59 protein-coding genes, 1 tRNA gene and 1 riboswitch (1 of these 61 cut by a window edge) are annotated in these 55114 nt (G+C 69.5%); of the genes, 31 read left to right on the forward strand and 29 right to left on the reverse strand.

Annotation, left to right across the window (positions count from 1 at the left end; genetic code table 11):
• Positions 1-24: 24 nt before the first annotated feature.
• The 5 genes from Q0Q23_RS04565 to Q0Q23_RS04585 are packed head-to-tail and all read right to left on the reverse strand — an operon-like array spanning position 25 to position 5421.
• On the reverse strand, positions 25-1479 hold the full coding sequence (locus Q0Q23_RS04565; RefSeq protein WP_295119998.1) for a penicillin-binding protein 2: 1455 nt from the start codon (positions 1477-1479) through the stop codon (positions 25-27).
• Between the two features lie 3 nt (positions 1480-1482).
• A complete protein-coding gene (locus Q0Q23_RS04570; RefSeq protein WP_295120001.1) occupies positions 1483-2877 on the reverse strand; it encodes an FtsW/RodA/SpoVE family cell cycle protein in 1395 nt (464 codons plus the stop codon).
• A complete protein-coding gene (locus Q0Q23_RS04575; protein WP_295120004.1) occupies positions 2864-4108 on the reverse strand; it encodes a PP2C family serine/threonine-protein phosphatase in 1245 nt (414 codons plus the stop codon). Before Q0Q23_RS04575 ends, Q0Q23_RS04570 begins: the two co-directional genes overlap by 14 nt.
• Before the next feature lie 3 nt (positions 4109-4111).
• Positions 4112-4711: an FHA domain-containing protein gene (locus Q0Q23_RS04580; RefSeq protein WP_295120007.1), complete on the reverse strand. Its 600-nt coding sequence runs from the start codon at positions 4709-4711 to the stop codon at positions 4112-4114.
• Complete coding sequence (locus tag Q0Q23_RS04585) at positions 4708-5421, reverse strand: DUF3662 and FHA domain-containing protein (RefSeq protein WP_295120010.1); 714 nt, start codon at positions 5419-5421, stop codon at positions 4708-4710. The genes Q0Q23_RS04580 and Q0Q23_RS04585 overlap by 4 nt, the downstream gene beginning before the upstream one ends.
• A gap of 153 nt (positions 5422-5574) precedes the next feature.
• Here Q0Q23_RS04585 and Q0Q23_RS04590 point away from each other — a divergent pair.
• A tRNA-Leu gene (locus Q0Q23_RS04590) sits at positions 5575-5658 on the forward strand.
• 442 nt (positions 5659-6100) lie between these two features.
• Here Q0Q23_RS04590 and Q0Q23_RS04595 read toward each other — a convergent pair.
• Positions 6101-7357 (reverse strand): APC family permease, encoded by a 1257-nt coding sequence (locus tag Q0Q23_RS04595; protein ID WP_295120013.1) that lies wholly within the window; start codon positions 7355-7357, stop codon positions 6101-6103.
• An 82-nt stretch (positions 7358-7439) separates the two neighbouring features.
• On the opposite strand from Q0Q23_RS04595, the gene Q0Q23_RS04600 reads away from it, so the two are divergent.
• The 5 genes from Q0Q23_RS04600 to Q0Q23_RS04620 are packed head-to-tail and all read left to right on the forward strand — an operon-like array spanning position 7440 to position 10666.
• Positions 7440-7880: a MarR family winged helix-turn-helix transcriptional regulator gene (locus Q0Q23_RS04600; protein WP_295120016.1), complete on the forward strand. Its 441-nt coding sequence runs from the start codon at positions 7440-7442 to the stop codon at positions 7878-7880.
• Positions 7877-9280, forward strand: a complete 1404-nt coding sequence (locus tag Q0Q23_RS04605) for an MFS transporter (RefSeq protein WP_295120020.1) — start codon at positions 7877-7879, stop codon at positions 9278-9280. The genes Q0Q23_RS04600 and Q0Q23_RS04605 overlap by 4 nt, the downstream gene beginning before the upstream one ends.
• A gap of 31 nt (positions 9281-9311) precedes the next feature.
• On the forward strand, positions 9312-9659 hold the full coding sequence (locus Q0Q23_RS04610) for a VOC family protein (RefSeq protein ID WP_295120023.1): 348 nt from the start codon (positions 9312-9314) through the stop codon (positions 9657-9659).
• Entirely contained in the window at positions 9656-10093 is a 438-nt protein-coding gene (locus tag Q0Q23_RS04615) for a MarR family winged helix-turn-helix transcriptional regulator (RefSeq protein ID WP_295120025.1), read from the forward strand. The genes Q0Q23_RS04610 and Q0Q23_RS04615 overlap by 4 nt, the downstream gene beginning before the upstream one ends.
• Before the next feature lie 9 nt (positions 10094-10102).
• Positions 10103-10666 (forward strand): hypothetical protein, encoded by a 564-nt coding sequence (locus tag Q0Q23_RS04620; RefSeq protein WP_295120028.1) that lies wholly within the window; start codon positions 10103-10105, stop codon positions 10664-10666.
• Here Q0Q23_RS04620 and Q0Q23_RS04625 read toward each other — a convergent pair.
• The 4 genes from Q0Q23_RS04625 to Q0Q23_RS04640 all read right to left on the reverse strand — a co-directional run bounded on the left by Q0Q23_RS04625 (position 10647) and on the right by Q0Q23_RS04640 (position 12945).
• Positions 10647-11210 carry a dihydrofolate reductase family protein gene (locus Q0Q23_RS04625; RefSeq protein ID WP_295120031.1) on the reverse strand — a complete coding sequence of 188 codons (564 nt, stop codon included), beginning with the start codon at positions 11208-11210 and terminating at the stop codon, positions 10647-10649. The two genes, Q0Q23_RS04620 and Q0Q23_RS04625, sit on opposite strands and share 20 nt — an antisense overlap.
• Positions 11211-11257: 47 nt before the next feature.
• A complete protein-coding gene (locus Q0Q23_RS04630) occupies positions 11258-11479 on the reverse strand; it encodes a hypothetical protein (RefSeq protein ID WP_295120034.1) in 222 nt (73 codons plus the stop codon).
• A gap of 142 nt (positions 11480-11621) precedes the next feature.
• The gene (locus tag Q0Q23_RS04635) at positions 11622-12035 is read right to left on the reverse strand and encodes a MerR family DNA-binding transcriptional regulator (protein ID WP_295120037.1); all 414 of its coding nucleotides are present in this window, start codon (positions 12033-12035) and stop codon (positions 11622-11624) included.
• Positions 12036-12129: 94 nt separating this feature from the next.
• Positions 12130-12945, reverse strand: coding sequence for a shikimate 5-dehydrogenase (locus Q0Q23_RS04640; protein WP_295120040.1), 816 nt, complete (start codon positions 12943-12945; stop codon positions 12130-12132).
• Positions 12946-13070: 125 nt separating this feature from the next.
• Between Q0Q23_RS04640 and Q0Q23_RS04645 the strand changes: the two genes are divergently transcribed.
• The 7 genes from Q0Q23_RS04645 (at position 13071) to Q0Q23_RS04675 (ending at position 22744) form a co-directional block, all read left to right on the forward strand.
• Entirely contained in the window at positions 13071-14261 is a 1191-nt protein-coding gene (locus tag Q0Q23_RS04645; RefSeq protein ID WP_295120043.1) for an ROK family transcriptional regulator, read from the forward strand.
• A 185-nt stretch (positions 14262-14446) separates the two neighbouring features.
• Complete coding sequence (gene mmsA, locus Q0Q23_RS04650) at positions 14447-15994, forward strand: multiple monosaccharide ABC transporter ATP-binding protein (RefSeq protein WP_295120046.1); 1548 nt, start codon at positions 14447-14449, stop codon at positions 15992-15994.
• Complete coding sequence (gene mmsB / locus Q0Q23_RS04655) at positions 15994-17340, forward strand: multiple monosaccharide ABC transporter permease (RefSeq protein WP_295120049.1); 1347 nt, start codon at positions 15994-15996, stop codon at positions 17338-17340. Before mmsA (Q0Q23_RS04650) ends, mmsB (Q0Q23_RS04655) begins: the two co-directional genes overlap by 1 nt.
• A 47-nt stretch (positions 17341-17387) precedes the next feature.
• On the forward strand, positions 17388-18479 hold the full coding sequence (locus Q0Q23_RS04660) for a sugar-binding protein (protein WP_295120052.1): 1092 nt from the start codon (positions 17388-17390) through the stop codon (positions 18477-18479).
• A 224-nt stretch (positions 18480-18703) separates the two neighbouring features.
• Positions 18704-20251: a multiple monosaccharide ABC transporter ATP-binding protein gene (mmsA, locus tag Q0Q23_RS04665; protein ID WP_295120046.1), complete on the forward strand. Its 1548-nt coding sequence runs from the start codon at positions 18704-18706 to the stop codon at positions 20249-20251.
• Positions 20251-21600 (forward strand): multiple monosaccharide ABC transporter permease, encoded by a 1350-nt coding sequence (gene mmsB / locus Q0Q23_RS04670; RefSeq protein ID WP_295120055.1) that lies wholly within the window; start codon positions 20251-20253, stop codon positions 21598-21600. The genes mmsA (Q0Q23_RS04665) and mmsB (Q0Q23_RS04670) overlap by 1 nt, the downstream gene beginning before the upstream one ends.
• 52 nt (positions 21601-21652) lie before the next feature.
• Positions 21653-22744: a sugar-binding protein gene (locus tag Q0Q23_RS04675; protein ID WP_295120058.1), complete on the forward strand. Its 1092-nt coding sequence runs from the start codon at positions 21653-21655 to the stop codon at positions 22742-22744.
• Positions 22745-22927: 183 nt separating this feature from the next.
• On the opposite strand, the gene Q0Q23_RS04680 is transcribed toward Q0Q23_RS04675, so the two are convergent.
• Positions 22928-23578 (reverse strand): GntR family transcriptional regulator, encoded by a 651-nt coding sequence (locus Q0Q23_RS04680; protein WP_295120061.1) that lies wholly within the window; start codon positions 23576-23578, stop codon positions 22928-22930.
• A 132-nt stretch (positions 23579-23710) separates the two neighbouring features.
• Here Q0Q23_RS04680 and Q0Q23_RS04685 point away from each other — a divergent pair, with 132 nt between their 5' ends.
• Positions 23711-24376, forward strand: a complete 666-nt coding sequence (locus Q0Q23_RS04685; protein WP_295120064.1) for a GntR family transcriptional regulator — start codon at positions 23711-23713, stop codon at positions 24374-24376.
• Here Q0Q23_RS04685 and Q0Q23_RS04690 read toward each other — a convergent pair.
• Genes Q0Q23_RS04690 through Q0Q23_RS04710 form a run of 5 tightly spaced genes read right to left on the reverse strand, consistent with a single transcriptional unit; the run spans position 24351 to position 26954 of the window.
• Positions 24351-24857 (reverse strand): DUF6328 family protein, encoded by a 507-nt coding sequence (locus Q0Q23_RS04690; protein ID WP_295120067.1) that lies wholly within the window; start codon positions 24855-24857, stop codon positions 24351-24353. The genes Q0Q23_RS04685 and Q0Q23_RS04690 overlap by 26 nt on opposite strands.
• The gene (locus Q0Q23_RS04695) at positions 24854-25261 is read right to left on the reverse strand and encodes a hypothetical protein (protein WP_295120070.1); all 408 of its coding nucleotides are present in this window, start codon (positions 25259-25261) and stop codon (positions 24854-24856) included. The genes Q0Q23_RS04690 and Q0Q23_RS04695 overlap by 4 nt, the downstream gene beginning before the upstream one ends.
• Positions 25262-25311: 50 nt before the next feature.
• Positions 25312-25617, reverse strand: coding sequence for an AzlD domain-containing protein (locus tag Q0Q23_RS04700; protein WP_295120073.1), 306 nt, complete (start codon positions 25615-25617; stop codon positions 25312-25314).
• Positions 25614-26354: an AzlC family ABC transporter permease gene (locus Q0Q23_RS04705; RefSeq protein ID WP_295120076.1), complete on the reverse strand. Its 741-nt coding sequence runs from the start codon at positions 26352-26354 to the stop codon at positions 25614-25616. Before Q0Q23_RS04705 ends, Q0Q23_RS04700 begins: the two co-directional genes overlap by 4 nt.
• 36 nt (positions 26355-26390) lie before the next feature.
• Positions 26391-26954: a TetR/AcrR family transcriptional regulator gene (locus tag Q0Q23_RS04710; RefSeq protein WP_295120079.1), complete on the reverse strand. Its 564-nt coding sequence runs from the start codon at positions 26952-26954 to the stop codon at positions 26391-26393.
• Between the two features lie 90 nt (positions 26955-27044).
• Here Q0Q23_RS04710 and Q0Q23_RS04715 point away from each other — a divergent pair, with 90 nt between their 5' ends.
• Positions 27045-28355 carry an MFS transporter gene (locus Q0Q23_RS04715; protein WP_295120081.1) on the forward strand — a complete coding sequence of 437 codons (1311 nt, stop codon included), beginning with the start codon at positions 27045-27047 and terminating at the stop codon, positions 28353-28355.
• Here Q0Q23_RS04715 and Q0Q23_RS04720 read toward each other — a convergent pair.
• A complete protein-coding gene (locus Q0Q23_RS04720) occupies positions 28339-29358 on the reverse strand; it encodes an NADPH:quinone reductase (RefSeq protein WP_295120083.1) in 1020 nt (339 codons plus the stop codon). The two genes, Q0Q23_RS04715 and Q0Q23_RS04720, sit on opposite strands and share 17 nt — an antisense overlap.
• Before the next feature lie 33 nt (positions 29359-29391).
• Positions 29392-30579: a MarP family serine protease gene (locus Q0Q23_RS04725; protein WP_295120085.1), complete on the reverse strand. Its 1188-nt coding sequence runs from the start codon at positions 30577-30579 to the stop codon at positions 29392-29394.
• Positions 30580-30801: 222 nt separating this feature from the next.
• Here Q0Q23_RS04725 and Q0Q23_RS04730 point away from each other — a divergent pair, with 222 nt between their 5' ends.
• The 8 genes from Q0Q23_RS04730 to Q0Q23_RS04765 all read left to right on the forward strand — a co-directional run bounded on the left by Q0Q23_RS04730 (position 30802) and on the right by Q0Q23_RS04765 (position 42374).
• Complete coding sequence (locus Q0Q23_RS04730) at positions 30802-32049, forward strand: ROK family transcriptional regulator (RefSeq protein ID WP_295120088.1); 1248 nt, start codon at positions 30802-30804, stop codon at positions 32047-32049.
• Between the two features lie 139 nt (positions 32050-32188).
• Positions 32189-33541, forward strand: a complete 1353-nt coding sequence (locus Q0Q23_RS04735) for an extracellular solute-binding protein (protein WP_295120091.1) — start codon at positions 32189-32191, stop codon at positions 33539-33541.
• A 2-nt stretch (positions 33542-33543) separates the two neighbouring features.
• A complete protein-coding gene (locus Q0Q23_RS04740; protein WP_295120094.1) occupies positions 33544-34509 on the forward strand; it encodes a carbohydrate ABC transporter permease in 966 nt (321 codons plus the stop codon).
• A complete protein-coding gene (locus Q0Q23_RS04745) occupies positions 34509-35345 on the forward strand; it encodes a carbohydrate ABC transporter permease (RefSeq protein ID WP_295120097.1) in 837 nt (278 codons plus the stop codon). Before Q0Q23_RS04740 ends, Q0Q23_RS04745 begins: the two co-directional genes overlap by 1 nt.
• A gap of 29 nt (positions 35346-35374) precedes the next feature.
• Positions 35375-38377, forward strand: coding sequence for a glycoside hydrolase family 38 C-terminal domain-containing protein (locus tag Q0Q23_RS04750; protein ID WP_295120099.1), 3003 nt, complete (start codon positions 35375-35377; stop codon positions 38375-38377).
• Positions 38378-38542: 165 nt separating this feature from the next.
• Positions 38543-39199 (forward strand): response regulator, encoded by a 657-nt coding sequence (locus Q0Q23_RS04755; protein WP_295120101.1) that lies wholly within the window; start codon positions 38543-38545, stop codon positions 39197-39199.
• Positions 39196-40881 carry a hypothetical protein gene (locus Q0Q23_RS04760; protein ID WP_295120104.1) on the forward strand — a complete coding sequence of 562 codons (1686 nt, stop codon included), beginning with the start codon at positions 39196-39198 and terminating at the stop codon, positions 40879-40881. Before Q0Q23_RS04755 ends, Q0Q23_RS04760 begins: the two co-directional genes overlap by 4 nt.
• Positions 40882-41252: 371 nt before the next feature.
• On the forward strand, positions 41253-42374 hold the full coding sequence (locus Q0Q23_RS04765) for a hypothetical protein (RefSeq protein ID WP_295120107.1): 1122 nt from the start codon (positions 41253-41255) through the stop codon (positions 42372-42374).
• Positions 42375-42400: 26 nt separating this feature from the next.
• Here Q0Q23_RS04765 and Q0Q23_RS04770 read toward each other — a convergent pair whose 3' ends face one another.
• Complete coding sequence (locus tag Q0Q23_RS04770; protein WP_295120110.1) at positions 42401-42856, reverse strand: Lrp/AsnC family transcriptional regulator; 456 nt, start codon at positions 42854-42856, stop codon at positions 42401-42403.
• A gap of 82 nt (positions 42857-42938) precedes the next feature.
• Between Q0Q23_RS04770 and Q0Q23_RS04775 the strand changes: the two genes are divergently transcribed.
• Positions 42939-43559 carry a LysE family translocator gene (locus Q0Q23_RS04775; RefSeq protein ID WP_295120113.1) on the forward strand — a complete coding sequence of 207 codons (621 nt, stop codon included), beginning with the start codon at positions 42939-42941 and terminating at the stop codon, positions 43557-43559.
• 3 nt (positions 43560-43562) lie between these two features.
• On the opposite strand, the gene Q0Q23_RS04780 is transcribed toward Q0Q23_RS04775, so the two are convergent.
• From Q0Q23_RS04780 to Q0Q23_RS04800, 5 genes are all read right to left on the reverse strand, one after another.
• Positions 43563-44240 carry an NUDIX domain-containing protein gene (locus tag Q0Q23_RS04780; RefSeq protein WP_295120116.1) on the reverse strand — a complete coding sequence of 226 codons (678 nt, stop codon included), beginning with the start codon at positions 44238-44240 and terminating at the stop codon, positions 43563-43565.
• Positions 44237-44596 carry a YciI family protein gene (locus Q0Q23_RS04785; RefSeq protein WP_295120120.1) on the reverse strand — a complete coding sequence of 120 codons (360 nt, stop codon included), beginning with the start codon at positions 44594-44596 and terminating at the stop codon, positions 44237-44239. Before Q0Q23_RS04785 ends, Q0Q23_RS04780 begins: the two co-directional genes overlap by 4 nt.
• A gap of 80 nt (positions 44597-44676) precedes the next feature.
• Complete coding sequence (locus Q0Q23_RS04790) at positions 44677-45657, reverse strand: YihY/virulence factor BrkB family protein (protein ID WP_295120123.1); 981 nt, start codon at positions 45655-45657, stop codon at positions 44677-44679.
• On the reverse strand, positions 45647-45850 hold the full coding sequence (locus tag Q0Q23_RS04795) for a hypothetical protein (protein WP_295120126.1): 204 nt from the start codon (positions 45848-45850) through the stop codon (positions 45647-45649). Before Q0Q23_RS04795 ends, Q0Q23_RS04790 begins: the two co-directional genes overlap by 11 nt.
• A complete protein-coding gene (locus Q0Q23_RS04800) occupies positions 45847-46278 on the reverse strand; it encodes a phage holin family protein (protein WP_295120130.1) in 432 nt (143 codons plus the stop codon). The genes Q0Q23_RS04795 and Q0Q23_RS04800 overlap by 4 nt, the downstream gene beginning before the upstream one ends.
• Before the next feature lie 103 nt (positions 46279-46381).
• Here Q0Q23_RS04800 and Q0Q23_RS04805 point away from each other — a divergent pair, with 103 nt between their 5' ends.
• From Q0Q23_RS04805 to crcB, 3 genes are all read left to right on the forward strand, one after another.
• Complete coding sequence (locus tag Q0Q23_RS04805; protein ID WP_295120133.1) at positions 46382-46906, forward strand: universal stress protein; 525 nt, start codon at positions 46382-46384, stop codon at positions 46904-46906.
• A riboswitch (Fluoride riboswitch) is annotated at positions 46907-46979 on the forward strand.
• A gap of 21 nt (positions 46980-47000) precedes the next feature.
• On the forward strand, positions 47001-47438 hold the full coding sequence (locus Q0Q23_RS04810) for a CrcB family protein (protein ID WP_295120136.1): 438 nt from the start codon (positions 47001-47003) through the stop codon (positions 47436-47438).
• Complete coding sequence (gene crcB, locus Q0Q23_RS04815) at positions 47435-47812, forward strand: fluoride efflux transporter CrcB (protein WP_295120139.1); 378 nt, start codon at positions 47435-47437, stop codon at positions 47810-47812. The genes Q0Q23_RS04810 and crcB overlap by 4 nt, the downstream gene beginning before the upstream one ends.
• 12 nt (positions 47813-47824) lie before the next feature.
• Here the strand turns inward: crcB and Q0Q23_RS04820 are convergent, their stop codons facing one another.
• A complete protein-coding gene (locus Q0Q23_RS04820) occupies positions 47825-48178 on the reverse strand; it encodes a nuclear transport factor 2 family protein (RefSeq protein ID WP_295120142.1) in 354 nt (117 codons plus the stop codon).
• 106 nt (positions 48179-48284) lie between these two features.
• On the opposite strand from Q0Q23_RS04820, the gene Q0Q23_RS04825 reads away from it, so the two are divergent.
• Entirely contained in the window at positions 48285-48788 is a 504-nt protein-coding gene (locus Q0Q23_RS04825) for a hypothetical protein (RefSeq protein ID WP_295120145.1), read from the forward strand.
• On the opposite strand, the gene Q0Q23_RS04830 is transcribed toward Q0Q23_RS04825, so the two are convergent.
• Positions 48785-49255, reverse strand: a complete 471-nt coding sequence (locus tag Q0Q23_RS04830) for a MarR family winged helix-turn-helix transcriptional regulator (protein WP_295120148.1) — start codon at positions 49253-49255, stop codon at positions 48785-48787. The genes Q0Q23_RS04825 and Q0Q23_RS04830 overlap by 4 nt on opposite strands.
• Before the next feature lie 136 nt (positions 49256-49391).
• On the opposite strand from Q0Q23_RS04830, the gene Q0Q23_RS04835 reads away from it, so the two are divergent.
• From Q0Q23_RS04835 to Q0Q23_RS04845, 3 genes are all read left to right on the forward strand, one after another.
• Positions 49392-50621: an MFS transporter gene (locus tag Q0Q23_RS04835; protein WP_295120151.1), complete on the forward strand. Its 1230-nt coding sequence runs from the start codon at positions 49392-49394 to the stop codon at positions 50619-50621.
• 46 nt (positions 50622-50667) lie between these two features.
• Entirely contained in the window at positions 50668-51567 is a 900-nt protein-coding gene (locus tag Q0Q23_RS04840; RefSeq protein WP_295120154.1) for a hypothetical protein, read from the forward strand.
• An 83-nt stretch (positions 51568-51650) separates the two neighbouring features.
• A complete protein-coding gene (locus Q0Q23_RS04845) occupies positions 51651-53162 on the forward strand; it encodes a chaplin family protein (protein WP_295120157.1) in 1512 nt (503 codons plus the stop codon).
• A 69-nt stretch (positions 53163-53231) separates the two neighbouring features.
• Here the strand turns inward: Q0Q23_RS04845 and Q0Q23_RS04850 are convergent, their stop codons facing one another.
• The 3 genes from Q0Q23_RS04850 to Q0Q23_RS04860 all read right to left on the reverse strand — a co-directional run.
• Positions 53232-53564 carry a hypothetical protein gene (locus Q0Q23_RS04850; RefSeq protein ID WP_295120160.1) on the reverse strand — a complete coding sequence of 111 codons (333 nt, stop codon included), beginning with the start codon at positions 53562-53564 and terminating at the stop codon, positions 53232-53234.
• A gap of 114 nt (positions 53565-53678) precedes the next feature.
• The gene (locus tag Q0Q23_RS04855; RefSeq protein WP_363316237.1) at positions 53679-54728 is read right to left on the reverse strand and encodes an NAD(P)/FAD-dependent oxidoreductase; all 1050 of its coding nucleotides are present in this window, start codon (positions 54726-54728) and stop codon (positions 53679-53681) included.
• Positions 54725-55114, reverse strand: partial view of an isoprenylcysteine carboxyl methyltransferase family protein gene (locus tag Q0Q23_RS04860; RefSeq protein WP_295120163.1) — the 3' portion only. The gene runs 144 nt beyond the window's last position; 390 of the gene's 534 nt are visible here — the last part of the coding sequence; its start codon lies beyond the right edge, outside the window — the gene reads right to left on this strand; the stop codon is at positions 54725-54727. The genes Q0Q23_RS04855 and Q0Q23_RS04860 overlap by 4 nt, the downstream gene beginning before the upstream one ends.

Raw genomic sequence — 55114 nt, forward strand, 5'->3', positions numbered from 1 at the left:
CGAAGGTGAGCCCTGCTGTGGGTCTCATTTATTCAGCACCGCCTCTAGTACTTTCCTCGCGATCGGGGCGGCGATGGAGTTACCCGTGCCGTTCTGACCGCGTCCACCGCCATTTTCAACGACAACCGCCACAGCGAACTGAGGATCGTTGGCCGGCGCGAACCCCGTGAACCACAGCGTGTACGGGTCGTTCGCCCCGTTCTGCGCCGTCCCCGTCTTACCGCCGACCTGAACCCCGTCTATTCTTGCATTGCTCGCCACGCCGCGATCGACGCCGTCGACCATCATCTGCTTGATGGTGTCGGCGATCTCCTTGCTCATGGGCTGGGAGAACTCGGTGGGCGTGAAGCTCTCGATGGTCTGCAGGTCCGATGATCGGATCGAGTCCACCAGGTTCGGCGTCATGAGCTTGCCGCCGTTCGCCACGGCGGCCGAGACCATGGCCATCTGCAGCGGCGTCGCCCGGTCGTCCTTCTGGCCGAACGAGCCCAGAGCGCGTTCGGCCGGGTCCGGGTACAGCGGGTAGACGCTCTTCGTGACCGGGATCGGGATCTTCAGCGACTGGTTGAACCCGAACTTGTCCGCCTGGTCTTTGATCACCTGCGGCTTGAGCTGCATGCCGAGCTCGGCGAACGGGATGTTGCAAGAGAAGATCTGTGCCGTCGCGATCGAGACGGTCGCGCCGGGACCGCAGGTGGTGAAGGAGTCGTTCTTCACGATTGTCGGCGAGCCGGGCAGCGGCAGCGAAGCCAGGTTCGGCAGCTGGCTGTCCTTCGTGTAGTCGCCCGTTCCGAACGCCGCTGCGCTCATCACCGGCTTGAAGGTGGACCCTGGCGGGTTGAGGTTGCCGCCGATGGTGCGGTTGATGAGGGGGCTTCCCGCTGCGTCGAGCAGCTGTTGGTACGTGGTGTTGACGGCGGCGGTGTCGTGGGATGCGAGGACGTTCGGGTCGTAGGTCGGCTTGGAGACCATCGCGAGGATCTTGCCGGTCTTCGGTTCGAGCAGCACCACCGCGCCCTGGTAGTCGCCGAGCGCATCCCAGGCCGCCTGCTGCGCCGTCGGATCGATCGTCGTCTCGACGCTGGCGCCCTGCGGGTTCTTGCCGGTGAGGATCGCGTTGATGCGGTCGAAGAACTGCGAGTCGGAGGTGCCGGCGAGCTTGTCGTCCAGCGCGCCCTCCAGACCCGTCGCTTCGCCGTTGACCGGATAGAACCCGGTGACGGCGGAGTACAGCGGTCCGTTGCTGTAGACGCGCTGCCACTTGTAGACGTCGCTGGACGGGACGGACTGGGCGACCGGCCGCCCGGCCACGAGGATCGCGCCCCGCTGCGACGCGTAGCTGTCGTTGCGGGCCCGAGTGTTGCGGGCGTCGGCCGCGAGGGTGTCGGCCTGGACGACCTGAAGGATGGACGTTGACACCAGCAGGGCCAGGAACATGGCGAGCACGATCGTGCTCACCCTCTTGATCTCGCGATTCATCGCTCAGCTCACCACCAGACGGGGTTGGTTGCGGACGGTGTCGGAGAGGCGCAGGAGGAGTGCGACGATGATCCAGTTCGCCACCAGGGACGACCCTCCCGCCGCGAGGAACGGTGTCGTGAGGCCGGTCAGCGGGATGACGCGCGTGACGCCGCCGATGACGATGAAGCACTGCAGCGCCAGCGTGAACGAGAGGCCCACGGCGAGCAGCTTGCCGAAGTCGTCCTGGCCGGCGAAGCCGATCCGCAGTCCACGGGCCACGAACACGAGATAGAGGGCGAAGATCGCGAACAGCCCGGCGAGCCCGAGCTCCTCACCGAGGCTGGCGATGATGTAGTCGCTCTGGGCGACCGGCGTGATCCACGGCTGACCTTGACCGAGGCCGGTGCCGATGAGGCCGCCGTGAGCGAGGCCGAAGAGCCCCTGCACCAGTTGGAAGCTGCCTCCGTCGGCGTCGTAGACCTTCTGAGCGAACGGGTCGAGCCAGTTCTCGAACCGGTCGTGCACGTAGACGAGGAGCTGGCTTGCGACGATCGCACCGCCGACGATCAACAGCAGGCCGAGGATCACCCAGCTGATGCGGGACGTCGCGACGTAGACCATCACGAGGAAGAGCCCGAAGATCAGGAGGCCGGTGCCCAGATCGCGCTGGAAGACGATCACGGCCATCGACATGAGCCAGACGATCAGCAGCGGGCCGAGGTCGCGGGCGCGCGGGAAGCGGATGCCGAGGAACTTCTTGCCCACCATCGAGAGCGAGTCCCTGGCCTGGACGAGGTAGCCGGCGAAGAAGACGGCGAGACACAGCTTGGCGATCTCACCGGGCTGGAAGCTGAACGGGCCGATGCCGATCCAGACGCGTGCGCCGTAGATCTCGCGCCCGATCCCGGGCAGCATCGGCAGCAGCAGCAGCACGAGCGCCGCCAGTCCGAAGATGTAGGTGTAGCGCTGCAGGACGCGGTGATTGCGGATGACCATCACCACGGCGATGGCGCACGCGATCGCGATGGCCGCCCAGACGATCTGCTTGACGCCCGCGCTGTCCCAGCCCGCTTCTTTGTAGTGGATGTCGATCCGGTAGATCTCGGCGATGCCGATCCCGGTGAGCACGGTGGCGATCGGCAGCAGGAACGGGTCGGCCTGCGGCGCCACGAAGCGCAGGGCGATGTGCATGCCGATGACCAGCGCCGACAGGCCGGCACCCAGATAGACCAGTGTCAGGTCGACATGCCCGAGGGCGCCGAGCTGCACCAGGACGACCGCGGCCGCATTGATGCCGCACGCGATGAGCAGGAGCAGCAACTCGAGGTTGCGCAGTTTCGCGGGCAGGCGCAGGCGCTTGACCGGGCCGGTGGTGGGCCTGGTCCGCGGGCGCTCCCTCACATCACTTGGCGGCATCGGTCAACTGGTCCACTATGGCCCTGGCGGCGGCCAGGTCGTCGGCATTGATGGTCTGCTGCACGAGCTGCTTGTCGTATTGCGGGAGTCGCGTGACCGGTACATCCGTCTCTTCGTACACGTGCGAGAGCACGATGGGGCCGAGGTTCTGCTGCACGCCCTGGTAGATCGCCACCTTTCCTGCTGGCGAGGCGCCCACGAAGAAGCGCGACTGCGTCCACTGGTACCCGAAGAGCACGGCGAGGACGATCGCGATGACGACCACCGCCAGGCCGATCATCCAGGTGAGGCGGCGGCGGCGCGCGCGGCGCTCGTCCTCTTCGATCAGTTCGTCGAGGTAATCGTCGGACTCGGGTTCGAAGTGGGTCGGCCCGGTCGCCGGGCGCACGGGGTGGAGGCGCAGCGTCGGGAGGCGGGCCGCGCGGGTCGTGGGCTTCGGTTCGCCGAACTGCAGGGGTGCGGCGGCCGACCCGACGGTCACCGGGTCTTTGACGACGTCGCCGCGGCTCACGTCGCCGATGTCGAGGATCACCACGGTCACGTTGTCGGGGGCGCCGGCGTCGAGGCTCTGCTTCAGCAGGCGGTCGGCGACCTGCTTGGGTGCGTCGCGCGAGGCGAGGGCTGCGAGGAGGTCGTCGTTCTTGACCACGCCGCTGAGCCCGTCCGAGCAGATCAGCCAGCGGTCGCCCGGCCGTGTCGCGAGGATGAGCGTGTCGATCTCCGGGGAGGCGTCGACGTCGCCGAGCACGCGCATGAGCACCGAGCGGCGGGGATGGACCATCGCCTCCTCTTCGGTGATGCGGCCGCTGTCGACCAAGCGCTGGACGAACGTGTGGTCGACGGAGACCTGGCTGAGCTCGCCCTCCCGGAAGAGGTAGATGCGGGAGTCGCCGATGTGAGCGATCGCGACCTCGTCGCCCACGCGCAGGAGCGCGCTCACCGTCGTCCCCATGCCGGTGAGCTCCGGGTGCTCGAAGACGGTCTCGGCGAGCAGCGAGTTGGCGGCGATCAGTGCGGACTGCAGTGCGAACTCGGCCTCCGACGCGGTCGCGTAGTCGCCGTCGGCCTCCCGGATGCGGTTGACGGCGATGGCGCTGGCCACATCACCGCCGGCGTGGCCGCCCATCCCGTCCGCCACCACGAACAGCTCCCGTCCGGCGTAGCCGGAGTCCTGGTTGTTCGAGCGGATCTTCCCCGTGTGGGAGACGGCCGCTGCCCGGTTCGCTGCCACCGGTTACCGTCGCAGCTCGAATGTGGTCGTCCCGATCTTGATCGGGGTGTCGAGCGGGACCTGGGTCGGGACGGTGACGCGTCGACCGTCGAGGAACGTGCCGTTGGTGGAGTCGAGGTCTTGGATCATCCACTCGTCGTTCCACAGCAGCAGGCGCGCGTGATGCGTGGAGGTGTAGTCGTCGCGGATGACGAGCCCCGAGTCGCTCGATCGGCCGATGGTGATGGGGTCGCGGCCCAGGGCGAGCTCGGTTCCGGCGCGCGGGCCTGAGGTGATGACCAGCCGGTGAGCCGTCTGGACGCTCGCTTTCGTGCCGCCGCCTGCGGTGTTCGCGCCGGAGGGGAGGCTCGACACCGGCGCGTGCTGCATGACCGGCTCGGTCGGACCGGCCATGCCGGCCGGCGCTCCGGCCGGCACCGGCGCGGGGGCGCCGGCCGGGAAGGGCGACGAGGGCGTCTGCGCGGCGGGGGTTTCCGGGAGCTTGCGGACGCGCTGGCCGAACAGGTCGGTGCGCAGCGCGTACACGATGCCGAAGACGAAGAGCCAGAGCAGCAGGAGGAAACCGAACCGCAGCACCAGGAGCGTGAGCTCGCTCGGGTTCACGAGGTGCTCCAGAAGTTGTCGCCCTGCGCCGAGCGCTGGGTGGGTGCGGCCTGGGGGAGCACGCGGAAGATGATGTCGGTGCGCCCGATGGTGACGACCGAGTCGGGTTCGAGGATCGCCTTCTTCACCGGCTGCCCGTTCAGCTTCGAGCCGTTCGTCGAGCCGAGGTCCTCGACCTGCGCGCGATGGCCGTCCCAGAGGATCATGACGTGGCGGCGTGAGATGCCGGTGTCGTCGACCGTGATGTCGGCGTCGCTGCCGCGGCCCACCACGGTGCGGCCGCTGGTGAGCGGATAGTGGTGCCCGGCGATGTCGAGCACGGGCGTCCAGGCGACCTCGCCTTTGACGTTCTCGGAGTCGATCTGGAGCATGCCGACGCTGATCTCGGGGTCCTCCAGCAGCTGGATGGAGAGGCCGCCCGCGAACTGGTAGTGCTGACTGGTCGCGTGCTTCTGCGCGAACGAGACGAGTTCGTCGGTGAGCGCAGCACCCATCGATCGCATGCGCGTGTAATCGGCTGACGACATGCGCAGCACGAAGCGGTTGGGCGCGAGCACCCGGTCGCGCGCCACGACGGCGGACTTGGTGTCCATCTCTTTGCGGATGGCGCTGGTGAGCTCGACAGGCTGCAGCCCGGAACGGAAGGTCTTCGCGAACGCACCGTTGACGGCGCGCTCGAGCCCCCGCTCGAAGTTGTCCAGAATGCCCACTAGTCTCCCGCTCCCGGCTTGCCAGCTACATGCATGTTAGTCGGACTGCCCTGGAAGACACCCCCGGGCTGCTGGCGAACCGGTGAAGATCACGCTTTCGGGCCTCGGCCGATTCGTCGGCGGAGACGCGACCGTGTTACTCTTCCTTGGTTCGCGCGAGTGGCGGAATTGGCAGACGCGCTGGCTTCAGGTGCCAGTGCCCGCAAGGGCGTGGGGGTTCAAGTCCCCCCTCGCGCACGAAGAGTGGTTCAGGATTTCCGGAAATCGGGATCATGAAATGCTCGAGACGAACGAGAAAGGCCGGTCTGACTGAGAAGTCAGGCCGGCCTTTTGCGTTGGTCGCTGCCGAGTGACTGCGACTGAGGCTTATAGGCCAAAAAAGTGGATGGCTTGGGCGTCCTCGTCTCCGGCCGTGTCCCTGCCGTCGCGGATACGTGGGGTCATCGCCTGGCCTTCGATTGGGACGTACCAGACCCGAAACGTGATGGCTGTTCAGTCGATGGCGGCGACGAGTGTCCGGATCAGCGAGACTTGGCCACGAATTTGCGATAAGAATTCGCGCAAATACTGCTGTGCAGGGTCACCTGGCAGCGAATACGAATAACTTGGGTGGGACACGGAGAGACGGCTTCTAGGATCACTGCGCTCTTTGTTTGCGCCGAGCGAACCCGTGGCGCGCTCAGCGCGCCGTGCGGAGCCGGACGAAGCGGTATCCCATCCCCACGGCCAGTACGACGACACCCGCCACGATCGCTCCGACCGGCAATGTCGCCACCAGCACCAGGCAACCGATCGCGCCGGCGATTGCGAGCGTTCGCGGATAGCGCCGGTGCGTGCGGTCCTGCGTCCACGCGGACAGGTTGGCCACGAAGTAGTACAGCAGCACCCCGAAGGACGAGAAGCCGATGGCGCCGCGCAGATCGGTGACGGCGACGAGGACGCACACAATGAAGCCCAAGGCGAGCTCGGCGCGGTAGGGGACGTGGAAGCGCGGGTGCACGGCCGCGAACCAGGACGGGAGGTCGCGGTTGCGCGCCATCGCCAGGCTCGTCCTCCCGATGCCGGCGATCATCGCCAGCAGTGCGCCCAGCGCGGCGGCGGCGGCCCCGATTCGGATCACCACTCCCGGCCAGTCGGCGCCGCTGGTCGCGGCGACTTCGCCGAGGGGTGCCGCTGACGTCGCGAGGCCCGCAGGCCCGAGCGCGTGCAGAGCAGACACGGCCACCAGCGCATAGATCGCGAGGGTGGCGGTGAGTGCGATGGTGATGGCGCGGGGGATCGTGCGGGTGGGGTCGACGACCTCCTCGCCCATGGTCGCGACGCGGGCGTAGCCGGCGAAGGCGAAGAAGAGGAAGCCCGAGGCCTGCAGCACCCCGCAGACCGTCACGGGGGTCCCCGGCTGCGCGGCGCTCGCCGAGGTGTGCGTCAGGCCGATGACGATCGCCACCGTGAGAGCGACGAGCGAGACGGCCACGAGGATCCGGGTGAGCAGCGCCGTGCGCGTGACGCCGAGGGTGTTGACGATGGTGAGGACGATCACCGAGAGCATGGCGACGGGTTTCACCCAGGGGGCGGGCACCGCATACGTCGCGAATGTGATGGCCATGGCCGCCGAGCTCGCCGTCTTGCCGACGACGAACGACCAGCCCGCGAAGAAGCCCGGCCAATCGCCGAGGCGCTCCCGACCGTAGACGTAGGTGCCGCCCGAGGTCGGGTACTGGGCGGCGAGCTGCGCGGACGAGGTCGCGTTGCAGAACGCGATGAATCCGGCGATGACGAGTCCGACCAGGAGGCCGGCTCCCGCGGCCGCCGCGGCCGGGGTGAAGGAGGCGAAGATCCCCGCGCCGATCATCGAGCCCAGGCCGATGGCGACCGCGTCGCCGAGACGCAGCCGGCGCGCGAGGGCTGCCGGCGGCGGGATGGGGGTGCCGGTCACGCGCGTCAGCATAGCCATTGCGGGTGACGGCAGCGGAGCTCGCCCGATTATTCAGTCTGAACTGAACAGTTAGACTGTCTATATGACTGATCCTTCGCCCTCCTCCGTCCGCGCCGCGCTCGACCTCCGGGTCGCGTTCGCACGGCTGCGACGCCGTCTGCGCGAAGTGGCCGCCGAGTCGGCGGGTCTCAGCGCCCAGCAGGTCTCGGTTCTCGCGCGCGTCGGCAAAGGCGAGGCCGACACGGCCTCGCGGCTCGCCGAGCTGGAAGGCGTCCGGCCCCAGTCGATGGCGACCGTCATCGCGTCCCTCGAGGAGCTCGGGCTCGTCGGTCGCACACCCGACCCGGCCGACGGCCGGCGCCAACTCGTCGCGCTCACCGACGCCGGCCGGGAGGCAGAGGGCGGCAACCTCGACACCAAACGGGAGTGGCTCGCCCATGCCATGGAGGAGGAGTTGACGGAGGAGGAGCGTCAGACCGTCATCGCGGCGGCGGCCCTGATCGAGAAGCTGGCGCACGCGTGATCGACCGGATCACCGCGAAGCCCGGGCCCGCAGACCGGTTCGACCGGCGGTTGCTCGCTCCGATGATGATCGGCGCGGTGCTGAACCCGGTCAACTCGTCGATCATCGCGGTCGCCCTCGTGCCGATCGCGACTGCGCTCGGGGCTCCCGCGTCGGAGACCGCGTGGCTGGTCTCCTCCCTCTATCTCGCGACCTCGATCGGTCAGCCGCTCGTCGGCCGGCTGGTCGACACGTTCGGGCCGCGGCGGCTGTCGATCGCGGGAGCGATCCTCACCGGACTGGCCGGCGTCATCGGACTCCTCGCACCGAACATCGCGGTGCTCGTGATCGCCCGCGTCATCCTGGGGTTCGGCACCTGCGCCGGCTACCCGGCGGCGATGTACCTGATCCGGAGCGAAGCGACACGCACAGGCATGCGCAGCCCGGCCGGGGTGCTGACCGCGCTGTCGGTCACGACCCAGACGATCGCGGTCATCGGCCCGACGCTGGGAGGGCTCCTCATCCAGTTCGGCGGTTGGCGGGCGACCTTCGCCGTCAATATCCCGCTTGCGCTGGCATCCCTCGTGCTCGCCCTGCTCTTCCTGCCCCGCCGGACGGCTCTCGACTCGCCGCGTCTGGAGCGGGCGCGCCTGGATCTCCTGGGCATCGCCCTGTTCGCGGCGACACTGGTGTGCCTGCTGCTGTTCCTGATGGACATCCACCTTGCGCAACTCTGGCTGCTCGGGCTCGCAGCGGTGTTCGGTGCGGGCTTCGCGCTGTGGGAGCTGCGGCGCCCCGACCCCTTCATCGACGTGCGGGTGTTCGCCGGGAACGTGCCGCTGCTCGTCACCTACGCGCGCGCCGTGCTCGCGGCGACGGTCAGCTACTGCTACCTGTACGGCTTCACGCAGTGGCTGGAGGGCGGGCGCGGCCTCTCCCCGGCGCTCGCCGGCCTGGTGCTGCTGCCGACGTTCGCCGTCGGCATCGTGGTCGCCTCCGTGTTCGGGCGGCGGCCGGAGATCCGCTGGAAGCTGATCGTCGGGGCGCTGGGTCAGGTCGTCATGGCGGCTCTGCTGCTCTTCGTGGGCGCGGAGGCCGCCCTGTGGGCGCTCCTGCTGATCGCCGTCGTTGTCGGCGTGCCGCAGGGGATCGTGAACCTCGCCATCCAGAACACTCTGTACCACCAGGCCGACCCCGCGCGGATGGGTGCGACCTCGGGACTCCTGCGCACCTTCATGTATCTCGGCGCGATGCTCGCGTCGGCGGCCACCGGCGCGTTCTTCCACACGACGGCGAGCACCGCAGGCCTCCACGACCTGGCCTGGTTCATGCTCGGCGCGGCCGTGGTCTTCCTCGTGATCACCCTCGTGGACCGGTCGCTTCGTCGCGTCGACCGGCTCGCGACCGGAATGGAGGATTGACAGGTACCTGTCAATCCTCCACGATGGGGTGATGCCCACCACCATCCAGCGCATCATCGTGTCCACGTCCCGCATTCCGCACGCGCTGGCCCTCTACCGTGACGCCCTCGGACTGCGGGTCGATCGCGCGAGCGCGGGCTTCGCGTGGCTCACCAGCGCCGAGGGCGTCGAACTGATGCTTCACGAACGGGAAGCCGTGCCGTCGGACACCGCGGTGGCCATCGGATTCGCGGTCGACCGGCTCGACGCCGTCGTCGACGCCTGGACGCGCGCAGGCGGCGCCGTGGTCGACCCGGCCGAGGTGCAGCCGTGGGGCGAGCGGATGGCGGTCGTCCGCGACGGCGACGGGCACCTCGTCTGCCTGAGCGAGCGCGTGTGACCGCCGCCGACCGGCTCACCGAGCTGGTGGACGAAGTCTTCCGTCTCGCGGACGCCTTCAGCCGGGCAGGCGACGGGATCGTCGCTGAAGACGGGCTCACGGCCTCCCGGTGGCTCACACTCGGTGCGGTCGCGCACGGGCCGCTCAGCGTCGCGGCCATCGCACGCCGACGGGGGCTGCGCAGGCAGTCGGCGGCGGAGGCCGTCGCGCAGCTGGAGGCCGCTGGTCTGGTCACCCGCGCGCCCGACCCGGCCGACGCCCGCGCGCCGCTGGTGACCCTCACCGAGAAGGGCTGTGCGGTGCTCGACGGCATCCGCCCCCGGCGACGGGCGTGGGCGGAGCGCACAGCCGAGGCGGCCGACGAGCACGAGCTGGCGAGGGCCGTCGACCTCGCCCGCCGTCTCCGCGAGCGCATGGAGTCGCCGTCGCCGTAGAATCTTCGCGTGACCGAGGACGTCCCGGTGCTGAGCGACTCGCTCGTCGACGTGTTCGCGAGCGGGAGCTGGATCTTCCTGCCCGCCGCGCCTGCGCGGGGCCTCGCGACCGAGCTGGACGCGGAAATCCTCGATGAGCAGTTCTCGTGGTGCGAGAACCCGCACCTCGGCGAGGGTGCGGGACTGCTGGTCCTCACCGCGGCGATGAACGGCTGGATGCTCCTGCACGGCGCGAGCGAGACGGTCGGCTGGGCCGGCGGCCTGCTCAGCGAGCAGCGCGACGTGTACCGCGCGACCATCGACGTCCGGCTCCCCGCGATGAGCTGGGCCTTTCTGGAGCGGGGTGCTCCGACGCGATCCGTATCCGTCGAGCTGGGCGATGACGGAGACCTGGTGACGCGCACCTCCGGTCACCCGCTTCCGTTCGAGTCCGATGGCATCGACCTCCCCGACACCGGCACCGGGCTCGACGCGTTCTTCTACCCCGTGACGCTGCTCGCGGAGCACGGCGTGACCCTGGACGATCTGGAGGTGGCGCTCGATCGCCCGAGCGTCACGCTCCGCGTGGGGTGACGCGATAACGCACGAGCACGACACCGGACGGGAAGGCGTGCTCCTCCAGCAGCTCCAGCCGGAGCAGCCGGCCCGCCGGCAGGGCCGGTGTCCCGCCGCCGACGGAGACGGGGACGAGGAGCAGGATCACTTCGTGGACGAGGCCCGCACGGAAGGCCTCCGCGGCCAGCGTCGGACCGCCGATCGAGACGTCTCCCGGAGCCGAGTCCACGAGCGCCCGCACCGCCGCCGGGTCGAACCGCGGCTCGACTTGCGTGCGCGGCGTCGTCGCAACGGTCAGGGTCGACGAGTACACGACCTTGTCGGCCGAACGCCAGATGTCCGCGTACTCGCGCATCACCTCCGGCTCGCCGCCGTCGCCGATGTCCTGCCAGACGCGCATCGTCTCGAACATCCGACGACCGTAGAGATAGGTGGAGATGCCGCGCTCACGATCGTTGACCGCAGCGTGGACCTCCTCGTCGGGAGCCGCCCAGTCGAAGGAGCCGGTGGTATCGGCGGTGTAGCCGTCGAGCGAGGCGATCGCTGAGAAGACGAGGGACATGCGGCGACTCTAGGCCCCGCTCGCTCGCGGCGACAGGGGCCCCGCGTTCAGTGGGGGAGGAGCGCGGCCAGCGCGCGCAGTTCGTCGCCGAAGATCAGCGGCACGACAAGGTCGAGCACGAAGCCGATCACGACGGCGAGGACTGCGGCGCCGGCCGCGATGACGACCAGCGTCGCGAACAACCTGAGATAGGCGTTGTGCGCGACCGTCGCGAGCGCCCCCCGCGCCCGCGTCAGCTCGCCGTACCGGCGGTACTGCAGCGTGGTCATCTCGTTCCCCTCCGTGGCCTTCCCCTCGGCCACGACATCCAGTCAAGCGGGGAGGATCCGACCTCGGCATCGGCCCCTGGTGGGCGCCAGGTCATCCCGAGGGATGATTCCGCGGCCCGCGGGCGCGCGGCCGCAGAGCGAGTCAGCGGCTGAGAAGTGAGTCGACCACGGTGCACCCAGTGCCCTGATCAGGAGACGGGGCGACGGCATCGGTGGCCGAAGCGAGCCGGCGGGAGAGCTGCTCGCGGCGAGCTTCGAGGGCCGCGATCGCGGCGTCCAGCTCGGCGATGCCGTCGGCATAGGCGACGACGGAGGCGGGGCAGTCGTCGCTGCGGGCGTGGCCGGATCCGAGACACGCGATGAACGGGGCGGCCTTGCTCGGGGGAATGCCGACAGCGGCGAGCTCGCGGATCTCACGGGCTGCGCGCAGCTGTCCCTCGTCGTAGTCCCGGTAACCGTTCGGGAGGCGCTGAGGAGCCAGCAGCCCGAGGCGTTCGTAGTAGCGCACGGCCTTCACCGTCACACCGGCCCGATCGGCCAGCTCGCTGATCTGCATGCGACGAACCTCCGCAGCGGTGCGTTCGCTCCGCTCCGACGCCAGCGTAGACCTTGACCCGGAGGGAAGGGTCAAGGCGATCGGCGGATCGCGCTCACTCGGCGCGCGAGAACTCCGAAGCCCTGGCCACCTGCTCCGGGGTCAGGGCGACGCCCGTGTAGCGCTCGAACTGGCGCGCGGCCTGCAGTGCCACGACTTCGGCGCCGGTGATCAGGCGCTTGCCGGCAGCTCGGCCCGCGGTGATGAGCGGCGTCTCGGCGGGGAAAGCGACGACGTCGAAGACTACGGACGCGCGCTGGACGAACGCCGCGTCGAATGCGAGCGCTGCTTCATCGGCTCCGCGCATGCCGAGCGGCGTGACGTTCACGATGACGTCGAAGTCGGGCTCCGGCTCGATCGCCGTCCACACGTAGTCGTATTTCGTCGCGAGCGCCGAGCCGGCGTGCTCGTTACGGGCCAGCACGGTCACGTCGCCGAAGCCGGCGCCGCGGAACGCCGCGACGACGGCCTTCGCCATGCCGCCCGAGCCGCGCACGATCACCCGGGAAGCCGGGTCGACGGCGTGCTCTTCGAGGAGCTGTGCCACCGCCTCGTAGTCGGTGTTGGAGGCGGTGAGGAAGCCGTCCTCGTTGACGACCGTGTTCACGGACTCGATCGCGAGGGCAGAGGGCTCGAGGTTGTCGACGAGCGGGATGATCGCCTCCTTGAACGGCATCGACACCGAGCAGCCGCGGAGGCCGAGCGCGCGCACCCCGCGGACGGCACCCTCCAGGTCGTCCGTGGTGAACGCCTTGTAGATGAAGTTGAGCCCGAGTTCGTCGTACAGGAAGTTGTGGAACCTCGTGCCGAGGTTGCTGGGACGACCGGAAAGGGAGATGCAGACCTGCATGTCCTTGTTCAGGATGGGCATGCGTCCATTCTGGCAGGGGCGCGAAACGAGGGGTTGCTGTCCCCTGAGCACACTCGAAGCCGGCCGGGCCCAAACGTTACGTTCATAACTTGACTACAACTCAGCGATGATTCACGCTTGTCGCTATGACCGCCACTTCGGGTCTTCCCGCGCGTGGCGCACGCAACCCCGGGTCTCAGGGCGCGCTCCGGCACCTGAATCAGGAGCGGCTCGTCGAGTTCCTGCTCGCCAACGGCCCGTCCACCCAGGCAGAGCTCGCGCGCGGGACGGGCCTCTCGACCGCCACTGTCTCGAACATCGTCCGTGACATGGCGGCGAAGGGCGTCGTGGCCACCTCACCGGTGACCTCGAGTGGCCGGCGGGCGCTCCTCGTGCAGCTCACCGACACCGGCGATATCGCCGTGGGCGTGGACTTCGGGCGCAGGCACGTGCGGATCGTGCTCTGCACCCTCGGCTACGAGGTCATCGCCGAGGAGGCGGTCCCGCTGCCGCTCGGATACGACGTCTCCGATGCGGTGTCACAGGCCGCCGACCTCCTCGATCGGATGCTCGCGGCCGGAGCGCACGACCGGCAGGCGGTCCTCGCCGTCGGCATCGGCATCCCCGGCCCCATCGACCGGCGGACCGGGACGGTACTGCAGGGCGCCATCCTGCCGGAATGGGTGGGGGTGCGGCTGCGCGACCTCGAGGAGGCCTTCCGCTTCCCGGTCGTCGTGGACAACGACGCCAACCTCGGCGCGCTCGCCGAGGTGACATGGGGCGCCAATCGCGGGGTGCGCAACCTGATCTTCGTGAAGATCGGCACCGGCATCGGCGCCGGCCTCATCCTGAACGGGCTGCCCTATTACGGTTTCCTCGGCATCACGGGCGAGCTGGGCCACACGCCCGTGACCGAGCAGGGCGTCATCTGCCGCTGCGGCAACCGGGGCTGCCTGGAGACGATCGCTTCGACCAGCGTGATGATCGAGACGCTGGGTCGGGGCGTGAACGCGCCGGTCAGCACGGCGGACATCCTGCGGCGCGGACGTGACCGCGACCCCGCCGTCCTCCGCGTCGTGAGCGACGCCGGCACCGCGATCGGGCAGGCGATCGGCAACATCGCCAACGTGATCAACCCCGAGCTCGTGCTCATCGGAGGACCGCTGGTCGGACTCGGCGACGCTCTGCTCGATCCGATCCGCCGGGGAATCCAGCACAACGCCATCCCGGTGATCGCCGGCACCACCGCCGTGCGGATCTCGTCGCTCGGCGACCGTGCGGAGTCTCTCGGCGCTGCAGCGCTGGTCATCCAGGGCGCGCTCACCGGCGGCGAGTAGGGCGACCTCTTCGGCCCAGTGGCCCCGCGACGCACAGCGCGGCGATGTCTTCCTGGGCTCCCATCGGCCATGTCGCTCGATGCGATATGTAACCATCGATATTTGCCTGTAACATTGACATCGCGTTGCCGCCGTCCGGCGTGACCGCTCAGCACCCGCATCCCGACACGACCCAAGGAGCGACGATGCCGTCGAACGCAGTCATCCTGCAGATGCGCGCCATCACCAAGGAGTTTCCCGGCGTGAAGGCGCTGGAGGATGTCTCCCTGACCGTCCACGCCGACGAGATCCACGCGATCTGCGGCGAGAACGGCGCGGGCAAGTCCACGCTGATGAAGGTGCTGTCGGGTGTCTACCCGTACGGGACCTACTCCGGTGACATCGTCTACCAGGGCGAGGTGATGCGGTTCAAGGACATCAAGTCGTCCGAGCAGCGGGGCATCGTGATCATCCATCAGGAGCTCGCGCTGATCCCGGAGCTCTCGATCACCGAGAACATCTTCCTGGGCAACGAACCCGGCCGCGCCGGCGTGATCGACTGGGCCGAGGCCAAGCGTCGCGCCGCCGAGCTCCTCGCCCGCGTCGGCCTGAGCGACGACCCCGACACGCAGATCAAGAACATCGGCGTCGGCAAGCAGCAGCTGGTGGAGATCGCGAAGGCACTCAACAAGAACGTCAAGCTGCTGATCCTCGACGAGCCGACCGCAGCGCTCAACGAAGCCGAGTCGCAGCATCTCCTGAACCTGATCCTGGGTCTCAAGGGACGCGGCGTGAGCTCGATCATCATCAGCCACAAGCTCAACGAGATCGAACAGATCGCGGACGAGATCACGATCATCCGCGACGGCCGGTCCATCGAGACGCTCAATGTCAAGGCCGATGGGGTCGACGAGGACCGGATCATCCGGGGAATGGTCGGCCGCACGCTGGAGAGCCGGTTCCCGGGGCGGACGCCGAACATCGGCGAGGTCTTCTTCGAGGTTCGGAACTGGGTGGTGCAGCACCCGCAGGTCCCCGACCGCCTTGTGGTGAAGAATTCGAGCTTCACCGTGCGCCGGGGCGAGATCGTCGGGTTCGCGGGCCTGATGGGCGCCGGGCGCACCGAGCTCGCGATGAGCGTGTTCGGCCACTCCTACGGCACCTTCGTCTCCGGCGAGATCTACAAGGACGGCAAGGAGATCCAGGTCCGCACCGTCTCGGAGGCGATCGACAACGGCCTCGCCTACGTGAGCGAAGACCGCAAGGTGCTCGGCCTGAACCTCCTCGATGACATCAAGCAGTCGATCGTGTCGGCGAAGCTGAAGAAGATCGCCAGGCGCGGTGTCGTCGACGATCGGGCGGAGCACGCGGTCGCCGAGGAGTATCGCACGAGCCTCCGGATCAAGACGCCCGACGTCGACCGCGGGGTCGCGACGCTTTCCGGCGGTAATCAGCAGAAGGTCGTCCTGGCGAAGTGGATGTTCACCGACCCGGACATCCTGATCCTCGACGAGCCCACGCGCGGTATCGACGTGGGTGCCAAGTACGAGATCTACGGCATCATCCAGCAGCTGGCCGCGCAGGGCAAGGGCGTCATCGTCATCTCGTCCGAGCTGCCGGAGCTGCTGGGCATCTCGGATCGTATCTACACGATCTTCGAGGGCCAGATCACCAACGAGCTCCCCATCAGCGAAGCCACCCCCGAAACGCTCCTCAAGAGCATGACCTCCGCCAAGAAGAAGGCAACCCGATAATGACGACTCAGATCGAAGAGAAGAAGAAGTCCGGCGGGATCCGCGACCTCGGCAAGATGTTCGGCGGCGGCCAGTCCACGGGACGCCAGTTCGGCATCCTGGGAGCACTCGTCGTCATCGTCCTGCTGTTCCAGATCCTCACCGGCGGCAAGACGCTGGACCCGGTCAACCTGATCAACCTGGTCAACCAGAACGCCTACGTGCTCATCCTGGCGATCGGCATGGTCATGGTCATCATCGCCGGACACATCGATCTGTCGGTGGGCTCGGTCGCCGCTGTGGTCGGCATCATCGTCGCGCAGGCGATGACGAGCTGGCACGTCGCCTGGCCGCTCGCCATCCTGCTCGGCCTCGCCGTCGGAGCGCTGATCGGCGCGTGGCAGGGCTGGTGGGTCGCCTACGTCGGCGTCCCCGCCTTCATCGTCACACTCGCCGGCATGCTCATCTTCCGCGGACTCAACCAGCTCATCGGGAACGCGAACACCATCCCGGTCCCGGACGCCTTCACGTTCATCGGCGGCGGCTTCCTGCCCGAGTGGGGCCCGGACACCGGCTACAACAACTCCACCCTGCTGCTCGGACTCGTCATCGCGGTCGTCATCGCGCTGAGGGAGGTCCGCACCCGACGCAACCAGACGAAGATGGGATCGGAGAATGCCCCCCTCTGGGTCAGCGTCTTCAAGGTCGTGGTGCTCGACGCGATCGTGATCTACTTCACGTTCCTGTTCGCGGGCGGCCGCGTCGGCACCTCGTTCCCCGTCTCGGGCATCATCCTCGGCGTGCTGATCATCCTGTACTCGTTCGTGACGCGCAGCACGATCTTCGGCCGCCACATCTATGCGGTCGGCGGCAACGCGCACGCGGCCGAGCTGTCGGGCGTGAAGATCAAGCGGATCAACTTCTTCGTGATGATGAACATGTCGGTGCTCGCGGCTCTGGCGGGCATGATCGCGGTGGCCCGTTCGGTGTCCTCGGGTCCGCAGGACGGCCTGGGCTGGGAGCTCGACGCGATCGCGGCCGTGTTCATCGGTGGCGCCGCGGTCTCCGGCGGTATCGGTACGGTCGGCGGCTCGATCGTCGGTGGCCTGGTGATCGCTGTGCTCAACAACGGCCTCCAGCTGCTCGGCGTGACCAGTGACAAAGTGCAGATCATCAAGGGCCTCGTGCTGCTGATCGCGGTCGGTGTCGACGTCTACTCGCACCGCCGCGGCGGACCCTCGCTCATCGGCCGGCTGCTGGGCGCCGGTCGCCGGCCGGCCGAGTCGGGCACCGCCGCCGGCGAGCAGCCCACCGTCACCCCGACGTCGGACCCGACCGAGCAATCCTCCCGGTCGCTCACCACCTGAGCCCATGGCGTCCACGACCTCTCACCGCACAGCAGAAGGAAGAACACATGCGTAGGACCACACTCGCGGCGGCTGCCGTCGCCGCTGCCGCCACGCTCGCTCTGGCGGGCTGCTCCACGCGAACCGGCTCGTCGGCGTCGGCCGTCCCCGGATTCGCCAAGGACGCGACGATCGGTGTCGCCCTGCCCAGCAAGACATCGGAGAACTTCGTGCTCGCCGGCGGTCTGTTCACGGACGGACTGAAGAAGGCCGGATTCACGGGTGACGTGCAGTACGCCGGCGGGACCAGCCTGGTCGCCGACCAGCAGTCGCAGATCCAGTCGATGATCACCAAGGGCGCGAAGGTCGTCATCATCGGTTCGGTCGACGGAGGTCAGCTCACAGCGCAGACCAAGGCGGCGCATGACGCGGGCGCCGTCGTGATCGCCTATGACCGCCTCATCATCAACTCCAAGTACGTGGACTACTACGTCGCCTACGACAACGAGAAGGTCGGCGAGCTGCAGGGCCAGTCGCTCGTGGACGGCCTGGACAAACGGTTCCCCGGCGTGAAGCCCTACAACATCGAGCTTTTCTCCGGCTCTCCCGACGACGCGAACTCGAAGGTCTTCTGGCGCGGCGCCATGAAGATCCTCCAGCCGAAGATCGACGACGGCACTCTCCGCGTGGTCTCCGGGCAGACCGACATCAAGGCCACGGCAACCCAGGGCTGGTCGGGGCAGAACGCACAGAACCGCATGGATACGCTCCTGGCGGCGAATTACACGTCGACGGAACTGCATGGCGTGCTGGCGCCGAACGACACGGTCGCCCGCGGCATCATCACGTCGGTGCGCAGCACGGGCAAGCCGATCCCCGTCGTGACCGGCCAGGACTCGGAGGCCCAGTCGGTCAAATCGATCATGGCGGGCGAGCAGTTCTCCACGATCAACAAAGACACCCGGAACCTCGTGAATCAGGCGATCGCGATGGTCGAAGATCTGCAGCAGGGCAAGAAGCCGGAGATCAACGACGACACGTCGTATGACAACGGAGCCCGGATCGTCCCCGCCTACCTGCTCAAGCCACTCATCGTGACCCGGGACAACGCGGCCGAGGCGTACGCGAACGATCCGCTCCTGGCGCCTTTGACCAAATAGGAGACGCACAACCACCGAAAAGGCCGGTCCCGCACGGGGCCGGCCTTCGTCGTCTCCTGTGGATCAGGTCTCGCCCCTCGGTGTAAGGCGCGGTCTGCCCGTCCGTTATCGATCCGTTGTCTTCACTATTTGACGCCAAGACTGAATTTAGCGTTTACTACTTAGGCGCAAGCGTAGCGCGCGCAGGCAACAGACCATCCCGAACAGCACACCAAGGAGCGACGATGCCGTCGAACGCAGTCATCCTGCAGATGCGCGCCATCACCAAGGAGTTTCCCGGCGTGAAGGCGCTGGAGGATGTCTCCCTGACCGTCCACGCCGACGAGATCCACGCGATCTGCGGCGAGAACGGCGCGGGCAAGTCCACGCTGATGAAGGTGCTGTCGGGTGTCTACCCGTACGGGACCTACTCCGGTGACATCGTCTACCAGGGCGAGGTGATGCGGTTCAAGGACATCAAGTCGTCCGAGCAGCGGGGCATCGTGATCATCCATCAGGAGCTCGCGCTGATCCCGGAGCTCTCGATCACCGAGAACATCTTCCTGGGCAACGAACCCGGCCGCGCCGGCGTGATCGACTGGGCCGAGGCCAAGCGTCGCGCCGCCGAGCTCCTCGCCCGCGTCGGCCTGAGCGACGACCCCGACACGCAGATCAAGAACATCGGCGTCGGCAAGCAGCAGCTGGTGGAGATCGCGAAGGCACTCAACAAGAACGTCAAGCTGCTGATCCTCGACGAGCCGACCGCAGCGCTCAACGAAGCCGAGTCGCAGCATCTCCTGAACCTGATCCTGGGTCTCAAGGGACGCGGCGTGAGCTCGATCATCATCAGCCACAAGCTCAACGAGATCGAACAGATCGCGGACGAGATCACGATCATCCGCGACGGCCGGTCCATCGAGACGCTCAATGTCAAGGCCGATGGGGTCGACGAGGACCGGATCATCCGGGGAATGGTCGGCCGCACGCTGGAGAGCCGGTTCCCGGGGCGGACGCCGAACATCGGCGAGGTCTTCTTCGAGGTTCGGAACTGGGTGGTGCAGCACCCGCAGGTCCCCGACCGCCTTGTGGTGAAGAATTCGAGCTTCACCGTGCGCCGGGGCGAGATCGTCGGGTTCGCGGGCCTGATGGGCGCCGGGCGCACCGAGCTCGCGATGAGCGTGTTCGGCCACTCCTACGGCACCTTCGTCTCCGGCGAGATCTACAAGGACGGCAAGGAGATCCAGGTCCGCACCGTCTCGGAGGCGATCGACAACGGCCTCGCCTACGTGAGCGAAGACCGCAAGGTGCTCGGCCTGAACCTCCTCGATGACATCAAGCAGTCGATCGTGTCGGCGAAGCTGAAGAAGATCGCCAGGCGCGGTGTCGTCGACGATCGGGCGGAGCACGCGGTCGCCGAGGAGTATCGCACGAGCCTCCGGATCAAGACGCCCGACGTCGACCGCGGGGTCGCGACGCTTTCCGGCGGTAATCAGCAGAAGGTCGTCCTGGCGAAGTGGATGTTCACCGACCCGGACATCCTGATCCTCGACGAGCCCACGCGCGGTATCGACGTGGGTGCCAAGTACGAGATCTACGGCATCATCCAGCAGCTGGCCGCGCAGGGCAAGGGCGTCATCGTCATCTCGTCCGAGCTGCCGGAGCTGCTGGGCATCTCGGATCGTATCTACACGATCTTCGAGGGCCAGATCACCAACGAGCTCCCCATCAGCGAAGCCACCCCCGAAACGCTCCTCAAGAGCATGACCTCCGCCAAGAAGAAGGCAACCCGATAATGACGACTCAGATCGAAGAGAAGAAGAAGTCCGGCGGGATCCGCGACCTCGGCAAGATGTTCGGCGGCGGCCAGTCCACGGGACGCCAGTTCGGCATCCTGGGAGCACTCGTCGTCATCGTCCTGCTGTTCCAGATCCTCACCGGCGGCAAGACGCTGGACCCGGTCAACCTGATCAACCTGGTCAACCAGAACGCCTACGTGCTCATCCTGGCGATCGGCATGGTCATGGTCATCATCGCCGGACACATCGATCTGTCGGTGGGCTCGGTCGCCGCTGTGGTCGGCATCATCGTCGCGCAGGCGATGACGAGCTGGCACGTCGCCTGGCCGCTCGCCATCCTGCTCGGCCTCGCCGTCGGAGCGCTGATCGGCGCGTGGCAGGGCTGGTGGGTCGCCTACGTCGGCGTCCCCGCCTTCATCGTCACACTCGCCGGCATGCTCATCTTCCGCGGACTCAACCAGCTCATCGGGAACGCGAACACCATCCCGGTCCCGGACGCCTTCACGTTCATCGGCGGCGGCTTCCTGCCCGAGTGGGGCCCGGACACCGGCTACAACAACTCCACCCTGCTGCTCGGACTCGTCATCGCGGTCGTCATCGCGCTGAGGGAGGTCCGCACCCGACGCAACCAGACGAAGATGGGATCGGAGAATGCCCCCCTCTGGGTCAGCGTCTTCAAGGTCGTGGTGCTCGACGCGATCGTGATCTACTTCACGTTCCTGTTCGCGGGCGGCCGCGTCGGCACCTCGTTCCCCGTCTCGGGCATCATCCTCGGCGTGCTGATCATCCTGTACTCGTTCGTGACGCGCAGCACGATCTTCGGCCGCCACATCTATGCGGTCGGCGGCAACGCGCACGCGGCCGAGCTGTCGGGCGTGAAGATCAAGCGGATCAACTTCTTCGTGATGATGAACATGTCGGTGCTCGCGGCTCTGGCGGGCATGATCGCGGTGGCCCGTTCGGTGTCCTCGGGTCCGCAGGACGGCCTGGGCTGGGAGCTCGACGCGATCGCGGCCGTGTTCATCGGTGGCGCCGCGGTCTCCGGCGGCATCGGCACGGTCGCCGGCTCGATCGTCGGTGGTCTCGTGATCGCCGTGCTCAACAACGGCCTTCAGCTGCTCGGCGTGACCAGCGACTGGGTGCAGATCATCAAGGGCCTCGTGCTCCTGATCGCGGTCGGCGTCGACGTCTACTCGCACCGCCGCGGCGGACCCTCGCTCATCGGCCGGCTCTTCGGCGGCCGCGGGCGCAAGGAGAACGCGGTCGACGGCGCAGGGGCCGACCAGCCCGCAGTGCTCCCGACCGCCGACCCGGCCGAGGACTCGTCGCGCTCCCTCACCTCCTGACCAGAACTCCTTCCCGAAACCTGCACCATCCCAACCACAGAAAGAGAAAGCAATGCGCAAATTCGCACTCGCGACAGTGGCTGTCGCAGCTGCCGCCGCGCTGGCCCTGTCGGGCTGCTCGAGCCGTGACGGCTCCAGCGGAAGCTCCACGGCCTCCGGCTTCGCCAAGGACGCTTCCATCGGCGTCGCCCTCCCGACCAAGACGTCGGAGAACTGGGTTCTCGCCGGTGGCCTGTTCACCGACGGCCTGAAGGCGGCCGGTTTCAAGGGCGACGTGCAGTACGCGGGCGGCTCCGGCGTCTCGGACCAGCAGTCGCAGATCCAGTCGATGATCACCAACGGCGCCAAGGTCGTCATCATCGGCGCCGTCGACGGCGGACAGCTCGCCGCGCAGGCCAAGGCCGCGCACGACGCCGGCGCGACCGTCATCGCCTACGACCGCCTGATCCTCAACACGAAGGACGTCGACTACTACGTCGCGTACGACAACGAGAAGGTCGGCGAGCTGCAGGGCCAGGCCCTGCTCGACGGCATGAAGGCGAAGTACCCGGGCAAGACCAAGTACAACATCGAGCTGTTCTCGGGCTCGCCCGACGACGCCAACTCGAAGGTGTTCTTCGACGGCGCCATGAAGGTCCTCCAGCCGAAGATCGACGACGGCACGCTGACGGTCGTCTCCGGTGAGACCGACATCAAGCAGACCGCGACCCAGGGCTGGCTGCCGCAGAACGCGCAGACCCGCATGGACACGCTGCTCGCGAAGAGCTACGGCTCGACCGAGCTCGACGGCGTTCTCTCGCCGAACGACACCCTGGCGCGCGCCATCATCACCTCGGTGAAGGGCGCCGGCAAGCCGGTTCCGATCGTGACCGGTCAGGACTCGGAGGCCGAGTCGGTCAAGTCCATCATGGCGGGCGAGCAGTACTCGACCATCAACAAGGACACCCGCAACCTGGTCAAGCAGGCCATCGACATGGTCAAGGACCTGCAGCAGGGCAAGAAGCCGGCCACGAACGACGACAAGTCGTACGACAACGGCAAGAAGATCGTTCCGGCCTACCTGCTCAAGCCGGTCATCGTCACCAAGGAGAACGCGGCGGAGGCGTACGCCAACGACCCGACCCTGGAGCCGCTGACCAAGTAGTAGGTATCAGAAACAGGCAGAAGGCCGGTCCCGAACGGGACCGGCCTTCTGTCGTCCCCCTGGACGGTTCCCCCTGGCCGAGCGTGTCTCCACGGTAGGGCGGCGACGGAGGGTTCGGCATCCGGGCTGTCACGGATATCACGGCCCGTGGTGACACTGACCCGCAGGGTCGGAGTCGCCGGGTCAGAGCCGGCCGAGCACGTCTCCGAGGCGGGTCACGTAGTCGTCGATGAGGGTCACGGCCGCACGGCCATCGCGCCTGGTCGTGGCTGCCCTCAGCTCGTCGGTGAACCGTTTGACCGCGAGGGGGTCGAGTCGCCCGTGGAGCTTGCGTCCCAGGCGGCGCACTTGCGGCAGCACGTTGCCGAGCGTGCGGATGCGCACATTGTTGCCTTCGATGCGGGCGAAGGCGACGACGAGGTGCTCGAAGACGGTCACGAAACGCACGGTGTCGTCGATGGTGGCGGCCTCGACGAGCTCGGTCTGGATGTCGGCGACGAGCTCGTCGTCCTCCTCATCCCACGACGGGATGCCGCGCAGGGCTGCGCCGGCCCAGAGGTCGCCGGCGACCTGCACCGACTCGAGGACGCCGACGATGTCGAACGCCGCGACGCGGGTGAACCGATTGCGCTCCATCTCGACCAGGCCCTGTTCGGCGAGACGGTCGAGCGCGTGACGGATGGGCGTGCGCGAGATGCCGAGCCACTCGACGAGGTCCGAGTCGCGGAGGCGCTCGCCCGGCTCGAGCGTGCCGTCCATGATGGCGGCCTCGATTCGGACGTAGGCCTCGTCGGAGAGGGAGATGCGGGCGACGTGATCGGTGGGCATCGGCATGATGTCGGGTCTCCTCGGGGGAAGGATCGGGGCGGGACACGGGGGTGGAACGATCGGTTTGCCGTGATCAGATTCCTCTTGCTAAACTATAAATATACCAGATCAAAACACTGAGTTCAGGAAACGAGCCCCATGACCCTCGAAGAACTCCGCGCGAGGTTTCCCTCGCTCGCGGCCGACAGGCGCCTGCTCCGTAACGATGTCTACGCGATCCTTCTGGCCGGCATCGTCGCCGGCGACCTGGCTCCCGGCGAGCGTCTCAAGGACGCAGAGCTCACCGAAGCCCTGCGGGTGTCGCGGACGCCCGTCAGGGAGGCCATCAGCCGGCTCGCTCAGGTCGGGCTCATCCGCACTGCGCCCAACCGCTACACGCTCGTCGCCCCGATGGACGACGTCGAGACCCGGCGCGTGATCGGCGTGCTGGGGCTTCTGCTGCCCGAAGCCATCCGCCGGTCGATCGGCGACCTCGATGTCGACACCGAACTCGAGCTCACGGTGATCGCCGAACGCCTCGAACGGGAGCCGGCATCGTCGCCGATCGACGCGTTGCAGCGCACGACGAGTGCGTTCCTCGGCGGCATCCGCGACACGGTGCTCGCCGAGACGATCGAGACGCTGCTCCCACGGTTCGTCCGATATGTCGCACTGTCCGACGTCGGCGCCGCGGCCGCCTCGCGTGATCGCGTGCTCGCGCTCACACGAGCGCTCGCCGCCTCCGACGGGGCAGCGGTGGAGGTGATGGAGCAGATGCTCGGCGACCTGGCCAAGACCCTCACGCCGAGCGGCGGAGCCGGCTGAGGACGTTCGCCGGCAACACGAGCAGCAGGAGCGCCAGCACGACGAGGATCCCCGCCCCGGCGATCACAGCCGCCACGAGGCCGAGCGTCACATCGAAGACGAAGAAGACGACTCCCGAGGTGAGCAGGGCGACGAGGCCGAGCGTGATGCGCAGCATGCGGTTGGCGATGGACACCGTCTGGGCTTTCTCGTGGTGGCGGAACAGCCGGCGGTGGAGCGCCACGGGCGCGAGACCCAGGGCGGTGCAGCCCGCGGCGAGCGTGACCAGGACGAGGTAGAAGCCCACTTGGAACGGCGTGAGCCCGCCGAACCGCTGCTGGAAGGCGATGGCGAGGAGGAAGCCGCTGATCAGCTGCGTTCCCGTCTGCGTCACGCGCAGCTCCTGGAGGATCTCGCTCCAGTTGCGGTCGGCCCGCTGCTCCTCGGACTCCGGACGGCCGTCGGCGGGGTCGATGTCGTCGTTGCCGGGAATCTCGCTCACCGCCCCATGGTCGTCCTCGGACCGGGAGGACGCAATGCGCCCGGCGGTCCCTGTGCTGTGAGTGCCGCGCGATAGAAGCGGACGAGTTCCGCCGCGCTCGGACGCTGCGCGGCCATTGCGGCGGGATCCGACCGCCGCTTCGCCATGTGATGCCGCCAGGACTCCGCGGCACAGCGGTGATCCCAGGCGACGGCCGCCGCGGCCTCCAGGGTGCGGCACCAGCCGATCAGCTCCCGGCCTTCGGATCGAGGTGCCCAGGTGACCACCCGGAACCAGACGTCCGGGCGGTTCGCGTCGCCGAACGCGAAGCGCCGGATCACGGCGTACGGCGTGCCGAGGGCACCCTGGCTGAGCAGCCACTCCGTGGGCTGCGCGTTCGCCACGGGATGCCAGGATGCGCTCACGTCAGAACGTTAGGGAGAGCCGCCGACACCGTGGCCCTCGCGAGGGCTGCTCAGGTCAGCAGGCGGATGAGCGCAGCCACCACCGCGGCCGCGGGCACCACGATGATGAACGGGACCCGCAGTGCGTAGAGCCCTGCGGCGATCGCGACGGCAGGAAGGCGGGCGTCGAGCTCCAGCGTCTGGCCGGCGCCGAACGTCTGCACGCAGATCAGCGCGGCCAGCAGGGCCGCCGTCAGCAGGTCACTGGTGCGCGCGACGGCGGGGTGGTCGAGCGTCTTGGGAGGCACCAGCCATCCTGCGGCCTTGAGGGCGAGGACGGCGATCGATCCGAGGAGGATGATGTGCCAGGTCGTCACGGTTCGACCTCCCGCTCCATGGGGACCGGGTCGGGATGCTGTCCGTGGTCGCGCTTTCCGAAGAGGTTGAGGGCGCCGAAGACGATCGCGACGACCGCAGCGGCCAGGACGGGGAGCCCGGGCATGAGGAACGGAGTGAGCAGTGTCGCGACGAAGCCGGCGGCGACCGCCACGGCCTGCGTCTGGCGGGCGCGCAGCCGAGGCCAGAGCAGCCCGAGGAACGCGGCCGCGGCGGCCGCGTCGAGGCCGTAGGCCTTGACGTCCCCGATGAGGTTGCCGAGGAGTGCGCCGGCGAGTGTCATGATGTTCCAGCCGATGTAGACGACGAGGCCGGTGACCCAGAAGCCGACACGCTGCGCATCGGGCTCGGTCTGCGCGGTGGCGACGGCCGTCGACTCGTCGATCGTGAGCTGGGCGGCCGCGCTGCGCCTCCAGAATCCCGGTCCGATGATGCGGGACAGGCGGAGGGCATAGAACGAGTTGCGGACGCCGAGGAGGGCCGCGCCGGCGATCGCCGTGCCTCCCGCGGCCACGCCGCCGGAGGCGAGGACTCCGATGAGTGCGAACTGGGAGCCCCCGCTGAACATCACCAGGCTCAGGACGCAGGCCTGCCAGACGTCCAGCCCGGACGCCGTGGCGAGTGCGCCGAAAGAGATGCCGTAGAGGGCCGTGGCGATGCCGACCGCCCAACCGGAGCGTGCGGCCGCGCGCTCCTGGGCGGTACGGGGGCGGGACACCCTGTCGAGACTAGGGGGTATCCGCCGGCGCCGCACCTACTCGGATGACCCCGCGCCGGCGCGGAACAGCCGGGAGACCATGTCGTCGGCCGTGCTGTCGCCGAGCGTCCAGGGCTGGAAGATGACGCGGTTGACGATGGGCGCGATCACGACGTCCATGACGTCGTCTTCGGTGATGGAGGTCTCGGGGTGCCGGGCCAGCAGCTGCGCCGCCTCGGTGCGCCGATTGCGCAGACAGTCGGAGGTGCGCTCGCCCGCCGCGCCGGCGCCGCCGCGCAGCAGAGCGGCGTTGACGGGCTTGCGGAAGTGCGTGACGACGCCGTTCGCCCAGTCGGTGAGGTCGTCGCGGAGGTCGCCGCGTTCGGCGAGCGGGCGGTCGGGGTCGAGGTGGTACGTGGCGATGTCGTTGAGCAGTGTGGGGAGGTCGCCCCAGCGGCGGTAGATGCTGGTCGGATTGACTCCGGCGCGCTCGGCGATCATCGGGACGGTGACGCGCTCGCTGCCCTTCTCTTTGACGAGTTCTTCGACGGCGGTGCGCACGCTGTGGATGACCGCGGCGCTGCGTCCGCCCGTCCGCTTCGACGGTCTGGTCGTAGTCATGGGAATAGCTTAAAGCAAATCTTGTTGCTTTTTGACGGGTACCGCCCTATAGTCCATTAAAGCAACCATATTTGCTTTTAGGAGGCCCAGATGTCCACTGCAGGAGACGCGTGCCCGACCGTTGCGACCGGTGGAATCGCCGTCGCCCGGCCGCCCGCACGCACCGGTCGCCTGCGGGCGGCGCGGCTGAGCCCGGCCGCCGCGTTCGCAGGCACCGCCCTGGCGTTCGTCGCCGTCGCTCTCGCGGTGGGTGCGCCGAGCCCGCTGTTCGTGCTGTACCAGCAGGAGTGGGGATTCCCGTCGTGGCTGCTCACGGTCGCGTTCGCGATCTACGCCGTCACGCTGCTGATCACACTGCTCGTGGCCGGATCGCTCTCCGACCACATCGGCCGCCGGCCGGTGCTCATCGGGGCGCTCGCCCTCCAGGCCGCGGCGATGCTGATGTTCCTCTTCTCGAAAGACATCGGTGCCATCATCGCGGCACGTTCGGTGCAGGGGGTGGCGACCGGCGCGGCGATGAGCACCTTCACCGCAGCGCTCGTCGAGCTCGCACCCGAGCGGCAGAAGAAGCTCGGGGCGACGATCGGGTCGACCGCTCCGGTCGGCGGCATCGCGCTCGGTGCCTTCTTCACGGGGCTCGCCGTGCAGTTCACGGCGCAACCGACCACGCTCGTCTTCGTCACACTCGCGCTGCTGTTCGTCGCCGGCATCGTCGTCGTCTTCGCGTCGCCCGAGACCGTGTCGCCGCGGGGCGGGGCGCTCCGATCGCTCACGCCTCGGCTGTTCATCCCGCGGGCCGCGCGCGGCGAGTTCATCGCGGCCCTGCCGCTGTTCGTCGCGACGTGGATGCTGGCCGGGCTGTTCATCGGACTGTCGCCCTCGATCCTGCACGGGGTCTTCCACCTCGACTCAGGCCTCCTCAACGGCGCGATCGTGGCGGTGCCGCCGGCCGTCGGTGCGGTGGCCGGACTTCTGCTGACGCGCGCCCCGGCGCGGACGACCACCGTGTGGTCGATGGCGGCCATCATGGTCGGCGTCGCTCTCGCCGCGATCGGCATCGCCGGAGGCCTGCTCGTCATGCTCTTCGCCGGTGCGGTCGTCGCCGGTGCGGGGTTCGGCGGCGGGTTCTCGGCGATGCTGCGGATCATCGCACCTCTCGCCCCCAACGACCAGCGCGCCGAGCTCTTCGCGGGCGTGTTCCTCGTGAGCTATCTGGCCTACGGCGTGCCCGCGCTCGCAGCCGGGGAGCTGATCGGAACGATCGGGCTCCTGCCGACCGCTCTGGGCTACACGGCCGTCATCGCCGCCGCGGCGGCGGTCGCGATGGTGGTGCAGATCGTGCGCCTCGCCCGATCGGCGCGCGCCGAACAGCCCGCCACCGGGGTCACGGCACGTCGATGAGCACTTTGCCCACGATGCCGTCCTTCACGGCGTCGTGGGCGGCGGCCGTCTGCTCGAGCGGGAACCGGGTGATGGGCAGGCCGTGTTCGGCGCCGACCGGAAGTGCGCCGTCGGCGACGGCCGCCGACACCGCACGCACGGCGGCCGCCTTCGACTCGGGGGTCACGGTGTAGGTCAGGAGGAACTGCCAGCGCAGGTTCTTCTGCATCGAGGGCCGGATCGGGATGGCGACCTCGGTGGAACCCGGGGCGTCCGCGTAGCTCGCAATCGTCGCGTTGCGTCCCGTGATCTTCGTGTCGAGCGCGGCGTTGGCCGCAACGTTCACCTCCACGACGACGTCGACGCCGCGCGGTGCGAGGGCTCCGATCGCCTCGGCGGTGTCGGACTCGCGATAGTTGACGACGTGATGTGCGCCGGCCGCGCGCGCGAGCTCGGCCTTCTCGTGGCTGCTCACGGTCGCGATGACCGTCGCGCCGGCCCAGACGGCGAGCTGGATCGCAGCATGGCCGACCGCGCCAGCGCCTCCCGCGACCAGGACGGTGCGCCCCTCGAGCGCCCCGGGCGCCAACTCGTCCGGCACGGACTCCGATGAGGTGAGCGCCCTATGGGCGGTCAGAGCCGGGATGCCGAGGGACGCCCCGACATCGAATCCGACGCCGTCCGGCAGCGCCACGACCTGATCCCGGGGGAGCGCGACCAGCTCCTGGGCCGTCCCGTCGGGTCGCTGGAATGCGGCGTCCCACACCCAGACCCGGTCGCCCACTGCGAGGTCGGACACGCCCGCGCCGAGCTCGTCGACGACGCCCGCGCCGTCCTGGTTCGGCACCTGCGGGCGAGGGAGCTCGGAGGAGCCGGACCCCTGCCGCGACTTCCAGTCCGTCGGGTTGACGCCGGAGACGTGGATGCGCACCCGCACCTCACCGTCGCCGGCGTGCGGCTCGGGCCGTTCGCCGAGCGTGAGGACGTCGGAATCGCCGGTGGACGTGTAGCTGACAGCCTTCATGCGACCAAGCCAACCACGGCGGAGGGGCGGCTGTCAGCCCGCGGAGCACGCGCCGGAGCTGATCGGGGTCGGGCCGACCGAGCCGAGCACGGGTCGCAGCTCTTCGAGAGTGAGCGCGTATCCCGTATCGGGGTCGACGGTCGACCGCGCGAAGACGACGCCGACGACGTCGCCGCTCTGATCGAGCAGCGGGCCACCGGAGTTGCCGGGCCGGATGGAGCCGCGAAGCGAATAGATCTGCCGCTCGACCGTTCCGCTCTGATAGATGTCCGTGCCGCGAGCGGTGACCTGGTCGCGCACGCGCTGCGGCGAGATCGTGAACGGCCCGTCTCCGGGGTAGCCGGCTGCGTACGCCGGCGCGCCCGCGCCGAGATCCTGCCCGATGTCGAGCGCGGGTGCGCTCAAGTCCGTGACATCCAGCACCGCGAGGTCGCGTTCGGGATCGAAGGCCACGAGCGTCGCCCGGTCGACTGTGGTTCCGCCGGACTCGCGCACGACGATCGACGACGCACCGGCGACGACGTGGGCGTTGGTGACGACCCGGCCCCGCTGGACCACCCAGCCGCTGCCCTCGGAGTCCACGCCGCACGCCGGTTTGGAGGCCAGGACGGTCACGACGGACTGCTGCGAGTTCTGCACACCGGCCGGGATCGTGGGATCCGGCGCCCCGATGCTCTTGATCGACTCGCCGCCCTCGAAGACCTTCGGGAGACCGGCTCCCGCGAGGGCGTCGTCCACCGCGCCGAGCACGGTCGAGGAGGGGAGCGGTGCGATGCTGTTCAAGGTGGAGACGACGCGCGACGAGTCCGCCGCCTGCACGACGGTCGCGAGGCTGGTCGCCATGGCGAATCCGGCCACGAGCCAGACGACGACCGCCCAGGTGACGAAGCCGAGCGCGGCGCCGACGAGGGAGTCGACCCAACGGATCGGGCCGTGCCGCAGCACCTTGCCGATCACCGAAGCCGCGGCGGTGGCGAGCGCGTACACGACGGCGGCGCAGACCAGCAGCACGACGGCCGCGACGATGGACCGCTGGCTGACGCCGGTCAGCCCGGAGGACGCCATCCAATCGACGACCATGGGAGCGAGCAGGAGACCGAGCGCCAGGCCGGCGCCCAGGCCGACCAGTGCGCCGGCGGCCCGGATGGCGCCGTTGCTCCAGCCGGCCGCCACCGCGAGGACGGCGAGCACCAGCAGCACGACGTCGACCACGATCTCCACGCCCTTCACCCTGCCCCACCAGGCTGGGCGCGGGCTGGGGTGCCGGTGGGCGTCGCCGGTGGTTCTCCTCCGGGTCCTTCAGGTCGATGGGCCGGCTGTTTCTCCGCGGGTCTGCCGATCCCGACCGGTCGTGCCGCCGACCTCTCCGGCGGAAACCGAGCGGCGCGTGGGTATATTACGAGGGAGCGGCGGGTGCCCGAAGCCCCACGCGGAGGAGGAGCCGTGCCGAAGGGAGCGAACCTCCCCGCGATCGCCGCGTTCAACGAGACCGTGGTGCTCGACGCGGTGCGCCGCTCGGAGGGCGGTCTGAGCCGGGTCGAGCTCGCCGCGGCGACCGGGCTCTCCGCTCAGACGGTGACCAATGTCACGCGGCGCCTCCTCGTCCAGGGTCTCATCCGCGAGGCCGGGAAGCAGAGCGAAGGAAGCCCGGGCAAGCCGCGCACCCTGCTGCGACTCGACCCCGCGGGCGCGTACGCCGTCGGCGTGCACCTCGACCCGACCGTCATCACCTGCGTGCTGCTCGACCTCGAAGGCGAGGTGGTCGAGCACACCCGCCGGCCCTCGCCTCCGGACGGCGACGCGAAGGCGACGCTCGCCGTGATCCTGGAGGCCATCCGGGCGGTGCTCGCCGCTCCCGGGCTCGATCCCGCCCGGATCATCGGAGTGGGGGTCGCGGCGCCGGGTCCGATCGACGCCGAGACCGGTGTCGTGGTGCGACCTCCGCTGATACCGGGCTGGAACGACTTCCACCTCCGCGACGAGCTGACAGCCGCGACGGGCCTGCCGTCGCTCGTGGCCAAGGACGTGATCAGCGCGGCCGTCGCCGAGCGCTGGCACGACCCCGCCGGCGCGAGCAAGGACTACGCCTTCATCTACTACGGCACCGGTGCCGGCATCGGGCTCGTCCTCGGTGGCGAGGTGTACACCGGCTCGACCGAGAACGCGGGCGACGCCGGCCACGTCCTGGTCGACCCCGGCGGTGCCCTGTGCGCGTGCGGCCGGCGCGGGTGCTGGGGCGAGTCCGTCCGGCCACAGCGGCTGGTCATGCAGGGCCTCTGGGCCGGGCTGCTGGAGCCGCCGGGCGGCGGAGAGGTCATCGACGGCGTCGACATCGACCTCGACGTGGAGGTCGTCGACACGCTGTTCACGCAGCTCACCGCCGCAGCCGATGCCGGAGACGAGCGCGCGGCCGCGATCGTGGACCGCTCCATCCGCAACACGGCCTTCTACCTGTCGAACCTCGCTGCCCTGCTCGACATCGACCGCGTCGTCTTCGGCGGACCGTCGTGGGCGCGCGTCGAGCAGCGCTTCCTCGCCCAGCTGCCCGCCCGGATGGCGGAGATCGACATGGGCATCCTGACGCACCCGGTCCTGCTCCAGGGCACGGCGGTCGGCGAGGATGTCGCAGCTGTCGGCGCCGCGTGCCTGGTGCTCGACGAGACCTTCTCGCCCCGCGTCGGGCGACTCTAGCCCGTCCCGGCCGACGTCCCCCGACCGAGGGGGAGACGGCAACTTGCGCCGAACTCTTGATCTATAAATCAAATTGATTTATAAATTACGAAGAGTTCGCGGCATGGGAGCCGGCGGACCTCAATGCAAAGGAGCATCGATGAAGCGAAGCAAGGTACTGGCCGCAGCAGTTGCCGCAGCCGCTCTCGTCGCGTTGGCCGGTTGCTCGTCGTCCTCCGGTGGCGGCGACGGCAAGACCATCAAGGTCGCCTTCCAGGACTACGGGTCGGACATCATGTCCAACTTCATGAACAAGGCCAAGACCGACTTCGAGAAAGCGAACCCCGGGGACAAGATCACCCTGGTGCCGATCAAGGCGGCGGAGAACGACTATTACACCAAGCTCGCCCTGATGAACCGGGCGGCGACCACCGCGCCCGACATCATGTCGGAGGACACCTTCCTGATCCGCGCCGACGCTCAGGCCGGCTATCTGGCGCCGCTCGACTCCTACGTGTCGAAGTGGTCGGACTGGTCGAACTTCTTCGACAACGCCAAAGACGCGGGCAAGGGCGACGACGGAAAGGTCTACGGCATCCCCACCGGCACCGACACCCGCGGTCTCTGGTACAACAAGCAGATCTTCGAGAAGGCCGGCATCCCCACGCCGTGGCAGCCGAAGACCTGGGACGACGTGCTCAGCGCGGCCAAGAAGATCAAGGCGGCCGACCCCGGCGTCATCCCGCTGAACATCTTCTCCGGCAAGGCGGCCGGTGAGGCCAGCTCGATGCAGGGCTTCGAGATGCTGCTCTACGGCGCGAGCGAGAAGGGCCTCTACGACGACTCGACCTCCAAGTGGATCATCGGATCGAAGGCGTTCACCGACGCGCTCGACGTGATCAAGGAGGTCTACCAGGGCGGACTCGGCCCGAGCCAGGAGATCACCAGCGACACCAACTACCAGAACACGGTCAACAACCAGCTGGTGCCGCAGGGCAAGCTGGCGATCAACCTCGACGGCTCCTGGGCGTCCAACGCCTGGCTGCCGACCGGCGCAACCCCGTGGCCGGACTGGGACAAGGTGATGGGAACGGCCAAGATGCCGACCCAGAACGGCGAGGACCCCGGATCGATCAGTCTCTCGGGCGGCTGGACCTTCTCGATGGGCGCGAAGAGCTCGGCGAAGGACCTGGCCTGGAAGTTCATCACCTTCCTGACCGACAAGCAGCGGTCGCTCGAATACAACATCAACACCGCGGGCATCCCGGTGCGCAAGGACGTCGCCGACGACGAGAAGTACAAGACGTCGAACCCGACCTCTGAATTCTTCTCCTCGCTGGTCGCCGTCACCAAGTTCCGCCCCGCGACACCGGACTACCCCAAGATCTCCAACGGCATCCAGGTGGCGATGGAGTCGGTCATGACGGGGCAGGCCACACCGGCCCAAGCCGCCAAGACCTACGACGACTCGGTCGTGGGGATCGTCGGTAAGGGCAAGACGGAGTCGAAGTAATCGTGACCTCCACCCTGGATGCCGTCGGCTCCGACGCGCGCGGCCGGACCAGCTCGGTCCGGCCGCCGCGCGGCCAGCAGAAGGCACGTTCGCGCGCACACGCCCGGCGCTCAGCCGCCCGGGCCGTCCCCCTGGTCCCGGCCATCGGGCTCCTGCTCGTCTTCCTGGTCGGGCCGATCCTGTCGTCGTTCTACGGCTCGTTCACGAACATGTCCCTCACCGGAGCGTCGGCGGCATCGGCGCAGTGGGTGGGCCTCCAGAACTACATCGACCTGTTCACGAGTCCGGACTTCCCGGTGTCGGTCTGGCTGACGCTGGTGTTCCTGATCGGCTCGGCGGTCATCGGCCAGAACGTCGTCGGGATGGTGCTCGCGCTGCTCATGCGCAGCGGCAGCCGCTGGGTGGGAGCCCTCGTCTCGACGTTCGTCGTCGGCGCGTGGGTGCTTCCTGAGATCGTCGCGGCGTTCGCGTCCTACGCGTTCTTCAGCCAGCACGGCACCTTCAACGCCCTGCTCGCGGCGTTCGGCATCGTCGGTCCCTCGTGGCTGTTCGCCTTCCCGATGCTGTCGATCATCCTGGCCAACACCTGGCGCGGCGCGGCCTTCTCGATGCTGGTCTACTCGGCGGCCCTGCAGGAGGTGCCGCCCGAGATCACCGAGGCCGCCGAGGTGGACGGGGCGAACGGCGTCAAGCGGTTCTTCCTCGTGACGTTGCCGATGATCCGGCGGAGCATCTCCACCAACCTCATGCTCATCACGCTCCAGACCCTCTCGGTGTTCACGCTCATCTACGTGATGACCGGTGGCGGCCCGGGCAACAAGAGCATGACCCTGCCCGTGCTGGCCTACCAGGAGGCGTTCAAGTTCTCCGAGCTCGGCTATGGAACCGCCATCGCGACCATCCTGCTGCTCGTCGGGGCGGTCTTCGCGATCGTCTACGTGCGCGCTCTCAAGACGGAGGTGGACTGATGAAGCTGTCATCGCCCAATGGCATCGCCCTGAAGTGGACGGCCAATGTCCTGCTGCTGCTCATCGGCATCGTGTTCGTGCTGCCGCTGGTGTGGGTGGTGCTGGCCTCGTTCGACGGCAGCGCGACCCTCTCCGTCGCCTGGCCGAAGCAGTGGACGCTCGAGAACTTCCAGAAGGTGCTCACGCCCGACCTCGCGTTCGTCCCGCTCTGGAACAGCCTCCTGCTGTCGGCCGGCTGCGCCATTCTCACGGTGATCGTCGCCGTGCTCGCCGCGTATCCGCTGTCGCGGTACCGCAACCGGTTCAACCGGCCGTTCCTCTACGCGATCCTGTTCGGAACCTGCCTGCCGATCACCGCGATGATGGTGCCGGTCTACAGCCTGTTCGTGTCGCTCAACCTGATCGACTCGCTCGGTGGGACGATCCTGTTCATGGCGGCCTCGTCGCTCCCCATGGCGATCTGGATGACGAAGAACTTCGTCGATTCGGTGCCGATCTCCCTCGAGGAGGCGGCGTGGGTCGACGGCGCCTCCAGCATGAAGACGCTGTGGACGGTGGTGGTGCCGCTGGTGCGTCCCGGCATCGCCGTCGTCTTCATCTACGTGTTCGTCGCCGCCTGGGGCAACTTCTTCGTCCCGTTCGTGCTGCTGCTCAGTCCCGGCAACCAGCCGGCGGCGGTGAGCATCTTCACGTTCTTCGGGCAGTACGGCGCCGTGGCTTACGGACAGCTCGCCGCTTACTCGCTCATCTACTCCGTGCCCGTCATCGCGCTCTACGTGATCGTCTCTCGGGCGCTGGGCGGCTCGTCCGCGCTCGCGGGTGCGGTCAAGGGCTAGCCGTACCTCTATATATAAGGAGCCGTCGTTTGTACCAGCAGAACCAGCTCGCCGCGATGCGGGTCGACCGTTTCGTCCGCGAGCGCCTGACGCCCGCCCTCGAGCGGGCCGCCGTTCCGGTGGCCGTGGAGATGTGGGAGGTTCCGGACGAGCCGGTGCCCTTCGCACAGGCGGTGCAGGGGCCGTTCGAGCCGTTCGCCGTCGGCCGCGCCTGGGGGCGCCCCTGGGGCACCGTCTGGTTCCGGGTCAGCGGCACGGTTCCGGCCGAGTGGGAGGCCGATCCGGCGGACGTCGAGCTCGTGGTCGACCTCGGGTTCACGGCGGGACAGGTCGGGTTCCAAGCGGAGGGGCTGGTCTGGACGACCGACGGAACGATCGTGAAGGCACTCGAGCCCCTCAACGACTACGTGCGGCTGCAGGCCGCGCCGGGGGAGTCGTTCGAGCTGTTCATCGAGGCGGCCGCCAACCCCGACGTCGGCTCTGACTGGTCGTTCCGGCCGACGCCGGTCGGCCGCAAGGCGACGGCGCCGACGGACTCGATCTACACGCTGCGTCGGATCGACATCGTGCATCGCGACACCGAGGTGTGGGAGCTGATCCAGGACATCTTCACGATCCGCGGGCTCGCGGCCGAGCTGCCGGAGACGTCGCCGCGGCGGGCGGCGCTGTTCGCGGCACTCGAGGACGCCGTCGTCGCCGTGGACCCGTTCGCCGTCGCGGCCACAGCCTCCCGCGGTCGTGCGGCGCTCGCCGGCGTGTTGGCGTCGCCCGCCGCCGCAACCGCACACCGCGTGTTCGCCGTCGGTCACGCGCACATCGACTCCGCCTGGCTGTGGCCCGTGCGCGAGACGATCCGCAAGTGCGCCCGCACCTTCTCGAACGTGCTCGACCTGATGGACCAGGACCCGGATTTCGTCTTCGCGTGCTCGTCGGCGCAGCAGTTCGCGTGGATGCAGCAGTTCTACCCGGAGCTGTTCGACCGCATCCGGGTGCGGGTCGCCGAAGGCCGGTTCGTGCCGGTGGGCGGGATGTGGGTCGAGTCGGACACGAACCTCCCCGGCTCGGAGGCGATGGCCCGGCAGTTCGTGGAGGGCAAGCGGTTCTTCCTCGACGAGCTCGGCCATGAACCGCGCGAGGTCTGGCTGCCCGACTCCTTCGGCTACTCCGGCGCCCTCCCGCAGATCGCACGTGCGGCCGGGATGGATCACTTCCTGACGCAGAAGATCTCGTGGAACGAGGTCAACCGCTTCCCGCACCACACGTTCGAATGGGAGGGCATCGACGGCACGCGCATCTTCACGCACTTCCCGCCGGTCGACACCTACAACTCCGTGCTGTCGGGCGAGGAGCTGGCCCGCGCCGAGCGCAACTTCGCGGACAAGGGCCGCGCGAACACCTCCCTGGTGCCGTTCGGGTTCGGCGACGGGGGCGGCGGACCGACCCGTGAGATGGTCGCGGCCGCCGCGCGGACCGCCGATCTCGAAGGTTCGCCGACCGTGCGCGTCGCGCCGCCGGAAGCGTTCTTCGAAGCCGCGCGCGCCGAGTTCTCACCGGCGCCGGTATGGGCCGGTGAGCTCTACCTGGAGTTCCACCGCGGCACGTACACCTCGCAGGCACGGACCAAGCAGGGCAACCGTCGCAGCGAGGCTCTGCTGCACGAGGCCGAGTTGTGGGCGGCGACGGCGGCCGTGCGCGCCGGCGCCGCGTATCCGGCGGAGGAGCTGCGCCGGGCGTGGCGCACGGTGCTGCTGCAGCAGTTCCACGACATCCTGCCCGGGTCGTCGATCGGCTGGGTGCACGACCAGGCCGTCGAGAACTACGCGGAGGTCGCCAGGAGCCTGGAGGGCGTCATCGCACGGTCGCTCAGTGCGCTCGCCGGGGGAGCCGGGCCGGACGCCGCGTCCGGTGCGGTCGCGAACGCCTCCCCGTTCGCCGTCGACGGCGTCGCACCGGGCGGCATCGGCGTCCCGTCCCGCGACGGCGCTGTCCGGGTCGAGCGTGTGGGCGACACGCTGCGGTTGGTGAACGACCGGATCGCCGTGACGATCGACGCGGACGGTCTCATCCCCTCCATCGTGCACAGGGCGAGCGGCCGGGAGGCCGTGCCGGCCGGCACCCGCGCGAACCTCCTGCAGCTGTTCCGCGACACCCCCACCCAGTGGGATGCCTGGGACGTCGACGTCGAGTACCGGCTGTCGGGTGAGGACCTGACGGTGGTCGACTCGCTCGAGGTCGTCACCGAGCGCCCGGAGCTCGCCGAGGTCCGTCTGGTGCGCCGCTTCGGCGACTCCGCAGTGACCCAGACGCTGTCGCTGGCCGCCGACTCGTCCGCGCTCGACATCGAGACGCGGATCGACTGGCACGAGCGGCAGCGGATGCTGAAGCTCGGCTTCCCGGTGGACGTGCATACGACCTCCGCCCGCTCGGAGATCCAGTTCGGCCACATCGACAGGCCGACGCACACCAACACCAGCTGGGACGTCGCCCGGTTCGAGACCAGTGCGCACCGCTGGGTGCACGTCGGCGAGCCGGGCTTCGGGGTGGGCATCGCGAACGACGCGACCTACGGTCACGACATCACCCGACACGAACGGGAAGGCGGCGGAACGTACTCGTTCGTGCGGCAGACGCTGCTGCGGGCGCCGCTCTTCCCCGACCCGGAGGCCGACCAGGGTACGCACATCCTGCGCAGTTCGATCGTGATCGGCGACGTGGGTGCGGCGATCGAGACCGGCTACCGCGTCAACCTGCCGCTGCGACCGGCGGCCGCGGCCGACGTGACTCCGCTGCTCGCCTCGTCGTCGCCCGCCGTCGTCATCGAGACGGTGAAGCTGGCCGAGGACGGCTCCGGCGACGTCGTCGCGCGGTTGTACGAGGCGCGCGGGTCGCGCGCGCAGGCGACGCTGACGGTCGGCTTCCCGTATGAGCGCATCGAGCGCACCGACCTCCTGGAGCGCCCGACCGGAGCGGGCGACACCACGCTCGCCCTCCGGCCTTTCGAACTCGTCACGCTGAGGTTCGTCCGCAGCTGACGCCAGACCGCCCGCCCCGGGCCGCGCGAACCCCGGGGCGGGCAACACCCCGTCTCCTGACGGCACGCTCTCCCGCCGCTCCGCTCCCGAACTGGGGTGCACAGACCGCCGGGAGCAGCGGTCCGTACCGGCTATCCTGTCGAGACGACCGGGGAGGTGGGCAGGATGACGGCGACGTGGCGCAGGCGTGTGCTCGTGGTCGAAGACCACGCCCTGCTGCGTTCGCTGGTCGCCGACGCCTTCAGCCAGCGCGGTTTCGAGGCGGTCGCGTCGCCCTCGGCGGTCGAGGCCCTGCGTGACATCGACGCCGCCGACCCCGACCTGCTCGTGACCGACATCGATCTGGGGTCGCGGCCGAACGGCGTCGAGCTCGCGACCATTCTGCGGGAGCGCGCCCCGCACATCGCAGTGGTGTTCCTGAGCAACCTGTCGCTGGAAGCCGCTGCCGCACAGGCACGGGACACGGTGGAGGGCGCCTCTTTCGTGAACAAGGGTGCGATCGGCTCGGTCGACGAGCTGGTCGACGCCGCGGAAGCCGCGCTCGCCGACCGGCCGGTGCGGCACGTCGCCGACGCCGAAGGGGCTCAGGGTGCGCTGCTGCGGCTGAGCGCGGCTCAACGGGAGACCACGCGACTGCTCGCCTCAGGACTGACCAACGCGGAGATCGCCCGCCGGCGTGGAGTGTCGGTGCGCGCGGTCGAGAAGAGCGTCGAACGCGTGTTCCAGGCGCTCGGCCTCACCGGCGACGACACGACCGCGCCCCGCGTCACCGCCGCGACCCTCTACCGGGCGACGTACGGCGATCCGCGGTCGGGACTGTGAGCACGACGTCGATCGTCGCCCGCCGCCTGGTCGCACAGGCGACGGGACCGTCCGCGGTGACCGTGTGGACGTGGCTCGTCACCGCGCCGATCGCACTCACGGTGATGTCCGGGCTGCAGTACGTGACCGGTGGTCCGCTGGCCGTCGCCGCCGTCGCCGGCCTGCAGCATGTCGCCGTCGGCGTGCTGCTGATTCTGCTGCGGCTGCTGTTGCTCGTCACGCCGGCGGCGATCCGCGCGGGAGTCGTACTGGCCGGCTTCGCGACGATCGGCGTTCTGCGGCCACTGCTCTTCCTCGGCTCAGGAGCGGCTCTGCACATCCCCGTCGCCGCGGGCGACCTGGCCGGCCGGATCCTGATCAACGTGGTCACCACTGTCGCGATGTTCTCGCTCGTCGCCATCGCCGTGCAACTGGTGCGCGACCATGCCGGCGTCTATCGCCGGCTGCGTTCGGCCCAGGCGGCCTCCGCCCGCGACGCGGAGTGCGCCGCTTCACGCATCCGGGAGTTGAGGCACTCCGCCGTCGATGCTGTACTCGACCAGCTGGAGGAGGCGACCTCCGACGCCGTCATCCGCGGGATCCGCCCGAGCGACGCCGCGAACCTCCTGCGCGGATTGGCGGAGGAGGTGGTTCGCCCGGCGAGCCACCGGGTCTACGACGACGATCTGGTGCTGCCGGCGAGCGCGGCCGACACACCCCCCGTCCGTTCCCGCGAGTGGATCGCGTCGGTCTTCGGCGCGATGAGGGCCGCGCCGCCGCTGCCGCTCGCCGTACTGTTCGTCATCCTGGTCTTGCCGTTCGGCGTCTGGCAGTACGGCGTGCTGTTCATGCTTCCGCCGCTGGCCTGCGGCTTCGCGGTCCTCCTGGCGGGCAACGCGGCGATGGTGCCGATCGTCCGCCGAACGCCTCCCGGCGCACGGGTCGTCGTCATCGCCGCGAGCTACGCTCTGATCGGCGTTCTGCTGTCGACGACCAGCGCCGTGGTGGTGCGACTCCTCGGCCGCGATCCGCAACTCGTCTGGTTCGAAGCGGGCACCTACTGGGTCGTGGGTCTCGCGGTCGCGTTCGTCGCGTCGCTCTCCGAGCGGGTGCGTCGCGATCAGAGCGAACTGGAGGAGGCGATCCAGTCAAACATCCACTCCGCGGCCGCCACGCGCTCGGCTCTGGAGCACGAGCGCGCCGGGCTTGCCCGGCTCCTGCACGCCGGTGTGCAATCCGAGCTCATCGCCGCCGCCCTGGCCGTGGGGTCGGCTGCCGCCGAGGACGCGTCGGCGGAACTCCGGGACGTCGTGGCCAGGATCCGCGCCGACATGAGCGCCCCCCGAACGGAGCCGGACGCGGCGGAGCGGATCACCGCGCTCGTCGACAGCTGGGGATCGGCCTTGCCGTTGCACGCCTCCATCGGCGACGTCTGGGAGCGGCTGCGCGAGCCGCGCAGGGCGGACGCCGTGGTCGACGCGATCTCGGAGGGACTGGCGAACGCGGTGCGCCACGGCGACGGCACGCCGGTGACGCTGGAGGTGGCTCCGGCGGCCGAGCAGGGGGTCTCGATCGTGATCGTCTCCGGGGGAGTGCTGTCGGCTGCGCGGCCCGGGATCGGGTTGCTCCAACTCGCCGAGCGCGGGGAGGTCGCACTGCGGGAGAACGCCGGCCGTGTCGAGCTCGCCGTGGTGATCCCCTAGCCCGATCGCCCCTGTCGTAACAGCCGTACCCCGCGTCATGACGCGGGTCGGCGGGGCATATCGTCATGCTGATCGGACCCGCATCCGAGACCATCCGGGCCCGGGGTGCTTCTGCGTGACCCGAACGCGCGGGATGCGCCCCGCCCCCGGGTCCTCCGTCCTCCCGCTCTCCGAGCTTGTGCGATTTCGGTGGATCTATTCATCCGCATTGATAGAACGTCCAGCCGAAATTTGATAAGAATGGTTGGGTACGCCTGAAGGTGTCGACCCCCCACGACACCCCGACCCGACCGTCCAGGAAGTTCAGTTTGCCCAAGTCGCCTGCCCCTCTGCGGCCTCGCCGCAGTTATCGGGCACCCGTCGTACTCGACGTGGACGAGCAGACGCAGGCGGTCGCCGACCCGGTGAACGACTTCACCCGGGCCGATTCGCTGGTTGCCGCGACGACCGCGCCGGTCTCCGCCGCGCCGGCTTCGACGGCACCCGTCGTCTCGAGCCGGCGTGCGGCGTTGGAGGCGGAGCGTTCGCGTGGCCGTCGTTCCGCGAAGGCCGGCGCGCAGAAGAGCGGCCGCACCGTCGTGCGTGAGCGCATCGTGGTGAAGCCCACGCGTCCTTCGCGCGCCGAGCGTCGCGCGGCGGCCGCGCAGATGACCGCGGTTCCCGCTGCGACGGTCTCCGCCGGGCCGTCGGTCGCCGACCCGGGCAACCTGCGCCACCCGCGCCACCCGCGCCGCGGCATCTTCGTCGAGAACCGCCGCCGTCGCAGCTTCCACGTCTTCGTCCTCGTGGCGCTGACCGCTTTCTTCGGCACCGCGTCCCTTCCCGCGTACGCCACGACGGGCGAGGGCTCGACGGCCGGCAACGCGCGCACCGCGCTCGCGGTGCAGACGCTGACCGGAGGCGACGCCACGGCTCAGGTCGTGTCGCGTGACGGCATCGGCATCGCCGAGAGCCCGGAGGCGCTCGACTCCACGACCAACAGCTCGGTGTCGCCGACGGTGCAGGCGCTGGCCGTGCAGCTCATGGGTGCCGTCGCCGCCGGCCGCCTGGTCGGCTCCACGCCCAACCACATCCCTGAGATCGCCAACCTGGCCGAGGGCAAGGTCGTGCCGAACTGCGGCGTCGACTATCGCGTTCTGCAGGCGATTTCGGTCGCCCTCGACAACTTCAGTCAGGTCGGCGTCAGCGACATCAACCGTCGCTGCACGGGCCAGATCGAAGGCGCCGGCACCGACTCGGCGCACTACGCCGACGGCGGCGGTCACGCAGTCGACTTCTACCTCCTCAACGGCTCGCCCCTCACCGGCGGCGACGCTCGCTCCGTCCAGCTGATCCGCCTCCTCGACCCGCTGGTCCCGAGCGGAACCGGCCTCGGCCAGGTCGAATGCCGCCAGTCGATGAGCCTCGACCACTTCGCGCCGTTCGACGACACCTGCAACCATCTGCACATCGACTTCCTGAAGTCGTCCGGGGCCACGCTCCGCTACGGGTGAGTCGGTGCGGGTCTCCGCCCGGGCCGTCACCCCAACGGCAGCGACACCCCCGCTCCCAGCCTTTTCATGACCAGCGTCGACGTCATCCGCTGGATGCCGGGTAGGCCGCCGAGCGGGCCGTCGTACAGCTCCTGGTAGGCGGCGAGGTTCGGAGTGAGGACGCGCAGCATGTAGTCGGGGTCGCCGAACAGGCGCTCGGCCTCGGTGACGTTCGGGATGGCCACCACGGCCTCCTCGAACGCGCCGACCGTGTCGGGGTCCGTGCGGCTGATCGTCACGAAGACGATCGCCTCGAACGTGAGCCCGACGGCGGCCGGGGAGACGACTGCGCGGTACTGCTCGATGACCCCGGACTGCTCCAGCTCGCGGACGCGACGGTGACAGGCGGAGAGGCTCAGACCCACCTGGGAGGCCAACTCTGTCACGCTGATTCGGCCGTCTTCTTGCAGCGCTGAGAGAATCTCCCGATCCAAGCTGTCCATGCCGAAGATTCTCCTACAATTGCGGGAGCTCCGCCGCAGATTTCGAAGCACTTTCCGCGATATTTCGCGTAGCTTCTGCGCCATGGACCTCGCACTCGTCGCGCAGTTCTGGACCATCGCCGTCCTCCTCGCGCTGACCCCGGGCGCCGACTGGGCGTACGTCATCGGCGCCGGGCTCAGGGCGCGCTCGGTCGTGCCGTCGATCCTCGGGATGCTGACCGCCTACGCCGTCGTGATCACCGCCGTCGCGGTGGGGGTGGGGGCGATCGTCGCCCGGTACCCCGTGGTCCTCACCGTGCTCACCGTGGGTGGCGCGGCCTACCTGATCTGGCTCGGGATGAACGCGCTTCTGCGTCGCACCGAGCCGGTCGGACCGCACGGCGAGCCGATCGCCGGCAGCGCCGCTTCGCAGTTCCTCCGCGGCGCAGGCGTCAGCGGGATCAACCCCAAGGGCCTCCTGCTGCTGCTGGCACTCCTGCCCCAGTTCACGACCCCCGGCGGGATGCCCGCCGCGGCGCAGATGCTGGTCCTCGGCGCTCTGCACCTGGCCGACATCGCCGTCATCTACACGATCGTGGCTCTGCTCGCACGACGGCTGCTGAGGTCGCGGCCGCGGGCGCTCGTCGTCGTCGCCAAGCTGTCGGGGGCGATGATGGTCCTCATCGGGACGAGTCTGCTCGTCGAGCGGTTTCTGCCCGGGTGAGCGTCAGCGACCGAACAGGTTGAGTGCCGCCCACTGCAGCAGGATCACGGTCTTTCCGTCGACGATGCGACCGTCGGCGATCATCGCCAGGGCCTCGTCGTAGCCGACGGTGACGGGCTCGATCTCTTCGCCCTCCTCGGCCAGGCCGCCGCCGCCGGCGACCGCCGACGGCAGGTACTCCGCAGCGTAGAAGTGCACGCGTTCGGTGACGGACCCCGGGCTCATGAAGAGGTCGAAGAGGTGCTCGAGAGCGCCGACCTGCACGCCGAGCTCCTCCGCGGCCTCCCTGCGGATCGCCTCCTCGGGAGCGTCGCCGTCCAGCAGTCCGGCCGCGGCCTCCACCAGCATGCCGTCGGGGTGTCCGTTGACATAGGCGGGGAGGCGGAACTGGCGCGACAGCAGCAGCGTGCGGCCCGCCGGGTCGTACAGCAGCACGGTCGCCCCGTTGCCGCGGTCGTAGGTCTCGCGCGACTGCGTCGTCCACTCGCCGTCGCGCCCGCGGTAGTCGAACGTCGTGCGGCGCAGCACATGCCAGCCGTCGGAGACGACCTCGACGTCGGCGATGCGCACGTCGGGGTTGCCCGTCACGTCGCGGCCGGTGAGGTGGAGGCCGGTGCGGCCGCGGCTGTCGGCGAGGTCGTGGCCGGGGCGCGGGTCGCGCGGATTGTCGTCGATGCTCACGAAGTGAGCGTATCGGCCGTTCCCTGAGGGCGGACGAACGCCCCGATCACCTCGCGGACCTCCACCCCGCCGCCCTGCCAGGTGGCCGGGTTGCGGCGCGCGATCGCCAGAGCGGCCTCCCGGTCGGGCGCCTCGATGATGCCGATGCCCGCGACGATCTCCTTCGACTCGGTGTAGGGGCCGTCTGTCGTGCCGGTGCCGCGGATAGAGGTCGACTCGGTGTGCGGAGCGAGCGCGAACGCCGCGATCAGGTCGCCGTCTCGGATCAGGTCCTCCGAGTGGCGGTCGTGCTCGGCGAGCTCGTCGGGCGTTCCGGCGACGCCGTCGCCGTAGATGAAGATGGCGAACTGGGCCATGGTGATTCCTCTCGGGTGGACACTTCTCAGTCGGTCTCGTTCACTGGGACGTCGAACGGGCGCGGCCCGGTTCGACACACTCAGCGGAAACGGCGCCGGATCGCCCGTGCCGCGAGGATGTCCGCCGCTTCGGCGTCTTTCGCCTTGACGATCGCCCTGTCGGACTTGAGCGGGAGCGCCCTGCCCTCCTCGACGCGGGCACCGCGGACCAATTCGCGCGCCCGGGCGATCTCCGAATCGAGCTCGGCGCCCAGCAGGAGGACGACGTTGGCGATCCAGATCCACAGCAGGAACACGATGATGCCGGCCAGCGTGCCGTAGGTCTTGTCGTAGCTGCCGAAGTTCGCCACGTAGAACGCGAACAGCGCGGAGGCGACACCGAGGGCGACGATCGCCACGACGGCCCCGGGGGTCAGCCAGCGGAACCGCGGCTGGCGCACGTTCGGGGTCGCCGAGTAGAGCAGTGCGACCAGCAGGACCAGTGCGACGATCACCACGGGCCAGCGGAGGATCGACCACGCCGTCTTCGCCGCGTCGCCCGCCCCGATGGCGTGGCCGAGGGCCTCGGCGATCGGCCCGGAGACGACCAGCAACACGGCGACGACGGCGATCAGGATGAGCGACGCCAGCGTCACACCGAGCTGGACGGGACGCAGGCTGAACGCGGTCCGTCCCTCGCGCACGTCGTAGATGCGGTTGAGCGCGCGGCCGAACCCGCCCACGTAGCCGGAGGCCGACCACACGGCGCCGACGACGCCGATCACGAGCGCCCAGCCCGTCGCAGGCGACGACGCCAGGCTCTCGATCGGCTGCTTGACGACGGCGAGCATGCCGGGCGCCAGTTCGTCCACCATCCCGAACAGCGCGTCGATGCCCGCGGTGCTCTGCCCGACCAGCCCGAGGATGCTGACCAGCGCGATCATCGCGGGGAACAGCGACAGCACTCCGAAATAGGTCAGTCCAGCAGCGAGGTCGGCGCAGGCGTGCTGCCCGAAGCTGCGCAGGGTGCGCTTGAGGACGTACCCCCACGGGAGGCGCCGCCAGGAGACGTCACCGGCCACGCGAGAGCCCTCGCGCCACGAGGGCGGCCGCGCCGCCCACGACGGCGAGGAGCACGGCGGCGGAGGCCACGGGGTGCGACCGGATCTGCACCAGCGGATTGAACGTCGCGAATAGGTCGTCGAGCGTGGTCGCGAGCTCGTCACGCGTCTGCTCGAGCTCGAGCTTGAGCGTGTTCATGCCCTTGTCGCTCACGGCTTCTCCCCTCTCAGCGCCTGCGCGTCGGCTTTCAGCTCCGGACCGAGGTCGTCGGGCACCGGCGGCACGCCGCGCTTGAGCATCGCCCGTCCGACGAGGGCCGCGACGACGGCGAGGACGATGAGGATGCCGGCGACGATGAGCGCGGCCAGCCATCCCGGCACGATGAGCGCGAAGGCGAAGACCGCCGCGGTGATCAGCACGCCCAGCGCGAAGAACACGAAGACCAGGGCGCCGACGAGGAGGCCGGCGCCGATGCCCGCCGCCTTCGCCTTCGCCGCCATCTCGGCCTTGAACAAGGCGAGCTCGGCGGCCAGGAGCCGCTTGAGCTGGGCGGTCGCGTCGCGGGTCAGCTGCGGCAGCGGCCGCAGCCCGCGCGTGGTCCGGCGGCGCTCGCGGGGGAGCGCGGCCTTGTGTTCGCTCATTCCGTTGGCCTCCCTGGCTGTCGCGTTCGAACGTACCCCACGGCCGGTGACGAGCCAAGGGAGGGTCCTTCGCCGGACGCGCACGATGGTGCACACTAGGGGAATGAGCGGCAACGGCAGCACCGGGTCGGGCGGCGTCCTCGTGGCGGTCGTGCCCGGTCAGCCCACCGCGGTGCTCGATCAGGCGGCCCGGCTCGCCGACGACCTCGACGTGCCGCTGGTCTGCGCCAACGTCGACCCCAACCGATACCTCGTCTCCAGCTACGTGGACGGCACCGTCGTGGCCCTTCCGTACGACCCCGACCTGCCCGAGGTCGAGGAGGAGACATTCGACGCCGAGCTCGAATCCGACATCCGCGCGGTCATGGACGGCCGCGGCATCCCGTACACGCTCAAGCAGCTCGCCGGCGACCCGGCGTGGGCGCTCGCGCGCCTCGCCGACGAGATGGACGCGCGGTACATCGTCGTCGGCACACGGGAAGCCGGGCTGCGCGGCAGCCTCCGGGAGTTCTTCAACGGCTCGGTGGCCGTGCACCTCGCCCACCGCCAGCACCGCCCGGTGATCGTCGTGCCGCTGGCGCCGGTCAACGGGTCGCAGGCGCTGCCGTGGGAGGACCCGCCGGTATAGTGGTCCAGCGGCGATGGATCTCGCCGGGGCATCCGCCCGAACCGCGACGGTCGCTGATAGTTCCTGCGCTTCTTCACTGAAGGGTGGATGCCGCTTGTCCGCGAGACCCCCATTGCCCGTGCACCTCCACTGGCGGTCCGTTCTGCTCGTCTTCGCCGGGGGTGCGGCCGGCACCACCGTGCGCTCCCTGCTCTCGGCGGCCGTCCCGGCCGCCGGCGGCCTCCTTCCCATCACCCTGGTCATCAACGTGACGGGCGCCTTCGTCCTGGGCTGGCTGCTGGAGGCGCTCGCCCTCCACGGGCCGGACACCGGGCGCCGTCGCGACCTGCGGCTGTTCGCCGGCACGGGCATCCTGGGCGGCTACACCACCTACAGCTCCTTCGCGGTCGACACCGACGGGCTGTTCGCCGCGCACGACCCGGCGGCAGGAATCGGCTACGCGCTGGCGACCATCGTCGTCGGTGCGCTCGCCTCGGTCGCCGGCATCGCCGCGGCAGCGGCCCTCGCCCGGCGCAAGGGCGCCCGCTCGTGACGGCGCTGCTGACCCTCGCAGTGGCGATGGCGGGCGGCCTCGGTGCAGTCTCGCGGCTCGTCCTCGACGGAGTGCTCCGCGCCCGCTTCCGAATCGCCTTCCCGTTCGGGACGACGGTGATCAATGTGACGGGGTCGTTCCTCCTCGGCCTGGTGACCGGTCTGGCGGTGGCGCACGGCCTCCCACCGGAGTGGCGCGCGATCCTGGGCACCGGTTTCCTCGGCGGGTACACGACGTTCAGTACCGCCAGCTATGAGACCGTCCGGCTCGCGCAGCAGCGGCGCTACCGTGCCGCCGCGGTCAACGGCGTCGGGATGCTCGTGCTCGCGCTCGCCGCCGCGGCCCTGGGGCTGTGGCTGGGCGGCCTCCTCTGAGACGGTCGGGCCTCAGCCCTCCTGCTCCATCCACCACTCGGTGAACGCCTCTGCGCGACCATCGGGCGTCAACAGGATCACCCACAGGTTCGAGTACGTCGGGCCGTCGTGATAGTCGGTGACCCCCTCGACGAAGTACTGCGGGCCGTCCTGTCCGAGCAGCCGCCATTCGAAGTCGACGGAGCCGGGATCGTCTTGCGCGTCCAGCCAGCCCTCGACGATCTCGAGGTGGCCGTCCCACGGCTCGGCGAACGGCTCCGTGCGGTAGCTCGCGTCCTCGGTGAAGAGCGCACGGATGTCGTCGGGGTCGTTCGTCTCCCATGCGGTGCGGTAGCGGTCGATCCAGGTCGTGATCGCGTCGGCCATGCACACCGTTATACGCCCTGCCTGCGCGGGCCCACCAGACTTGACAGTCCGGCGCCGGGCTGCGCGTGGGCCGCTACGCTGTGCGCATGACGGGCATGCTGGACTCATGACAGGAATCTTCACCGAGTGGTCCGAGTTCAACGTGGCGGTGGCCGGGGCCGGCGCGGCGCTCGGCGGCCTCCTCATCGTGGCCTTGTCCGTCAACATCCGACAGATCGCCGAGTCTCGCGGGCTGGCCGCACGCGCGGGTGCGTCGATCGCGACGCTGATCCTCGGCGTCGCGCTGAGCTGTGCGGCGCTCATCCCCGGCCAGGTGGCGTGGGGATTCGGCCTCCAGGTCCTCGCGGGCACGATCGTCTGCGGCATCGTGGCGGTGCGCTCGTCGATCGCGATCCGAGCGGACAGCAGGGCCACCGGCTATGGACGCTACGACGTCGAGCGCATCGCCGTCTTCTCGCTGCCGTTGCTGTTCGATCTGGCCGGCGGCGTGCTGCTGATCGGGCTGGCCCCGTCGTCGGTCGGGATGGTCCTGGTCTCCATCGCGACCATCCTGGCCATCGTCACGACCGTCCTGTTCTCCTGGGTCGCCCTCGTGGAGGTGCTGCGCTAAGCGGGTGATCCCGCCGGTGCACCGGCGAGCGCCAGCTGCGGAAGCGCGTCGAGCAGCGGAGCGAGCTCCGGGATGCGATGCGCCTCCCGCAGAGCGGCCTCCAGAGCGTCGTCGTGCACCGGGCGTGCCGTGTCGAGAAGTCGGTGGCCGCCGGCGGTGAGCTCGGTGTAGATGCCGCGCCGGTCGTCGAGGCAGTCCACGCGGGTGAGCAGGCCGCGCTCTTCCAGACGGTTGACCAGCCGGGTGGTGGCGGACGGGCTGAGGGCACTGGCACGCGCGAGCTGCTGCATGCGCATGTGCCAGCCGTCCTGCCTGCTGAGGGCGTCGAGCACGGTGTACTCGACCACGGAGAGCGCCGCTTCGCGGGTCAGCGCCCGCTCCAGCTCGTTCTCGATGAAGTTGTGGAGGGCGGCGAGAGCGCGCCAGCCCTGCGCGCGCACTTCGACGGCGTCGTCGGCGATGCCCACGGGGTCTCCTCACTGTCGGTGGCGGCGGACGTGACCTTGCCAAAACTAATTGCGTGTGCAACTATTTATCGCGCGTCTGCAAGTAACCACCCTACGCGGTCGCACCTTCGACCTTCGACATTCCCAGGAGTTCCCCATGCCTGCTGGCCTGATCGCGCTCGCCCTCGGCGGATTCGGCATCGGCCTCACCGAGTTCGTGATCGCCGGCCTCCTGCCCGACGTCGCCGCCGACTTCCACGTGGACGCCGCAGCGGCCGGATGGCTCATCTCCGGTTACGCGCTGGCCGTCGCAGTCGGCGCCGTCGGGTTGACGGCCGCCGTCACGCGCCTGCCGCGCAAGACGGTGCTGCTCGGGCTGATGGTGCTCTTCATCATCGGCAACGCGGTCTCCGCGCTCGCGACCGACTATCCGACCATGCTCGTCGGCCGGATCGTGGCCGCGCTGTGCCACGGCGCGTTCTTCGGCATCGGCTCAGTGGTGGCGGCCGGGATGGTGGAGCCGGACAAGAAGGCGCGGGCCATCGCGATCATGTTCACCGGCCTGACCGCGGCGAACGTGCTGGGGGTGCCGTTCGGCACGCTGCTCGGGCAGCAACTCGGCTGGCGGTCGACGTTCTGGGCCATCACCGCGATCGGCGTGCTCGCTCTCGTCGGGCTGGCCGTCCTGGTGCCTCGATCGGCCGGGCGAGCGGACGGCGGCGTCGAGGAGACGACCGGTCTGCGCGGCGAACTGCGGGCGTTCCGTTCCGCGCAGCTGTGGCTCTCGCTCGCCGCGACCGTGCTCGGTTTCGGCGGGATGTTCGGGGCCTTCACCTACATCGCCTACACACTGACCGGTCTGTCCGGGTTCCCCTCGGGTGCGGTTCCGTGGCTGCTCATCCTCTTCGGGGTCGGGCTCTTCATGGGCAATGCCGCTGGCGGGCGGTTCGCGGACCGCTCGATCGACGGGACGCTTCTGGTCGTGCTCTCGGCGCTCGCCGTCATCCTCGGGCTGTTCGCGCTGGTCGCGCCGCTGCCGGCGGCCGCCGTGATCGCGCTCGTGCTGATGGGTGCAGCCGGATTCGCCACGGTCCCCGCGCTGCAGTTGCGCGTCCTCCGTTCCGCCGAGTCGGCCCCGACGCTGGCGTCGGGCGCGAACATCGCCGCGTTCAACGTCGGCAACGCCCTGGGGGCGTGGCTCGGCGGACTGACCATCGCGGCGGGACTCGGCTACGCGTCTCCGCTGTGGGTCGGGGCGGCGATGACGGTCGCGGCGCTCGCCGTGGTCGCCGTGGCGGCCGGCATGCGGGCTCGCCCCTTCCTCGACGGTAGACAGGGGAGTACGCTCACCATTGTCTCGAACGGAAGGCCGACGATCAGGGGGTGATCGTATGGTGGAAGCGCCGGACGCCCGACGCTCCTCCCGCGCTCCCGTGCGGCTTCTGATCGGTTCACTCGTCCTCGGCGGCGGAGTCGCAGCACTCGGACTGCTCTTCGGAGGCGGCGCGGCCGGGGCCGCCGAGCCTCCCGCGCCGGACCCGCTGGGAGCGGTCGTCTCGAGCGTCACCGGCGCCGTCGGCGATACCGCGCACACGGTGACCTCGGCTGTCGCCCCCGCGCTGCCCGATCCGGTTCGCTCGACCGTCAGTCAGGCGGTCCGGCCCGTGACGCAGGCGGTCGACCAGGTGGCGCAGGCTGCGCCGGTCGCTGCGGTCGTGACTCCCGTGGCGAAAGCCGTCGACGATGTCGTGGCCGCCACGCCGGTCTCGCAACTCCCCGTGCTGGGAGCGGCCCTCGGCTCCGCCCCGGTCGAATCCGTGACGACCCCGGTGAGCACCGTGGCGGACGGCACCCTCTCGGACGTGTCCACGGCTCTACAGACCGCGGTCGAGCCGGTCGCGCCGACCGAGCAGCCGCCGACCGTTGCGCCGCCGAGCGCCGGGCCGGCTGCCGCCGGAGCGGCGGTGGCCTCCGCCGCCGGCGTCGCCGGCTTGTCGGTCGCCGCGATCGCGGGCGCTGACGGATCATCGCTCTTCGATGCCGTTCGCCCCTTCGGCCGCGACTCCGGGCGGCTCGACGTCACCGCTGTGACGGCCTCCGCTCCGGGCGGCGCGCCCCCCGGCGGCTCCGACCTGCCGTCCCGCGGCGTGCCGTCCGGTTCACTCGGCGCCGGCGCCTCCGGAGGCTCCGGCGGCGGCGGCGCGTCGGCTTCGGCCGTCTCCGGAGATGCGCTGGCGGCCGCGTCCGCCCCGCGCGCCGGCCGAGCTCTGCTTCCCGTCGGTGACGGCCTCGCTGCCGCACCGCTGTTCGATCACGACATCAGCCCCGACTGAGTGGGCGCAGTCTGCCGTTCCGGCAGAACGCGACCCGAGCTCCCGACCGGGAGTTCGCAGACACTCATTCGAAAGGCTGAACGATGAACAAGTACGTCTCGAGAGGGTTGTGGTTCACCCTCTGCGTCGGAGGGCTCTGGCTCGCCGGCACCGCGGCGGCGAACGCCGCGGAAGCACCATCGACGACCGGCTCCAACGGAGTGGCCTCCGGCGACCAGGCCGCGATCGGGCTCACGGTTCCCGTGACGGTCTCCGGCAACGGCATCGCCGTGCTCGGCGACGCCGGATCGACCGGCGCGCAGTCCGCACCCGCCGCCCCCGCTCCGGCGGTCAGCACGTCGACCAGCGGGCTCGGCGGCGTGGCCTCCGGCGACCAGGTACTCGTCAGCATCGCGGTGCCGGTCACCGTGAGCGGAAACGCCGTGAGCGCCGTCGGTGACTCGGGCTCGACCTCGAGCTCGGGCTCGGGCTCGACCTCCTCGACCTCCTCGACCGCCTCGTCGGGCACGACACCCGCGACGGACCAGACCACGTCGGGAACGGGTGGAGTGCTCTCCGGCGCGCAAGCGCCGATCGCAGTCTCCGCTCCCGTGACGGCGACGGGCAACGCGGTGAGCGTGCTCGGCGATGCCGGTTCGTCGGGATCGAGCACGTCCACCTCGCCGTCGGGTTCGCCCGCGGCTTCCACCGGCTCGGGCGCGACCACGTCGGGCTCGGACGGCATCCTCTCCGGCGCGCAGGCTCCGGTCGGCGTATCGGCACCGGTGACCGTCGGGGGCGACGCGATCAGTGTGCTCGGCGACGCCACCTCGACCGGTTCGTCGGCGGCTGCGCCGTCGGGTTCCGTTCCCGCGACCGCCGGCACCACTTCGGGTTCTGGTGGTGTGGTGTCGGGTGCTCAGGCTCCAGTGAGTGCCTCTGCTCCCGTTACCGCCTCGGGTGACGCGGTGAGCGTGCTGGGGGATGCCTCCTCGACCGGCTCGTCGGCGGCTGCGCCGTCGGGTTCCGCACCGGCCGGTGGCGTCACTTCGGGCAGCGGCGGCGTGGCCTCCGGTGCACAGGCTCCGATCCGGGCCGCCCTTCCGGTCGCCCTCGGCGGTGACGCCGTCAGCCTGCTGGGCGACGCGACGACGACCGGCTCGACCGCCGGTGCCGCCGGTTCCGGCGCCGGCACCGGCTCGAGTTCCGTCCCGGTCACGAGCGGCGGCGGAAGCCTCCTCGGCGGCGCCCAGCTGCCGGTGAGCGTCGCCCTTCCGATCACGGTCGGCGGTGACGCGGTGAGTGTGCTCGGCGACGCCACCACCACCGGTGCGACGACGACCCCGACCGGCCCGACAACGCCGACCGGCCCGACCACGCCGACCGGCCCGGTCGTTTCGACCCCGACGGGACCAGTGGCCGCTGTGGGAGGTGGCGTCTCGATCGCCTCGGATGGCCCGGCCACGATACTGAGCGCCGCCCCGGCATCGACCATGCTGGCCTCGACCGGATCCGATGCGCTCACACTGGGTGCGTTCGGCGCACTGCTGGCACTGCTCGGTGCGCTGGCCGTGTTCGGGGTGTCCAATCGGGAGCGCCGTCACCACACCCGGTGAGGTGACGGCTCGACCATGACGCGTCGGGGGCGGCCGGTCGCGCAGGCCGGCTCGCCCCCGGTGACGTCGTCAGAACCCGATCGGACGACCGGGGGAGAGCGGCTCCGCGCTCGCCCCGAAGCTCTCCCCGCTGTTGTATTCGGCCTCGCGGCGCTCCACCTCGGCGATCAGTGCCTTGTTGAGCATCTCGGACCAACTGCTGTCCTGCTCCTCGAAGGAGGTGGAGCGGTAGGCCGCTCTCGCCCTGTTGCGGAGGCCCTCGCTGAGATAGAACGTCACGCTCGTGCGCCTGGCCGGTGCGGATTTCGCGGCGACCGCGGTCGGGCGCGCGCGATATTCGGAGGAGGCACCCTCATCGAGCTGCGGTTCATCGCCTCGATCGGGCTGGTCGTGGTTGGTCATCGCACCTCGCAAAATATTGCATGTGTCATCTGTCCGCAGCATACTACCTGATGAAGACGCGCGCCGGGAGTGGCTTCTATCCGTCCGATGGGCGGTCCCCGGTGTGCGCGGCTCTCAGCGCGAAAGCCGCTCCACGATGGCACCGAAGAGCTGCGGCCGGGCGGTCGCGGTCGGGACGATCCGCGGCCGGAACGACGACCGCGCCGCGACGACCAGCCCGGTGGTGAGCATGCGGAAATCGCGGGTGGTGGCCCGCCAGGCGCGCTCGTACTGCTCGGTGTTGCCTGCGCGCACGGCCGCGACCGCCGCGCGCGCCTGCGCGAATCCGACGCGCATGCCCTCGCCGGTCAACGCGTCCACGTAGCCGGAGGCGTCGCCCGCGAGCAGCACACGTCCCGAAGACCGCGAGCGCGAGCGCTGGAGCAGCGGGCCGGCGCCGCGGGGGGCCGACACGGCGTGAGCGCCCGCCAGGCGCTCCGCGAGCGCGGGGATGGCGGCGATCGACGCATCGTGGTCGAGCGGGCGCGGGCCGAGCACGGCGACGCCGACGGTGCGATCGTCCACCGGCGTCACGTAGGCCTCCACGAGCGGGGACCAGTGCACCTCCACGAGGTCGGTCCAGGGCGCGACCGCATAGTGCTGTCGCAACCCGTAACGCCGCCGGGTGGGGTGCTGCGCGCGACCCTCCAACCCGAGCAGGCGCCGTACGGGCGAATGGAGTCCGTCCGCCGCGATCACCCAGGGCGTCTCGAGCGCCTCCGCAGTGCGGCTTCCGAGCTCCAGCACGACGGAGTCCCGACGCTGGGTCACACCGGTCACCCTGTCCCTCAGGACAGGCGTGCCGAGCTCAGCGGCTCGGCGCGCCAGCTCGCGCTGCAGCACGGTGCGTCGCACGCCGCGGCCCGGCCGGTCGGCGAACCGGTGCTCGACGCGACGTCCGGTGTCGAGGTAGGCGATTCCGGCGAGCGGATGGCCGGGAGGGTCCACCCCGATGCGATGGAGGGCCGCGAGCGCCCCGGGCATCAACCCCTCGCCGCACGCCTTGTCGATGGGGTCGTCGCGCGGCTCCACGACGATGGTCTCGATGCCGGCCAGGCGCGCTTCGATCGCACAGGCCAGCCCGATCGGCCCTCCGCCCACGACGACGAGCTGCGGTGCGGTCATGTCCGTGCGGCCGCGGCCGCCTCGGATCCGGCGAGCGCCCGGTTCTCGCAGGGGATGCGGAAGCCCAGCAGGAGCACGGCGTTCAGCACGGTGAAGGCGACGGCGGTGATCCACGCCGTGTGCACCAGGGGGAGCGCGAAACCCTCGACGACGACCGCCACGTAGTTGGGATGGTGCAGCCACCGGTAGGGTCCACGCGCCACCAGGGCGAGGCCGGGCACGACGATGACCCGGGTGTTCCAGCGCGGCCCGAGAGTCGCGATGCACCACCAGCGCAGCGCCTGACTGGCGAGGACCAGCACCAGCATCGGCCAGCCGAGCCACGGGAGGAACGGGGGGTCGAGCAGCCACACCTCCGCGAGGCAGGCGAGCAGGAGGCCGGTATG

It is taken from the genome of uncultured Leifsonia sp., assembly GCF_945957465.1.
In the GTDB taxonomy this organism is placed as follows: domain Bacteria; phylum Actinomycetota; class Actinomycetes; order Actinomycetales; family Microbacteriaceae; genus Leifsonia.

Bases quoted from the DNA above. Each gene is read 5' to 3' on its own strand.
- mmsA (WP_295120046.1), top strand. From the start codon at position 18,704: ATGCCGTCGAACGCAGTCATCCTGCAGATGCGCGCCATCACCAAGGAG.
- Q0Q23_RS04835 (WP_295120151.1), top strand. From the start codon at position 49,392: ATGCCTGCTGGCCTGATCGCGCTCGCCCTCGGCGGATTCGGCATCGGC.
- Q0Q23_RS04640 (WP_295120040.1), bottom strand. From the start codon at position 12,945: ATGCCCATCCTGAACAAGGACATGCAGGTCTGCATCTCCCTTTCCGGT.
- Q0Q23_RS04805 (WP_295120133.1), top strand. From the start codon at position 46,382: ATGAGCGGCAACGGCAGCACCGGGTCGGGCGGCGTCCTCGTGGCGGTC.
- Q0Q23_RS04625 (WP_295120031.1), bottom strand. From the start codon at position 11,210: ATGTCCCTCGTCTTCTCAGCGATCGCCTCGCTCGACGGCTACACCGCC.
- Q0Q23_RS04710 (WP_295120079.1), bottom strand. From the start codon at position 26,954: ATGACTACGACCAGACCGTCGAAGCGGACGGGCGGACGCAGCGCCGCG.
- Q0Q23_RS04660 (WP_295120052.1), top strand. From the start codon at position 17,388: ATGCGTAGGACCACACTCGCGGCGGCTGCCGTCGCCGCTGCCGCCACG.
- Q0Q23_RS04600 (WP_295120016.1), top strand. From the start codon at position 7,440: ATGACTGATCCTTCGCCCTCCTCCGTCCGCGCCGCGCTCGACCTCCGG.
- Q0Q23_RS04745 (WP_295120097.1), top strand. From the start codon at position 34,509: ATGAAGCTGTCATCGCCCAATGGCATCGCCCTGAAGTGGACGGCCAAT.
- Q0Q23_RS04755 (WP_295120101.1), top strand. From the start codon at position 38,543: ATGACGGCGACGTGGCGCAGGCGTGTGCTCGTGGTCGAAGACCACGCC.
- Q0Q23_RS04565 (WP_295119998.1), bottom strand. From the start codon at position 1,479: ATGAATCGCGAGATCAAGAGGGTGAGCACGATCGTGCTCGCCATGTTC.
- Q0Q23_RS04635 (WP_295120037.1), bottom strand. From the start codon at position 12,035: ATGCAGATCAGCGAGCTGGCCGATCGGGCCGGTGTGACGGTGAAGGCC.
- Q0Q23_RS04610 (WP_295120023.1), top strand. From the start codon at position 9,312: ATGCCCACCACCATCCAGCGCATCATCGTGTCCACGTCCCGCATTCCG.
- Q0Q23_RS04820 (WP_295120142.1), bottom strand. From the start codon at position 48,178: ATGGCCGACGCGATCACGACCTGGATCGACCGCTACCGCACCGCATGG.
- Q0Q23_RS04675 (WP_295120058.1), top strand. From the start codon at position 21,653: ATGCGCAAATTCGCACTCGCGACAGTGGCTGTCGCAGCTGCCGCCGCG.
- Q0Q23_RS04630 (WP_295120034.1), bottom strand. From the start codon at position 11,479: ATGACCACGCTGCAGTACCGCCGGTACGGCGAGCTGACGCGGGCGCGG.
- Q0Q23_RS04720 (WP_295120083.1), bottom strand. From the start codon at position 29,358: ATGAAGGCTGTCAGCTACACGTCCACCGGCGATTCCGACGTCCTCACG.
- Q0Q23_RS04775 (WP_295120113.1), top strand. From the start codon at position 42,939: ATGGACCTCGCACTCGTCGCGCAGTTCTGGACCATCGCCGTCCTCCTC.
- Q0Q23_RS04715 (WP_295120081.1), top strand. From the start codon at position 27,045: ATGTCCACTGCAGGAGACGCGTGCCCGACCGTTGCGACCGGTGGAATC.
- Q0Q23_RS04845 (WP_295120157.1), top strand. From the start codon at position 51,651: ATGAACAAGTACGTCTCGAGAGGGTTGTGGTTCACCCTCTGCGTCGGA.
- Q0Q23_RS04770 (WP_295120110.1), bottom strand. From the start codon at position 42,856: ATGGACAGCTTGGATCGGGAGATTCTCTCAGCGCTGCAAGAAGACGGC.
- Q0Q23_RS04680 (WP_295120061.1), bottom strand. From the start codon at position 23,578: ATGCCGATGCCCACCGATCACGTCGCCCGCATCTCCCTCTCCGACGAG.
- mmsB (WP_295120055.1), top strand. From the start codon at position 20,251: ATGACGACTCAGATCGAAGAGAAGAAGAAGTCCGGCGGGATCCGCGAC.
- mmsA (WP_295120046.1), top strand. From the start codon at position 14,447: ATGCCGTCGAACGCAGTCATCCTGCAGATGCGCGCCATCACCAAGGAG.
- Q0Q23_RS04645 (WP_295120043.1), top strand. From the start codon at position 13,071: ATGACCGCCACTTCGGGTCTTCCCGCGCGTGGCGCACGCAACCCCGGG.
- Q0Q23_RS04855 (WP_363316237.1), bottom strand. From the start codon at position 54,728: ATGACCGCACCGCAGCTCGTCGTCGTGGGCGGAGGGCCGATCGGGCTG.
- Q0Q23_RS04785 (WP_295120120.1), bottom strand. From the start codon at position 44,596: ATGGCCCAGTTCGCCATCTTCATCTACGGCGACGGCGTCGCCGGAACG.
- mmsB (WP_295120049.1), top strand. From the start codon at position 15,994: ATGACGACTCAGATCGAAGAGAAGAAGAAGTCCGGCGGGATCCGCGAC.
- Q0Q23_RS04570 (WP_295120001.1), bottom strand. From the start codon at position 2,877: ATGCCGCCAAGTGATGTGAGGGAGCGCCCGCGGACCAGGCCCACCACC.
- Q0Q23_RS04735 (WP_295120091.1), top strand. From the start codon at position 32,189: ATGAAGCGAAGCAAGGTACTGGCCGCAGCAGTTGCCGCAGCCGCTCTC.
- Q0Q23_RS04685 (WP_295120064.1), top strand. From the start codon at position 23,711: ATGACCCTCGAAGAACTCCGCGCGAGGTTTCCCTCGCTCGCGGCCGAC.
- Q0Q23_RS04800 (WP_295120130.1), bottom strand. From the start codon at position 46,278: ATGAGCGAACACAAGGCCGCGCTCCCCCGCGAGCGCCGCCGGACCACG.
- Q0Q23_RS04850 (WP_295120160.1), bottom strand. From the start codon at position 53,564: ATGACCAACCACGACCAGCCCGATCGAGGCGATGAACCGCAGCTCGAT.
- Q0Q23_RS04825 (WP_295120145.1), top strand. From the start codon at position 48,285: ATGACAGGAATCTTCACCGAGTGGTCCGAGTTCAACGTGGCGGTGGCC.